The following is a 41,300-nucleotide window of genomic DNA, read 5'->3' as shown; positions in this document are numbered from 1 at the left end:
TCCGGAAACTCTTCAAGTTCCCGCAAGCCACCGCGAACTCGGATCATCGGCCGCGTACCGATGGTGAGATGCAGATCCGAAGCACCCGCATCCATCATGGCGTCCAACACCTCTGGCAGCGAGATGTCGTGCTCTTCAGTCTTGGCTTCCGTTGAGGCCCGCGCATAGGCAGCGTCATCAACAGAAGGCTCACTGATCGAAACGTCGCCTACGTTGGTCGACTGCGGCATAGCCCTGCCCATGGCAGTCGCAGCGTCGTTTTGCTGTGAGGGTGCTGATACCGGCGTTGCCACCGGGGCCGTGAGGGGCGCACTCCTACCCAACGCAGTGGGTGCAGCTGGTGCGGCCTGTTGCGCCTGAGCGGCCCCAGGTTGTGGTGCCGGCGGCTGCTGTCCTGCGGGAGCTGTACCCGGGGCAGGCGGCGCGGCTGCAGGCACAGCGCCAGGCGCTGTTGGCGTGGCACCGGGAGCCGGCGGGGCCGGTTGGGTCGCTACCGGCGGCGCGAGTCGCGGCACAACGCCCTGCTGATCCTCTGCAGCGGGCGCATTTCCCGATTGCGGTTGCGCAGTCATTCCTTACCTCCAGCCCTCTAGGTCAGATCGGCTATTTTCGACCAAACCTTGAATCGGCTTATATCGCTACCCGGAGCACTTCGTCCAAGGAAGTCATCCCGGCTAGCACTTTGTCCATGCCATCGAGTCGCAGCGGACGCATACCTTCTGCCTTCGCTGCCGCGGTGATATCAGCATTGCTAGCACGTTCTACTGAGAGCCGTTCGATAGTTTCGCCGACCTGCATCACCTCATGCAGCGCAATTCGGCCCTTATAGCCAGTGTTGGCGCACTTCACGCATCCCACCGCGCGGAACAACATCGGCACCGGACCAGCTGGATCCCACGGGAACCGCGCAGTGTCCAGCGTCTCCGGGGTGGGTTTGTACTCCTCCCGGCAAGAGGTGCACAGCCGCCGCGCTAATCGCTGGGCGAGCACGCAATCCAGTGCAGATCCCACCAAGAAGGGCTCGACCCCCATTTCGGTCAGTCGAGTCACCGAACTGGGCGCATCATTGGTGTGCAGCGTCGTCAGCACTAAGTGACCTGTCAACGCGGCTTCAATGGCGATCTGTGCGGTTTCGTAGTCCCGAATCTCACCGATCAGGACCACGTCTGGGTCTGAACGAAGGATCGACTTCAACGATGACGCGAATGTCAGCCCGGCTTTATGGTTCACCTGCACCTGGTTGATCCCGTTGAGTCGGTACTCCACTGGATCTTCCACCGTGATGATGTTGACCTCGGGTCGTGAGATGACGTTAAGCGCCGAATACAAAGTCGTGGACTTGCCCGAACCCGTCGGTCCCGTCACCAAGATCATGCCGTAGGGCTTGTGAAACGACTCGGAGAAGCGATCGTAGTTGCTCTGGCTGAAGCCAAGTTTGGCCAGGTCTAGTTGCGCCGTGCTGTTATCGAGGATTCGCATGACGACTTTCTCGCCCCACACGGTCGGTAGTGTCGCGATCCGCAGATCCACCTTTTTGCCCTGCGTATTGACCGACAGCCGACCATCTTGTGGGATTCGTCGCTCCGCGATATTCATTTCCGCCATGATCTTTAGCCGGCTGACGACGCCGGTGTGGATGGCCTTGGGTGAGTGCATCATCTCGTGTAGCACCCCGTCGATCCGGAATCGGACGAGTAGGTCATGCTCGTTGGGCTCTAAGTGGATGTCGCTGGCACCGTCCATGATCCCCTGGGTGATCAGCAGGTTGACGAACTTGACGATGGGGGCGTCCTCAACGACTTCGCGGACCGAGTCCAGCGCCTGCTGCTCTTGTTCTACGTCAATCGCCGTGGTGAGGTCATCGAGATCGGAATCGGCCCGGTAGAACCGATCAATCGCAGCGTCAATATCACTCGCTGTCGCCACCACGATCCGAACATCCAGACCGGTGCGAGTGCGAATGTCATCCCGAGCCACTACGTTGCCTGGATCACTCATCGCCAAAATCAATCGGTTGCCCTCGATCGAGATCGGCAAAACGCGATGACTGCGGCACACTTGACCGGGAATCCGAGCGATGACGGCAGCGTCCACCATGGTTTCACTGAGATCAATGAACGGCAGGCCAATTTGCTCCGCCAATGCCTTGACCAGCTGCGGTTCGCTCAGTAGCCCCTCGTCGACGAGGACCCGGCCCAACATTTTTCCGGTCTCCTGCTGCACCTGCATGGCACCCTGTAGTTGCTGGTCGCTGATGACACCGTCAGCGACAAGAATTTCGCCTAACTGAGCCATGTCAACCTCCGGTCTATCCCACAGGTACATCGGCAGACGCCGGTGATTACTTGAGACTATCCGTTTCCGTTACTTTGTGCCGGATCTTGCACGCGGAATGCCTCTCGCATCGCCGCAGCCATGCTGGCAACCGGCGCCGGATGTCCTGTCATCAGCTCAACCTGACGTGCGGCCTGCCACAGCAGCATTTGATGCCCTGGGACGACGCTGCCGCCCCGCTGCTCCCATGCCGTTGCCAACGAGGTCGGCCAGGGGTGGTAGGTGACGTCCAGCAAGACACCCGGTCCAGTAGGTATCGCCGATATGAGGCTCGCGGCCGCATCGCCCGGTAAGGTGACCACGATCGTGTCACTAGCAAGAGCCTGCTGGACCCGATCCCACTCCACCGTTTCCACTGTCAGCCCCAGTTGGCGTCCCCTGTTCGCGAGATCCTCCGCAGGTGCTATCCGGCGAGCACTCACCCTGACCCGGTCGACACCCAGTTCAGCGGCAGCCACCATGGCGGCGGCAGCGGTTGCTCCAGCGCCGATGATGCCGAAAGTTCGTGGCGGCCGATAGTCGCGGTGTTCTCTCAGCGCGGCAACGATTCCGAATACATCAGTGTTGTCACCGACAAGTCCAGCATCCGTGATCAACACGGTGTTGGCGCCCCCGGCTGCGGCCACAGTTGCGGAACTTTCCACCAAGAATGGCAGCACAGATTGTTTTAGCGGCATAGTGAGCGACAAGCCCGCCCACGAAATGTCCAATTTGGCCAAGAAATCAGCCAACTGCTCACTCGTGACGTCTATCGCTTCGTAACTCCAGTCCAAACCCAACTCGGCGTAGGCAGCCCGGTGTAGTACTGGGCTGAGGCTATGCGAGATCGGGTGACCGAGAACGGCAGCCCGACGCATCACTGGTTCTCGCGCAGCCAGGCCTCGAACTCGTCCTGGTAACCAAGGAATACGTTGTAGTCGTCGGTGAACTTCGTCTTGCCAGTGTCCGGATTGGTGGTCACGAAGTACAGCCAGTTGCCGTCTGGCGGATCTAACGCGGCCTCCATCGCAGCCTCACCTGGGTTATTGATCGGAGTCGGCGTCAACCCTTGATGCTGCTCAGTGAAGGTGTTGTACGGGGAGTTGATCGCCCGGTCAGACTCGGTCAGGTTGATTTCTGACTGTTTCAGTATGTAGTTCACCGTCGAATCGAAGCCCAGGTAGCCGTAGGTGCCGCCCCAGGTATCTGGTTCCAGCCTGTTGTAGACCACTCGAGACACCTTGCCGAAGTCCTCCGGCGGCGCTTCCGCCTGCACTAGCGAGGCAACCGTCAATACTTCGTAGGGACTGTAGCCCAGCGACTTGGCCCGGTTGACGAAATCAATCTCTTCGGCAACTGTATTGAACTTGTCCACCATGACGTTCAGGATCTGCTTGGGCTTCTCCTGCTTGTCGAACTCGTACGTGGCGGGGAATAAGAAACCCTCAGCACGGGCTTCACCGGTGCCACGGGCCCAGTCCGGTAGTGGCAAGGCTGTGGGGTCCTGGATGACCTTGTCGAACTGTTTCTTGCTACCTGAGGTCTCTTTCGCCAAGATCGCCACCACTTGATCTGTCCGCAGCCCTTCGGGGATAACAACAGTGTTGATGTTGCTGGCGGCCGGATCGAGCAGCCGTTGCACGGCTCCTTCACCCGACATCTTCTGCAGCATGGCGTACCGACCGGGCATGATTCCGGTGGCGTCGGGTTCCGCTAACGCAGCGTTGGTGAATGCCGGCACCGAAGCGACCACATCAGCATCAGCCAGGGTTACGCCAACATCAGTCAGCGTCTCGCCCTTGAGAATCTCGATGACGACTTCGCCCTCGCCAGGTCCGGGGTAATCGGCTACTGGCGCCGACGCCTGCACCCTGCCGAGCAATTGGTATCCGAAGTAGCCGACCACTGCACCAGCACCGAGCAGTACGACCAATGACACCACTATCACCGCTCCGGAACGGCCTTTTTGTCGGCGGCGCTTCTTCTTAGACTTCGGTGGCCGCGGGTCACCCCCCGATGGGGTTTCCTGCATCGAGAGGCCAACGTTGCTCATGTCTTTTTCTCCGACTTCGACAGCGGATAACCGGCTAGGCGGCCGGTTTCGGATTCCGCATCTACTGCATTCTGCAAGATTGCCGTCGCTGCTGCCTGATCAACGACATTTCGGGCCTGTCGCGTGTCGCGCCCTGCCGCCGCCAGCGAACGAGCAGATTGGGCCGTCGAAAGCCGTTCATCCACCATGCGCACCTCCGCGTCAGGGACAACAATCGCCAGGTCAGCCGCGAACTGGCGTGCCGCAACAGCTGCTGGACCGACATCGCCAGACAAGGTAATCGGGTCTCCGACAAAGATAACTCGGGCCTGGCGTTCCTGAGCAATCGTGGCAATTCGCGCGAGGTCACCTTCGCCGCGTGGCACGGTTTCCACCGGTACCGCCAGCGACACCCCTGCCCCACAGGCTGCGATCCCGATACGCACTGTCCCTACGTCCACACCCAGCATGGCAACTGCAAGAGTCACTTGACGCGGCCCGCTACGAAGTCGCGAACCGCAGTAAAGGCGTCCTCTAGCCCCTCCGGTTTGCTGCCACCGCCCTGCGCCATATCGACTTTTCCACCGCCGCGACCGTCGACCGCGGGTAGCGCAGCAGCCAGCAATTCCCTAGCTGACAGTCCAGCGTCTTGGCCCCGTTGATTCACTGCCGCCGCCAGCGAGATCTTGCCGTCGTCTGCAGTGGCGACCAGCAATCCGACCGATCGTTCGGGATTGGCTAAGTCACGAGCACGAGTCACGAGTTGTCGTAGGTCGCCACCGGACAGGCCATCCGGGGCCCGCACGGTCCAGATTCGGTAGGGGCCAATGTCATTCCCGCTACCCATCATCGACTCGACTTGGGACAACATTTGCGTCTTACGGATCTGTTCGAGTTCCTTTTCCGCTTCCTTGAGTCGCTGAATCATGCCCGCAACCCGATCTGGCACCTCTTCACTCGGCGCTTTGACGAGTTGCGAGATCTGCGACATCAGGTGGTGCTCCTTGGCGAGGAACCGGTACGCATCAGCGCCGACAAGTGCCTCTACTCGCCGAACCCCGGCCCCGATCGAGGACTCCGACAGAAACTTGACTACGCCCAACTGACCGCTGGTGCGGGCATGAGTGCCGCCACATAGTTCGTGGGCCCAGTCCCCCACCGACACCACTCGAACGACATCACCATACTTTTCGCCGAACAGCGCCATGGCACCCAGTGCTACCGCCTCGTCCTGGCTCATCTGAGCTGCCGACACTTTCAGGTCGTCCTGCAGCACGTCGTTTACTAGCGCTTCAGCGTCCGTCAGCACCGTCTCGGGAATGGGGCCTGGGCTGGGAAAATCGAACCGCAAGCGTCCCGGAGCGTTCTCGGAGCCCATCTGTGTTGCGGTCTCACCGAGCATTTCTCGGAACGCCTTGTGAATCATGTGGGTGGCTGTGTGAGCACGACTGATGCCGGCTCGTCGGCTGGCATCGATTTCGCCGAGCGCGGTTTCTCCTCTGCGCAACTCGCCTGCTGCGACGGTGCCGCGATGCACAAACAGACCGGGAACCGGGCTTTGGACGTCGTAAACATCCACTACCGAACCGTCCTCGGTCACGATCCGACCGTGGTCACCCAACTGGCCGCCACCCTCGGCGTAAAACGGCGTGCGATCCAGTACAACTTCGACCTCGTCGCCCTGAGTCACCTCTGCGACGTCATCGCCGTCCCGCAACAGCCCCACGATCGCACCTTGCGTTTCGGTCTCGGTGTAGCCAGTGAAATCTGTCGCACCGGACCGTTCCAGTACTGACCGATAAATAGTGGCCGGGGTGAGCCCGGCTTTGCGAGCGCGGGCATCGGCCTTGGCTCGTTCTTTTTGTTCGGCCATGAGGCGGCGAAAGCCATCCGCGTCCACACTCAGTCCCTGCTCGGCAGCCATCTCCAGCGTGAGTTCGATCGGAAAGCCATGAGTGTCGTGCAGCTGGAAAGCGCGATCGCCGTCCAGTTGCGTGCTGCCGGAGCTGCGGGAGTCGGCCACCGCGAGGTCAAAGACCTGATTGCCCGCCTTGAGGGTACGTAGGAAGGCCTCCTCCTCGGTGGCGGCTACCGTGTCGATTCGACGCTGTTCACGTTCCAACTCGGGGTATTGCGGCGCCATGGCGGATACCGTCGCACCTACCAGCTGCGACATCACCGGTTCGCTGGCACCGAGTAGCCGCATATTTCGGATGACCCGACGCATGAGTCGTCGCAACACATGACCGCGACCCTCGTTGCCAGGCACTACCCCATCGTTAATCAGAAAAGTGCAGGTCCGGGCATGATCGGCAACCACGCGCAGGTACACGTCTTGCTGCGCATCTGCACCGTAGCGGGCGCCACTGATCTCGGTGGCGCGGTCGAGGAGGACCCGGCTGGTGTCAATCTCATAAATATTGTCGACGCCCTGTAGGAGGGCAGCCATCCGTTCCAGACCCATTCCGGTATCGATGTTCTTGGCGGGCAGATCGCCGAGGATCGGGTAATTCTCTTTGGCGGGTCCCTCTCCTCGCTCGTTTTGCATGAAGACTAAGTTCCACACTTCGAGGTAGCGGTCCTCATCCACGACCGGACCACCCTCGCGACCGAAGTCGGGACCACGGTCGTAATAGATCTCTGAGCACGGACCGCACGGGCCCGGCACACCCATCGACCAGTAGTTGTCCGCCTGACCACGCCGCTGAATTCGCTCAGTTGGCACCCCAACGTCACGACGCCAAATCTCTGCTGCTTCGTCGTCGTCGTGGTAAACGGTTACCCAAATCCGGTCTGGATCGAATCCGTAGCCACCATCGGACTGCGAGTTAGTCAGCAACTCCCAAGCGAACGGGATGGCCTTCGCCTTGAAGTAGTCCCCGAAGGAAAAGTTTCCCGCCATCTGGAAAAACGACGCGTGCCGAGTAGTTTTGCCCACTTCCTCGATATCGAGAGTTCGAACGCACTTTTGAACTGAGGTTGCCCGCGGATAGGGCGGCGGGGCCTCTCCGAGGAAATACGGTTTGAATGGCACCATGCCGGCGTTGACAAACAGCAGGGTCGGATCATCCAGCAATAGCGATGCTGACTGCACGACCGTGTGGTCGCGGTCAGCGAAGAATGCCAGGAACCGCGACCTGATCTCAGCGGAATCCATTAGCCCAGTGTGACAGCGCGGCGGCTCTGGTACGACCGGGAAGGCGGAACCAGGTCCGCCGGCGAAGCCTCACGCTCCACCCCGCGGCGACTGCTCTCCCGAGACCCAGTTGCCGTATTGGCCGACTGCACCGCGGCTAGCTGCTGCTCGAGCATGCCAACCCGGACCGTCTGGATCGCGGACATCGTCGCCGAAGCGACCAGCGTGGCGCTTCCGCCCCAACCTCGCTCCTTCGCGCGATCCCACACGCGCTGCCCACGTCGGTAGGTGTAGATGCCCCCGGCCGCGCCGATTCCCATCCATAGAAGCCTGCTCATGCTGTCCCCTTCCGAACCCAACGGTCCGAGGCTACCCCAGCGACTTCCGGTCCAGTGAACTGCTGGGCTTCGGCGGGCCAGGGTGAGTCTAGGAAACTCGCGGAACTCCGGGTAGCGCCGCCGAGGCAGCACCCGTTTGACGCCGCCGCCCTTACCGAGAGCGGATCAGGCGGGCCGGTTGCACTGCGCGTGACAGCATCGACAGTTAGTCAGCCAGGCTCAAGTTAGCGGGCGCAAGGGGGGCTCCCAGAAGTAGCCCTTGCGCCAGGTCAACGCCGGTTGCGTTCGCCATCCAACTCTCTTGCTCCGTTTCTAGGCCCTTGATCACCGACAAGGCACCGAGTTCCCGAATCACGTCTGCAGCGATTCGCAGCCGACGGGCACCCGCCTGTAGACCTCCGGCATGGACCGAGAAGTCCGACGACAACTTCACTAGAACCGGACTGATGTGATCAAGCATGATCAAGTTCCCGCCACCGCTGCCGAAGTTATCCACGGCCACTGCGTATCCGCCCGACTTCAGGCTTCGCACGATCTCGGCAACTTCGTCACCGCGGACATTGGCCTCATCCACTTCCAAGATGATCTGATTACGGTGGGCAGCGATATCGCCGTTAAGCAGCCGGTCTAGCAGGAGCGGATCGACCAATTCTTGGCTGCTGAGATTGATGGAAATCCGACCAACCTGCAACAGGCTGCTGCTCAGATCCAGCATGACCTGATCTAGGACTCGGTGACCAATCTCGCCCATGCGGCCGTGCTCGCCGAACATTTGGAGGAGATCACTTGCTGAGCGCACTGAACCGTCAATATCTCGCAAGCGCAGCAACGCCTCATAGTGGTGGACCTGACCTCCGGACAAAGAGCGCACCGGCTGGTAGTAGAGCACCAGTCGCTGTTGCTGGTGCGGGCACACTGCGGCGTCCAGTACATCAAACATCGTGGGTCCGGCATGCCGGAAGCGAACTACCCGGTTGCCCCCCTGCGCTTTTGCCCCATAAAGCGCGACATCAGCTCGGTACATTGCCAGCTGCTCGTCTTGATCGTCAGCTGACAGAACGGTGTATCCGGCGCTGGCCGTCACGGTCAACTGGGTGTGCTCCCAGTCGACTGGCGCTGACAGTCCCCGAACGATCTGTTCCAGACGGCGGTGCACACTGGCGAGATCCTCCGCATCGTGCAAGAAGATGGCGAACTCATCGCCGCCCATGCGTGCGCAGATGTCTTCCGGTCGCCCGTTGGCGCGGAGTCGCTCGGCAAGGTTCTGTAGCAGTGCATCGCCCGCTGCATGACCGTATCGATCATTGATCCCCTTGAAACCATCCAAATCGACCAGAACTAGGACTGAGTTTCTTGACTCAGCAAGACAACGTCGGATTTCCTCAATGAGTACTGGTCGAGTAGCAAGCTGGGTGAGATCGTCGGTGCGACTGATCTCCCAAAGCCGGTCGTAGTGGCGCTGTTGTTCCTGCCTGAGTTTGTCTAACTCCTCAATCCGGTTGTACCGGTCAACCTCCAATCGTCGCGAAACCACCATCACTAGCAACAACGCGACAAAGGCTGCCACAGCGTTGATGATTCGATTGGCGTACCAGCCGAGCGTCCATGGATCGGAGTAAATCGACGCGCTCAATGCACCCAGCCCGACCGCGACCACTACTAGAAACATCGTTGTCTGCAGTCGATCGGCTTGACCCCAGCCTTTGAGCATCATGAGCGGCCCCACCACGGCGATGAGGCTTGCCAATGCTGCGATACCGAACTGGATTGCTGCCGCTGATTCCCACCCGGCGGCGATGGGCAGGCCTAGCAGCAGGGATACCGCAAGCACTGCGGCCGAGGCCCAGCCAACCACGGTAAAGACTCGCTTGCGATCGACAGCGGCCTGCGAATCACGTCGGCGAACCTCAAACCCAATCACCACAAGCGCCAAGAACTCCGCTTTACCCAGCAGCCGTAGGGTGTTGCCGAGGCCCGTGTCGACCTCTGACATGACCGCCGCATCTAGCAAGAACCAGGGCAGCACCGTGATGGCCGGAGCCGCGCAGGCAATACCGAAAATCAGCGAGAATCGCGATCCGGAAAGTTGCGTATGGGTCAGAAAGGCAAAGGCCAAGAAGACCTCAACTACAAACACACCGCCGGCTCCGCTGGCTATCAGGAAGGGGTTCGGCGTCATTTCCGTACTGCCCCAGACAAAGATGGGCACCGACACCAGGAGAACCCCCAGTGCGATGAGCAAAGTTGCTCGCCGTTCCGACGCAGTTGTTTCTAACTGCGAAGACTCCACTCCAATTAAGCTCTTCATTTGCCGCCAACCCCGCCGCCTGTCACCGCATATTCGCGGAGGCCGCAGAGATCCCTCCCAAGATGTGCGCTTCGCTCACTGTAAGACAGACATCCCCTAGGGGGTAACCAGCAGCGGTAATTAGCCACAAAGGCTACTAAGCGTGCCGCTAAGACTGCCCAAAGTAGTCAACTGGGCTGAGTGCTGTCGCTACGCCTCTGGTGGAACCTGACCTTCGCCCGCTAGTTCCTGCCGAACTCGATCCAGCGCCGCCGCCGCACGCGCTTCGTTCCCGTGACTGCTAGGCAAGTAGTAGCGTCGCCCGACCGCGACGTCTGGCGCATACTGTTGCGCGACAATTCCTTGCGGATAGTCATGCGGATAGCGATAACCCCGCCCGGCACCATCAGCACGAGCGCTCGCAGTGGAGCCATCTCGTAATGCCGCAGGAACCGGTCCGGTACGTCCGGCAGCAACGTCCGCCTGGGCAGCCAGCAGTGCCTCCTTGACCGCGTTCGACTTCGGAGCTAATGCAAGGTGAATCGTCGCGTGGGCCAAGGTGTGGCCCGCCTCAGGTAAACCCACGAAGGACACCGCTTCATGTGCAGCGGTGGCTAGAAGTAGCGACGTATGGTCGGCTACTCCGATATCTTCGCTGGCCAAGATCACTAGCCGACGCGAAATGAAACGTGGATCTTCTCCGGCCGACAACATAATGGCCAAGTAATGCAACGCCGCATCGACATCACTGCCTCGGATGCTCTTGATCAGCGCACTAGTCACGTCGTAGTGCCGATCTCCGGCACGGTCGTATCGCGGGGCGCTTTGTTGCAGCACCTGTTCGACGAGGGCCACGTCTACCTGCGCGATGTCTCCTGCTGCCGCCGCTTCCAGCGTGGTCAACGCTTTGCGAGCGTCACCGCCAGCCATTCGGGCAATGAGTTCCGCAGCCTCATCGGTCAGCGTGACCGCCCCGCCTAAGCCTCGTTCGTCGGCCAGTGCGCGCTGCAACACTTGCTGCACATCCGATTGCTCCAACGGATGCAGCGGCACCAGCAGACTACGACTCAATAGCGCGGGAATCACCGCAAATGAGGGGTTCTCGGTGGTCGCCCCGACAAGCACCACCCAGCCGTTCTCGACTGCTGGCAGCAAAGCGTCCTGTTGGGTCTTACTGAACCGATGAATCTCATCGATGAATAGCACCGAGTCCCGGGCATACAACTCCCGTTCTCGCCGTCCCTGTTCCACGACAGCCCGAACATCCTTGATGGTCGCTGAAACAGCAGATAACTCGTTAAAGGTTGCGCCCCGTTCGGTCGCTACTAGTCGAGCCAGCGTGGTTTTCCCGGTTCCCGGTGGCCCCCACAGCAGCACCGACGATCCACCCGAACCAGCAATCAGATCGACGAGCGGCGACCCTGGTCCGATGATGTGGTTTTGGCCGATGACTTCGCCGAGTCGCCGCGGTCGCATTCGAGCAGCCAGCGGCTGCTGTCCGGTGGCCTCTGACTCGAACAGCGACACGAGCTAGTTACGCTTTCGGTCCGGCAGCACTTCCCGCCCCGGGCGATTGCCGATGGCAGCTTCGTCTTCATCGCCTGGAATCACATCAATGAAGGCATCAGCACGCTGCTCCGGAGTGATCGGCGCGGGGGCGCCTGTCAGCGGATCACCACCGCCACCGGTCTTCGGAAAAGCGATCACGTCGCGCAGACTGGTCGTTCCCGCCAGCAACATACAGATGCGATCCCAACCAAAGGCGATACCGCCGTGAGGTGGTGGTCCATAGCGGAACGCTTCGAGGAGGAAGCCGAACTTCTCTTGCGCATCATGCGGCTCAATCCCCAGCACCGAAAAAACCCGCTGCTGCACGTCACTGCGATGAATACGGATAGAGCCGCCGCCGATTTCATTGCCGTTGCAGACCAAGTCGTAGGCCCATGCCAGTGCTTCCCCCGGTGACTCTTCGAACCGACCCAGCCACTCCTCATTCGGCGACGTGAAGGGATGATGCACCGACGTCCACGCCTTGTTGCCGGCGTCGTCCTCAACCTGCTCGAACATTGGCGCATCGACAACCCAGACGAACGACCATTGCGCCGGGTCGAACAACTCCAATCGCTCCGCTACCTCAACCCGTGCGGCACCGAGCAAAGCCCGCGCCGTAGCGGTGGGGCCAGCCGCGAAGAAAATACAGTCACCGGGCTCAGCCCCGGCTGCAGCGGCGAGTCCAGCTCGTTCTGACTCACTGAGATTCTTGGCCACCGGGCCACCGAGTTCCCCGTCTTCACCCACGAGGACGTAAGCAAGCCCCTTGGCACCGCGTTGCCGCGCCCATTCCTGCCAACCATCCAGGGTGCGCCGCGGCTGGGACGCACCACCGGGCATCACAATCGCACCGACGTAATCAGCCTGGAACACTCGGAACGGTGTGTCGGCGAAATAGTCGGTCAGTTCCACCAGTTCCACACCAAACCGCAGATCTGGCTTGTCGGAACCGAACCGAGCCATCGCCTCGGTATACGTCATCCGCGGGATGTCGCCGATCTCATGGTTCGCCACGCCCGACCACAGCGCCCTTACTACTGCCTCACCGACCTCGATGACATCTTCTTGGTCCACGAAGGACATCTCGATGTCCAACTGTGTAAATTCTGGCTGGCGATCGGCCCGGAAATCCTCATCGCGATAGCAACGAGCGAGCTGGTAGTAGCGCTCCATACCCGCCACCATCAGCAGCTGCTTAAACAACTGCGGCGATTGCGGCAGTGCGTACCAATGTCCCGGCGACAACCTCGCCGGGACCAGGAAGTCTCGTGCACCCTCTGGTGTGGACCGAGTTAATGTCGGAGTCTCCACCTCAACGAAGTCCTGCGCCGAAAGCACCTCTCGCGCCAACTGATTCACCCGACTACGCATCCGCAACGCAGCTGCTGGCTGAGCGCGACGCAGATCGAGATAGCGCCAGCGCAGCCGAGCCTCCTCCCCGACCTGCAAGTGATCATCAATGGGGAATGGCAGTGCGTCGGCCTCTGACAGCACCTCCACGGTGTCAGCGAACACTTCCACCGCACCGGTCGCTAGGTCCGAATTCTCGTTGCCCTCCGGGCGACGATGGACTCTTCCGACGACTCGAATGCAATATTCGTTGCGCAACGGGTGAGCAACCTCTGGATCGTGCACGACGACCTGGGCGACACCGCTGGCGTCCCGAAAATCGAGAAAAGCAATACCGCCATGGTCGCGGCGACGCGCAATCCACCCGGCCAGGGTGATCTCACGATCGACATCCGCCTCGCTGAGGCTTCCCGCGTCAGTACTGCGCAGCATGCTCGTGTATCTCCGATCAGTTAGTAGACAAAAAGGTGACGACTTCGGTTGCAGGAACTTCCGTCTGCTCCCCGGTGCTGAGGTTTTTCAGTTGCACCGTACCCGCGGCCGCTTCATCGTCTCCCATAATCATGGCCCATGACGCTCCCGAACGATCCGCCGCCTTCATTGCACCCTTGAGGCCCCTACCACCGTAGGACTGATCCGTTGCGATTCCGTCGCGCCGCAACTGATCGATTATTGGGGTCAAACTGCGCCGAGCGGACTCCCCCAGCCCAACTGCGAAGACTGCGATAGCAGGTAATGCAAGCGGTGCCAGTCCTTCTGCCTCCCTCGCCAGCAGCGTGCGATCCGTGCCGATACCGAAACCGATTCCCGGTAGATCCGATCCGCCCAACTGAGCCATCAAGCCGTCGTATCGACCACCACCACCGATGCCAGACTGAGCACCCAACAAGTCATGGCTGAACTCAAAGGTGGTGCGGGTGTAGTAGTCCAGTCCACGCACCAGCCGCGGCTCCTCCTGCCAGCTGATGCCGTAACCACGCAGGTGTTCCCGCACATCGTCGTAGTGCTCTTGGCACTCATCGCACAGATGCTCAATCATCAGCGGCGCGCCAGTTAATTGCTCCTGCACGGCTTCCCGCTTGTCGTCCAACACCCGCAGCGGGTTCAACGCCGCTCGCTCTCGGGTGGCCTCATCAAGATCCAGCCCCGCCAGAAAATCAGTGAGTGCCTGCCGATAGCGAGGCCGGCAGTTCGCGCAACCTAACGAGTTCAGCAGCAATCGATACTTGCTCAGCCCCAACGACCTAAAACCGTGGTCGGCAACGGCAATCACTTCCGCATCCAAGGCCGGGTCGTCGGAGCCGACCGCCTCAATCCCTACCTGTTGCAGTTGCCGATATCGCCCCTTTTGCGGCCGTTCTGCCCGAAAAAATGGGCCTGCGTAGTACAACTTCACCGGTAGTTGCCCCCGGTGCAGTCCGTGTTGAATCACTGATCGAATAACACCAGCAGTCCCCTCGGGACGTAGCGCGAGGGTCCGATCACCGCGATCGGTGAAGGTATACATCTCCTTGCTCACCACGTCGGTGGACTCCCCGACGCCCCGAGCAAAGAGCCCGTAATCCTCAAACACTGGCAACTCGATGTAGCGGTAGCCAGCCAGCCGTGCCTGTTCGGCCAGCCCTTCGCGAACAGCAAGGAACTCCGCCGAACCTGGCGGCACATACTCCGGAACGCCCTTCGGGGCGGCAAACTGACCGCTCACATGCCCTTCCTTGGCGCCTGTGGCCCGGACATCACGTCCAAAAGAAACGGATTTATTCCCCGTTCATCTCCGATCGATGTCTGCGGGCCATGGCCCGGCAGTACCACCATCTCGTCTGGTTGCGGCAAGATCACATCTCGCAGCGAGCGCAGCATGTCCTTGTGGTTTCCGCCCGGCAGATCAGTGCGACCGATAGAGCCTGCGAACAAGACATCCCCGGAGAACATCAGCGGGGGGACCCCCCCATCGCCTGCCCGGGTGAACACCACCGAACCGGGCGTATGACCGGGTGCGTGGGTGGTGCCTAGCGTCACGCCAGCCAACTCCAGTTGCTCACCATCTCGCAGTTGGCGCAGGTCGTCGGGCTCAAGGTTGATCTCGTCGCCGGCCATGCGGGTCAGCATATGACGCATATCGGGCGATAGTGCCGTCGTCGGATCCGACAACATCGAGTTGTCGTCAGCGTGGATGTAGGCAGGGATGTCATAGCCCGACGCCACCGGCACCACGGACCAGGTGTGGTCCAGATGCCCGTGGGTTAGCAACACGGCAACCGGCCGCAGCCGATTGTCTGCCACCACCTGTCGCACGCCATCGACGGCCTCCATCCCGGGATCGACCACGATGCACTCACTCCCCTTCGCGGGAGCGATGAGGTAGCAGTTAGTCCCAAACGGGCCAGCGGGAAATCCGGTCACGAACACACTGCAAGGGTAGCCACTCCACTAGACCGGGCGGTTCCCCACACCAAATGGACGTCCGGTCTAGACTATTCCGCAGCACAGGAGGTGCCATGGCAAGCAGTAACAAGAGGGAGCGCAAGTTGGCCCGCGAGAAGCACGAACGTCAAGAACAGCGACGTCGACAGGAAGCCAAGAAAGCGGACCGCACCAAGATCGTCGCCTGGGTGCTGATTATCTCGCTGGTCCTACTCACCACCGGTGGCGTGCTGCTGAACTGGCTATTCTTCAACTGATGACACCAACTCCTACTGGACCGCCTCGGCCCACTCCTACGGGCCCGGTTCCCGCACGCAGCACTGGCAAACCCGCATCACCGCCTGACGGTGGTAATGACCACGGTCGAATCGCAGACGACGGCACGATCTACGTGCAGTTGCCGGATGGCACTGAACGGTCCGTGGGCCAATGGGCAGCCGGTGACCCTGCCGCAGGTCTGGCCCACTTCCGCCGCCGGTACCAAGACTTGTTGGTTGAACTGGACCTGACCACCACTCGGTTGCGCAACGGCCAAGCCACCCCTGATCAGGCGGTCGCGGTGGTGGAGCGGATGAAGGCAGCACTCACTGAACCGGCATTTGTCGGAGACATCGCCGCGCTGACCGCCCAGGTCGATGCGCTTGCGGAACTGGTGGGCGTTCGCCGGGTGGAGTTGACCGAGGCCAAGGAGCAGGCACGTAGTGAGGCTTTGGCCCGACGGGCCGCAATTGCAGATGAGGCTGAAAAACTCGCCAACTCGGAACAGTGGAAGGTCACCGGTCAACGGTTTCGCGAGCTCCTGGACGAGTGGAAGGCACTGCCTCGCTTCGACAAGAGTGAAGAGCAGAAACAGTGGGATCGCTTCAAGGCTGCTCGTTCCACCTTCGATCGCGCTCGCAAACAGTTCTTTGCCAAGCTTGATGAACAGCGCGCGGATGCCGTAGTGGTGAAGGATCAGCTGATTCAACGGGCTCAGGCCCTGTCTAACTCCACTGACTGGGGACCGACGAGTCGCGCCTATCGAGATCTGATGGCTGAATGGAAGGCCGCTCCCCGAGCCGCACGGGACCAGGAAGAACGACTGTGGCAGGCATTCCGCGCTGCACAAGATGTCTTCTTCGACGCCCGCAGCAAAGTGTTCTCGGCCAAAGACGATGAGGAACGCGAAAATCTGAAAGCCAAGCAAGACATCTTGGATCAGATCGACAAGCTGTTCCCGGTCAAAGACCCCCAGGCAACCCGCCGCAGCCTCAGCGCGCTCATGGAAAAGTGGGACAGTATTGGCTTCGTTCCCCGTGACGCCAAAGCCGGGTTGGAGCGAAAACTGCGGGCCGCTGAGCGCAAACTACGCGACTCGGAGCAAGCGGAGTGGAAACGAACTGATCCCGCGGCACGGGCGCTAGCGGAGTCGACAACGAAGACTTTCCGGTCTTCGGTGGAAAAAATCGAAGCTGATCTAGCCAAAGCCACCGAAGCTGGGGACCAGTCGGCCATCGCCAAGGCCCAGGCATCGTTGGAATCCACGCAAGCCCTACTGGACGCGGCTGAGGCAGCATTGGCAGAATACTCCGACGATTAGTCTTGCGGGCCGGAGCCGCTGCGGCTACACCCGATATGCGTCGTAGACACCTTCAACCCGTCGCACGGATCGAAGTACTGCACCCAAATGATGTGGTTCAGCCATCTCGAAAGAGAAATTCGATAGCGCCAGACGTTCCTTATTCGTGGATACTGAGGCACTCAAAATATTGACGTGCTGTTCGCTCAACGCGCTAGTGACATCTGAAAGCAGCCCGGCCCGGTCGAGTGCCTCTACTTGAATATTGACGAGGAACACTGAAGTCTCGGTTGGCTCCCAGTCAACCTCAACCATGCGGTTTTCTTGCTCCTTCAGACTGCTGACGTTGGTACAACTCTCCCGATGCACCGATACGCCATGACCGCGGGTAACGAATCCCAGAATCGCGTCGCCAGGAACGGGGGTGCAGCAGCGAGCTAGTTTGATCCACACATCTGGGTCACCTGCCACCACCACTCCCGGTGATCCGGCGGTTTGTTTCCGAGCGACCCGATCCGGACCGGGAACGGTTTCAACTTCGTCGACGCCACCTGCTTGCTCAAGCAGCCGCTTCACCACCGACTCCGCGGACATTCGGTTTTCGCCGATCTCGGCATAGAGGGCCGAGACGTCGTTGAGTCGCAAGTCATGGGCCAGTTCAGTCAAGACTTCTTGATTGAGCAGATCAGCGATCGGCAGATTGCGTTTCCGCAGGATCCGCGTCAGTGCCCCCTTCCCCCGTTCCTCTGCTTCCTCTCGACGTTCCCGCGAGAACCACGCCTTGATCTTGCTGCGGGCACGGGGGCTTTTGACGAACTGCAACCAGTCACGGCTCGGCCCGGACGATTCATCCTTGTTGGTGAAGATTTCTACGTTGTCGCCGTTACCCAGTTCCGATTCCAGTGCAACAAGTCTGCCGTTGACCCGGGCCCCGACACACCGATGACCGACCTCGGTGTGCACGGCATAGGCAAAGTCAATCGGGGTCGCACCCGTCGGCAACGACATGATGTCGCCATTGGGGGTAAAGACAAAGACCTCGTTGCTGCTGAGGTCGTAGCGCAACGAATCGAGGAACTCTTCCGGGTCTTCGGTCTCCCGCTGCCAGTCCAACAACTGTCGCATCCACGCCAGATCGTCGGGTCCGCTTTTGTTGGGTACGGCGCCGTTCTTGTAGCGCCAATGCGCAGCAACACCGAACTCTGCCGCACGATGCATCTGATAAGTGCGAATCTGCAGCTCCACTGGCTTGCCAGCCGGTCCAATGACTGTGGTGTGCAGCGACTGGTACATGTTGTACTTCGGCATCGCAATGAAGTCTTTGAAGCGGCCTGGCACCGGACTCCAGCGGGAGTGAATAACACCTAACACCGCGTAGCAATCCCGTACGGTCTCCACCAGAATCCGCACGCCGACCAGGTCATAGATTTCCTTGAAGTCACGGCCCCGGACCACCATCTTTTGGTAGATCGAGTAGTAGTTCTTCGGTCGCCCGGTCACTTCGGTCTTGATCCGGGATGTACGCATGTCGTCGTCCAACGCGGTAATGACGTTGTTCAACTGCTGATCTCGCTCCGGCGCATGCTTCGCCACTAGGTTCACGATTTCCTCGTAAACCTTGGGTTGCAGCGTCGCGAATGCCAGATCCTCCAACTCCCATTTGATGGTGTTCATCCCGAGTCGATGCGCGAGCGGAGCGAAGATTTCCAGCGTCTCGGTGGATTTCTGCTTCTGCTTTGCCGGCGACAACCAGTTGATGGTTCGCATATTGTGCAACCGGTCCGCGAGCTTGATCACGATCACGCGGATGTCTTGGGCCATGGCGACAACCATCTTGCGCACCGTCTCGGCACCAGACGAGGAGCCGTATTGCACCTTATCTAGTTTGGTCACGCCATCAACTAGTGCCGCGATCTCGTCACCGAAGTCCTCGGTTAACGCTTCCAACGAATACCCGGTGTCTTCCACGGTGTCGTGCAGCAACGCGGCCACTAGCGTCGAGGACGTCATCCCCAGCTCGGCCAGAATCGTCGCCACCGCTAGCGGGTGGGTGATGTACGGTTCCCCGGATCGACGCTTCTGGTTCCGATGCAGCAGTGCTGCGGTCTCGTAGGCCTGTTCGATGATGCGGGTGTCGTTGCGCGGGTGATATTGCCTAAGGGTTCGGAGTAGCGGATCTAGTTCGGGATAGCCGCTGCGACCACCCGGTGTGAGCCGAGCAATCCGGTCCCGCAATCGGGACACCTGCTCGGTGGCGGCTTGCACCGACGCCACCGGATCGAATCCGCTGGTTGAGGTGGTCGGCTGCTCCGTCACGGCTCCTCCTTACGGCAGTGTAGGCAGTTACCGGCACCAACGTCTCGACTCTGCGGCCAAACTCACAAAGATTCGCTATCGCTTTCGCTTCGATCTGCTGGAACGTCGGGGCTGTTGCCTGACGCTGGATTCAGTGACTGAGCGGGAATCACCCAAGCCACTCACCGCCGCTGCCGTGGCCGCTGGGGCACCATCGCCACCCTCGGAATCTTCAGTATTCTTACGGCGGGCTTCCACGCGTCGCTTCAGCGCCTGTACCTCGGGTTCACGATCCTTCAACTGTGCCAACAGCGGGGTCGCCACACAGATCGAGGAGTAGGTGCCGGCGGCCATACCCACGAATAGCGCCAATGCCAGGTCCTTGAGCGTTCCCGCACCCAAAAGACCTGCACCCACGAATAGGATCGCCCCCACTGGCAGCAGCGCGACTATCGATGTGTTGATCGAGCGGATCAAGGTCTGGTTGACCGCTAGGTTGGCAGCCTCGGCGTAGGTAAGCCGACTTTGACCCAATACACCCCTGGTGTTCTCTTTGACTTTGTCGAATACGACCACCGTGTCATAGAGCGAATAGCCCAAGATGGTCAGCACACCGATAGCTGTCGCAGGTGTGACCTCAAAGCCCAGTAGCGAGTAGAGACCGAGGGTGATGATGAGGTCGTGCGCCAGTGCCACGAGCGCCGCGATCGCCATCTTCCACTCGAAGTAGATGGATAAGAAGATCGTTACCAAGATCAAGAAGACAATCAAACCTTGTAATGCCTTCTTGCTGACGTCTGATCCCCACGTCGGTCCCACCAGCTGGATCTTGATATCCGCGGGTTTGACGTCGCAGGCCTCACCGAGCGCCCTGGTGACTTGGTCGCTCTCGGCCGGAGTGACATTCTGGGTCTGAATCCGCAAGGTACCGTCGCCGAGGACCGTAACTACGGCCTGGCCCTCCGCGACCGAGTTTGTCGCTTGTTGGGCTTGATCCACTGAACAAGATGCCTGCGGCACCTGAAATTCTGATCCGCCCTTGAACTCAATTCCGAGGTTCAAGCCTCGGAAAATAAGTGAGCCCAGCGTTATTGCCAGGATGATCCCAGAGACGGTGTACCAGAGCTTCCGTCTCTCGACGAAGTTGTAGCTAACTCGCCCCGAGTAGAGGCCCTGTGCGAAGTTACCAATGCCTGACATCGGAGTCAGCCCTCGCTTCCACTGTCTGAACTGCTGGTACTAGCTGCTGCCTTAGATTTCGACCTTCGACTGGTTCGTTCTCGCCGAGTACCCCCAAGTGATTCCACACCCAGCCGCTTGGGAGACAGCCCAGTGAAGGAGCTGCCCTTTTGCATCCACGCCGATCGAGCCAACACGGTGACACTCGGCCGGGTGAACCAGAAGGCCACGAGGACGTCCATGACGGTAGTGAGTCCGAGCGCGAAGGCGAAGCCGCGCACGTTCCCGACACTCAGGAAGTACAACACCACCGCCGCCAGGATGGAGACGAAGTCCGCCGCCAACAGGGTCCGGCGGGCACGTACCCAGCCTTCGTCCACGGAGCGTCGCAGTGACTTGCCGTCGCGAATCTCGTCACGGATACGTTCGAAGTACACGATGAACGAGTCCGCGGTGATACCGATCGCCACGATCGCACCGGCCACACCGGCCAAAGTCAGCGTGAAGCCAATGGTGTTACCCAAGATCACGAACAAGCAATAGGTCATCCATCCGGCGAGCACGAGACTCAGTGCTGCCACCACACCCAAGATGCGGTAGTAGAAGATCAACCACCCCGCGACCAAAATCAGGCCGATGATGCCAGCCAGTAGACCCGCACGCAGATAGCTGTCGCCCACGGTGGCGGAGATGCTTTCCACCTGCTGCACCTGCAACTTGACCGGCAGCGCACCGAACTTCAAGACGTTGGCCAAATCCTCTGCTTCTTGGGCGGTGAAGTTACCCGAGATCTGGGCTTCACCACCAAGAATCTGTTCCTCGAAGGACGGAGCAGACACCACTACGCCATCCAACACAATGGCGAACTGATTGGTCGGGGGCGGCAAGTTCACCAACTGACCAGAAATTTCGGCCAACTTCGACGCACCTTCTGAGTCGAAGGACAGCGTCACTACCCAACCCCCGGCACCCTGTTGCGGGAGCTGAGCTGCCGCTGAGGTGATCTCAGTCCCCCGGATAAAGGCCGGCTTCAACACGTACTTGGCCGCGGGTGCTTGCGTTTCTTTGTCCGGGATGACGCGTTGACAGGTACCTAGCCACAACTCGGGGTCATCCGGGGTGCCACCCAACTGATTACGAGTGTCGTTGCAGTCCAGCGCGAGAACTTCCTGCTGAAATTTAGCGTCGTTCACTTTGGCCTGGACGATGTCGCCACCCTGGAGCAACTCGTCTTCTGCTGCCTCATCGGTGGGTTCGGACACAGTGGGACCGGTATCGCCGGCGTCCGACTGACTTGCTGATTCGTTCTGATTCTTGTTGTTCTTCTTGTTGTTCTTGTTGTTGGCGTTGTCCGCAGACTCGGTTTCGTTTGCACCGACGGGCGCGGGATCCAGAATGTTTTCCACTGGTCGGAAGTCCAACAGGGCGGTACGACCCACCAACTCAACGATTCGGTCCTGGGTCACACCCGGCACAGACACCACGATCACGGCATCAGAACCGGTGCCTTGAATGCTGATATCCGCCTCGGCAACACCCACGCCGTTGACGCGCTGCCGAATGATCTCCACCGACTGTTGCAGTTGTTCCTCAGTGATTTCAGCGCCTTCGGTGATTGGTTGGGGATCCAAAATCACCTGTGTGCCGCCGCGTAGGTCAAGACCTAGCCGCGGCGTCACCGAATAGCCATCGATTGGTGCGAAGGCCCACGCTGTGAGCCCCACGATAAGTAGCAGGAGCAGCAATAGATACTTGCCCGGCCGGTACTGCGGTGCAGCCACCACACCTCCAACGTAGGTTGAGCCCCCCTACCCTACCTAGTGCTTGGCTATTCAGCGGGTAGGTCCCCATTCTGAAGTGAAAGTTGTGGCGAATCTTTCGTTGGTGGCGTGAGCCCAAGGTGTGCCCAACCGGCCGGTGTGGCCTCGCGACCACGCGAGCCACGGCTCAAAAAGCCCAATCTGACGAGAAACGGCTCCGCCACCGTTTCTACCGTCTCGCTTTCCTCCCCCACCGCCAGCGCAAGAGTGTTCAGCCCCACCGGACCCCCAGCGAACTTGCGGACGACTGCCTCGAGTACCGCCCGATCGAGCCGGTCCAGCCCCAGTTGATCGACCTCGTACAGTTCGAGCGCCGCCAGCGACACGTTGTGGTCAACAATCCCGTCTCCGTGCACCTCTGCGTAGTCACGAACCCGGCGTAGCAGGCGGTTGGCTACCCGGGGGGTACCTCGACTGCGACCGGCGATCTCCCGCAGGCCGTCGGTTTGCGCCGTCACCTCCATCAGGTCGGCTGATCGCGACAAGATTCCGGCGAGGTCATCATCGCCATAGAAATCCAGGTGCCCGGTGAAACCGAACCGATCGCGCAGTGGTCCTGGCAACAAGCCGGCCCGCGTGGTGGCACCCACCAAAGTGAATGGCTCCAAATCCAGTGGAACTGCCGTGGCACCTGGACCCTTACCGACCACCACGTCTACTCGAAAGTCTTCCATCGCGATGTACAACAACTCTTGCGCTGCCCGCGAGGTGCGATGGATTTCATCGAGGAACAGCACCTCACCTGGCTGCAAACTGGTCAAGATTGCTGCTAGATCGCCAGCATGCTGCAGTGCTGGTCCGCTTGTGATTCGTAGCGGTGCACCCATCTCGGCGGCGATGATGCCCGCCAACGTGGTCTTGCCGAGCCCGGGTGGACCACTCAGCAGGACATGGTCTGGTGCGCGGTCCCGGCGCCGAGCGGCGGTGAGCACTAGGTCGAGTTGGTCGCCAACCCGTGGCTGTCCAGCGAAATCCTTGAGTTGAGTAGGACGCAAGGCGGAATCAAAGGCGGATTCGCCGGAGGCAACTTCCGGGCTCACTAGTCGTTCAACGTTCATCGCTGCAACTCCCGCAGCGCGGCCCGCAGTGCTACTGCTACCGGACCGGAGGCCAATAGTTCCGGTTGATCCTGCGCGACACTCTTCAACGCGGTTTCAGCCTCTCGATTAGACCACCCTAGGGAGACCAACCCCGATTCGACTACCTGTCGCACGGACTCGTCCGCCGATGCCACCTGCGCTAGTTCCGCAGAGCTAGGGGCACCTACTCGGTCAGCCAACTCCAACAAGATCCGCTGCGCACCCTTCTTCCCGATACCCGGTACCTTCATCAGCGCGCGTTCGTCCTCGTTCGCCACGGCCTGCCGCAGTCCCTCAGCGGTCAGGGTGCCGACCAAGGCAAGGGCAGTTCTGGGGCCAACGCCGGAGACCGACTGCACTGTCTCGAAGATTTCCCGTTCCTCAGCGTCCGCAAAGCCGAACAGCGTCCAGGAGTCTTCCCGAACTACCAGCGATGCCGGGATGGTGCGGGTGTCACCAGCGCGCAAGTCCGCGATCGTCCCTGGTGTGGCCTGCACCCGAACTCCCATACCCCCTAGATCCACTACGACATGGGTGGCCGCGACTTGGTGCACTTCGCCCCTAACAAACTCGATCATGCTCGAACCTCTCGCAGTCGTTGAAGAAGTGGCGATCGCCAAGCGTGACAGATGGCAAGCGCGAGCGCATCAGTGGCGTCAGCCGGTCGTGGCGTCTCCTTCAGCCGCAACAACCGGACCACCATGGCCGCCACTTGATCCTTGTCCGCATTGCCGTAGCCAGTAACCGCCGCCTTAACCTCACTCGGCGTATGGCTGTGCACGGGGATACCGACCGTTTGCGCCGCCAGCATCACCATTGCTGCCGCTTGTGCCGTTCCCATGGCGGTTCGGGTGTTGTGCTGCGAAAAGACCCGCTCTACCGCAACCACATCAGGCTGGGCCGTCTCAATGAGTTCCGTCGCGTACTTGTGGATTTGGTGTAGTCGCACGGGGAGGTCGTCTTCGGCGGGTGTACGCACCACAGCCACGCTGACCAGTTCCACTCGCCGTCCCGAAGCTGCCGAGACCACCGCCATGCCGCAGCGAGTCAAGCCAGGATCGACGCCGAGAACCCGCATCAGACCTCCAGCCTGATCGAACGTGTGTTCGGTAGCCTAGCCGGAGCCGGTGGTCCTCCCGAGCAAATCTGCCCGCGTGTCTAGCAGCCTGTTACTTCTTTTTGGCAGTCGATTTCTTCGCCGTCGATTTCTTTGCCGTCGATTTCTTTGCCGTCGACTTCTTCGCCGTCGACTTCTTTGCCGTCGATTTCTTTGCAGTCGACTTATTGGAGCTGCGCGTCACTCGCTTGGCTGAGGCTTTGGCGACCCTCGCTGTCGTACCTGCCGCATGTTTGGCTCGCCTAGCCTTCTGCTTCACCGCGGTCTCACCCGGATCATTGGTGACACCTGCGGGCTTACCAGCCAGCACCCGGTCAAATCCAGCCCGCAAATCGCCAATAAAGTCCTCAATATCGGGAACAGCGGCTTGGTCAGCCGAAACACCGATGTAGGCGGTGCCGTCATAGGTCACCAAGGTGATGTTGGCTGCCGCTCCCACAGTTGGCACCAACGGCCAGGTGCCAATGAGCTGCGCCCCACCTACGTAAATCGGTACCGGGGGGCCAGGCACATTACTTACGGTGATGTCGCTGGTGCGCGCCACCGAGGCCAACATCGGCACCGGGAGCACCCAGCTAGCCTCCGCAAGCGGATTAACCAAGGTGAGCGCGGGTTCATCCCGCCAGCGACGAACTTCGTCGTGGGCTGAGTCGATTCGTTCCCGGATGGTGATATCGCTGACCGGCAGTTCCAGCCGCGCGATGGTCACGGCGTTAGCAGAACTGCCGTCCTTGACCGTCTTGCGCAGACTGATCGGGATGTTGAACCGCAACTGCTCGGCAGATTTGCCGTGCCGCTCGTGATAGGCGGCCAGCCCGGTGGTTACCGCCCCCAAGAAGGTGTCGTTGACGGTGTCGCCCCGCTCTTTGCTGATCCGCTTGATCTCATCGAACGGCAACTCGAACGTGGCGAACCGGTACATGTCAGAGCGGCGATTCATTAACGGGGATAACGATGACTCCGGAACGGCGGCGAACTTACCCAGTGAACTGGCCATATCCACGGCCTCGCCAATGGTTTCCTGCGGGGCCTTGACCGAGCCAACCGCAAAATCAGCCACTATTTTGGCTCCCTTCACCGCCGCGTCAAAGGCCCGAGACAGGTTGTCTTGAATGTTGGCCTTCGACACTGACGTGATCGAAACATCTTCACCGATCGGGGCTGGTGGGGCTTCCGGCTCGTCGGGGTTTCCATCTGGCGTGAACTCAAACAAGTTCAACCCAATGAGTACCGCACCTTGGCCGTCTGCGATGGCGTGGTGCAGTTTCATGATGATCGCGGCGCGGCCATCTGGCAGCCCTTCCACCAAGACGGCTTCCCATAACGGCCGGGCATGGTCGAAGTCAGTCAGGCTCATCCGACGCGCCTCCGCCAGCACTTCACCCCAGCCACTACCAGGAATCAACTGAAAGCGGCGCAAATGAATGTCTAGGTCGAACTCCGGGTCGACAGCCATTCGCGGCGCGGAGACACCTACTGCGCCGAACAACGGCCGCTCGCGTAGCACCGGCACCATCCGGGTCAGTCGATCAAATCTTGCTCGAAGCCGTTTCCAGTCCGGAGCGTGCTCGAAAAGCAGCACCGCAACTACGGTCGAGCGCATGCTGCGATCCACGGAGGCGGTTCGCCAGGTGGCGGCATCAAAGCCGGTTAATTGCTGTCCCACCGCACGCAGATCATTGACCCCACGCACCGCTTCATCGAGTTCGCCCACATCGACTCCTCTCGTCACCTCGTCTGACCGCGAGGCTACCCATTGAACCGCTGCTTTCGCGCGAGGAACTAGATATCAGCCAACCGCAGCCATCACTTCGTCAGAAACGTCAAAGTTTGCATAGACATTTTGCACATCGTCGGAGTCTTCTAAGGCTTCGATCATCTGAAAGACTTTGCGAGCATCATCTTCCTCCAGCTGAACGGTGACGCTGGGCAGAAAGGTCGCCTCCGCGGAGTTGTAGTCAATGCCGGCTGCTTGCAGCGCCTGTCGCACCTGCACCACGTCCGTGGCCTCACTCACCACCTCAAACGAGCCATCGAGATCATTGACCTCTTCCGCTCCGGCCTCCAACACCGCCTCATAGATCTCGTCCTCATCCGCGCTAGCTGCTGGCACGATCACCACGCCCTTGCGAGCGAAGAGATAGGCGACCGAACCGGGATCGGCCATGGAACCGCCGCTACGGGTCATCGCGGTGCGAACCTCGCTGGCAGCCCGGTTGCGGTTGTCGGTCAGGCACTCCACTAGTAGCGCAACCCCGCTGGGCCCGTAGCCCTCGTACATAATGGTTTCGTACTCAGCACCACCCTCTTCTTGACCAGAACCCCGCTTGACCGCTCGGTCAATATTGTCGTTGGGTACCGAGTTCTTCTTCGCCTTTTGGATGGCGTCGTAAAGGGTTGGATTACCGGCCGGGTCGCCGCCACCTTGCCGCGCTGCAACTTCAACATTCTTGACAAGTTTCGCGAATAGTTTGCCCCGTTTCGCGTCGACTACAGCTTTCTTGTGCTTGGTAGTCGCCCACTTGGAATGGCCCGACATGTCGCCTCCTCGCTAGATCAAGGACAAAAACCGGCGATGCACCCGGTCGTCCGCGGTGAGTTCAGGATGGAAGGCTGTTGCCAGGACCGCACCCTGCCGCACCGCCACGATCCTAGACCCTGCAGCATGCTCAACTTGGCCCCACACCTCAACGTCTGCGCCCACGTGCTCCACCCAGGGGGCCCGGATGAAGACTCCCGGGAAGTCAGCCCCATCTAATTCCGGCATCGGGACTGGCGCCTCAAATGACTCGGTCTGTCTGCCAAATGCATTTCTGCGGACCTCGATATCGAGGCCGCCAAACGTTCGCTGATCGTCCCGACCGTCCAACACCGTGTCGGCGAGCATGATCATTCCCGCACAAGTACCTAGTGCCGGGGTGCCGGAAGCGATTTTGTCGGCCAACGGCTCAATAAGATCGAGGTCGGTGGCCAACCGGGACATGGTGGTGGACTCGCCACCGGGGATGGCAATCGCGTCGATACCGGCTAGTTCGCTGGCTTCCCGGACCGCGACCGCGTCAGCCCCCAACGAACAAAAAATGGAGATGTGCTCCCGAAAAGCGCCTTGCAGCGCCAAAACGCCGATCCGCGGTCGGGTCACCAGCCGCGTTCCGCCAGCCGGTGGTCCACCGGGAGATCCTCTACGTTGATGCCGACCATGGCCTCACCAAGACCCCGCGAAACTTTGGCCAGTACGTCAGGATTGTCAAAGTTGGTGGTGGCCTGCACGATCGCGTGTGCTCGTTGGGCTGGGTCGCCGGATTTGAAGATTCCGGAGCCTACGAAGACACCGTCCGCGCCCAACTGCATCATCATCGCTGCATCTGCAGGGGTCGCTATGCCGCCAGCGGTGAACAGCACTACCGGAAGTTGACCAGTCCGCGCTATTTCGGCCACCAGGTCATAAGGAGCCTGCATCTCTTTGGCCGCGACGTACAACTCGTCTGGCGCCATCGAGGACAGCTTGGCAATCTCGCCTCTGATCTTGCGCATGTGAGTAGTGGCGTTCGAGACGTCTCCGGTCCCGGCCTCGCCCTTGCTGCGAATCATGGCCGCACCTTCGTTGATGCGCCGCAGCGCTTCCCCCAGGTTGGTGGCTCCGCAGACGAAGGGAACCGTGAACTGCCACTTGTCAATGTGATTGTCGTAGTCAGCCGGTGTCAGCACCTCTGATTCGTCGATGTAATCCACGCCCAGTGACTGCAGGATTTGCGCCTCCACGAAGTGGCCGATTCGCACCTTCGCCATCACCGGAATGGAGACTGCGGCGACGATGCCCTCGATCATGTCGGGGTCACTCATCCGCGAAACGCCGCCTTCTGCCCGAATATCGGCAGGAACGCGCTCCAGCGCCATGACCGCACACGCGCCAGCATCTTCTGCGATCTTGGCCTGCTCTGCGGTGACGACGTCCATGATGACGCCACCCTTCAGCATTTCGGCCATACCGCGCTTTACCCGATCGGTGCCGACTACGGAGTCGATGCCTGCTTGGCTCATGGGATCCCTCCAACAAGGATTGCGGCGACTGCCTCTATGGTAGGGCCGCAACGCGTAAGGGCCCAATCCAAGGGCGGAATGCCACCCGTTCAACGAACTCCGAAGCCAGGTGGCGGGACGTCATCCATCTCAAATGATTCCGGCAGTGGAGTGTGCCCAGCGAGCCGAAACTTGCCCACCCACCAGTTGTCGCGCACATCTCTGCAGGCCCGCACCGCGTCGTTGTAGAACCTGCGTGATAGCTGCACTCGACGGGTGCAACTCTCCAGGTCATTCATCAACTCTCCATCAGCACCGGCCGCAACCTCCGCGACTGCCTCCGAATCGTCAAAGGTGGCAGCCAAGACTCGTGACAGATTGGATTCCGCTAGACCCCTGGTGAGGTCCTCCGCGGCATCGGCGCGGCGCGCCTCCCGAACGGCATCGGTAATGACTTCCGCCGTAAAGGGATCAGGTAGCAGCGCCCCAGCCACTTGGCTCGCCGCCGTCTGCCGTTCCAACAGGGCACGATCCAGTGACACTCGGCCCGCATCGACTCGGCGATGCAGCCGATCTAGTCGGCCTGCGGTCTGCGACAAGTACAACCCAAACAGCACCAAGACCACCAACAGAATGATCAGCCATACCCACCAACTCATGAGTCAGCCTTGCCTTTGGTTGCCCGAGCGATGCGGCCGACGAACTGTCCCCGGAGATCTTCGGTGACTTTCTCCCCTGGCATCCGAACACTGCGGTAGACGTCCACGATCTCGCGCGACACCCGTGACCAGTCGTATAGGGCTGCTCGTTCCCGGCCCGCTGCTACCAACCGTCGCCGCTCCGTCGGATCAGCAAGCAGCTCGTTGACCACCCGGGCGAGATCGGCCGAATCGCCGTTGCGGAAGTGCGCACCCGCCTGACCTTCTGCCAGCACTCGCCGAAAGGCCTCCAGATCGCTGGCCACAACCGCGGTGTCACTGGCCATGGATTCCAGCAATACGATCCCGAATGACTCGCCACCGGTGTTCGGTGCAATGTACAGATCGGCGGAATGAAAAGCGTTGACCTTGTCTTCCTCTGACACCAGCCCGAGAAAAGTCAGTTTTTCTGCAATGTCAGGCGCCAAACTGGCCAAGATCTCTTTTTGATCCCCTGGCCCGGCCAGCAACAATCGAACCCGGGGGTGTCGCTCGGCGATCTCCGGTAGCGCACCCAACAGCACCGCAAGACCTTTTCGGGGTTCATCGAGCCGGCCAAGGAAAAACAGTGCCCCGCCCTCTCCCGGCCAGCCGTCAAAGGCCGTTCCGGTTTCGAAGTGGGCGCATTCGACACCGTTGGGAATCAGAACCGCGTCGCCACCGAGATGCTCCACCAGGGTGCGTCGAGCCAGCTCGGACACCGCGATCCTGCCCCGAGTCTTCTCCATAATGGTTTGGGCGAGGGAAAATCCCGCCGATAGTGCTCGGGACTTCTCCATGGATGAATGCCACGTTGCCACGATTGGGCCTTGTGCCGCCCAAATCGCCACGGCGGAGATTCCCGGCGAGATCGGCTCGTGGACATGCATGACATCGAACTCACCGTTGCGAATCCATTCGCGCAGCCTGCGTGTGGATCGAATACCCAGGTTGAGCCGCGCAACCGACCCGTTGTACCGCACCGCCACCGGCTTGCCGGTGGACACGACATAATCCGGCAGATTCTCTTCGTCCTCAGCTGGGGCGAGAACCGATACCGAGTGGCCCTCCCGTTCCAAGGCGTCCCGCAAGTCGCGGATATGAAACTGCACCCCACCAGGGCTATCCCACGCGTAGGGGCAGACGATGCCGACCTTGAGCGACTCTTCGGCCATTACGTCTCCCGAGTGCGCGGACCACGATTCGGATCTAGATCAGCTCGCCACAGCGGCTGCAGCATATGCCAGTCGGTGGGGTGTCGAGCAATCCCTACCTGCAGCTGATCCGCAACGAGCTGGGTATTGGCTTTGACGTCGTGATCCTCGTCGTCGGTGATGACCGGCTCGATCGGCGGCAGGATGGTGGCTGCTGCAGATTGCCGCGTGTAGTAGAAACTCACCGGCAGAATCTTTGCGCCGGTGCGGCGCGCCACCACGGCTGGACCACGCGGGAACGTGGTCGGTTCGCCGAAGAACTGCACCGGCACCCCATGTCGAGACAGATCTCGATCCGCGACCACACCGCACAGCACTCCGCTATCCACCCGTTGCACCAAAGTCTCAATGATGTTCGGTGTCTTGGTACCGATGATTTCCATACCGAGTTCGGTTCGGAAGGCCTCAAATTTCTTGAACAGCTTCTCAGGTTTCAGCGTTTCGGCGACTGTAGTGCAACTGCCGTAACGCTGAGCAAGAAAAGCCGCACCCCAGTCATAATTTCCGGCATGAGGCACCACGAAAAAAAGCTTTTCCCCCGCCGCCACCGCCTGGTCGATATGCTCCACACCTTCGACCGGAAGGTTGATGATTCTCTCCATCGGCCAGTCCGGCATCCGAAAGGCGTCGCACCAATAGCGGGCGTAACTGTGTAAACCGTCCCGGGAAGCGAGTCGAATCTGCTGCGCGTCGGCGTCGGGCAAGACTCGAGCCAGGTTCTTTTCGTATTGCTTGACCGATGGGCCGTGCCGTCGCCAGACCTGGTCGGCGCCACGAGCAAAGACCGAGTACGCGCGTTTTTCCGACATCCGTCGCACGGCGGACCAGCCAACCGAATATCCCAGGTAGGCGAAGTTGTCTGAGATCACTCCGCCGCCTCCGCATCGTCGCTCTCCGGGACTGGCTTTGCCAACTGCTTGCGAACATGGGCGAATCGCTGCCCCACGGTGATGACCACTAGCACTGCCAAAACCGGCAGTGCTACCGGCAGCGCCCAATCCAGCCCCAGCCCGGTCAGTAAAGCGGCTAGCAACGCCACGATGAGTCGCTCGGCTCGCTCGGCAATCCCGACGTTGGCCTCTGCCCCCACACTTTCCGCCCGGGCTTTTGCGTAGGAAATGGTAAACGCGCCCACCAGACAGACCCAGGCAGCAGCGGTAGTCACGGAGTCTCCGCGGGAGGCGAAATAGATCAGCAGTCCGCCGAAGATGGCACCATCTGTCACTCGATCCAGTGTGGAGTCGAGGTAGTTGCCCCACGGTCCTGCCGTACCGCGCATGCGCGCCATGGTTCCGTCCAGCAGATCGCTGAATACAAACAACAAAATGACCACGACGCCCCAGACGAAGTCACCGCGGGGGAAGAACCACAACGCGGCAGCGCTGGAACCAGCCGCACCGACAAAGGTAACCATGTCTGGCGTTACCCCGAGTTTGAGTAGTCCTCGTGCCGGTGGGTCGATGAACTTCGCCACCACGCTGCGGGTCTCTTGATTATTGAGCACCAGGGGCCTTTCGCCGGAAACTCGGACAGCACGATCGTACTGACAAACGCATCTTGATGGTCGCACCACGCACGACCAGCGGGAGTGACAGACTCTGCACAACAGGTTCAACCGTTGATGGGAGGAGTCAGCATGAGGGAGCCCGCCATCCGCAATGTTGTGCTGGTCGGACCATCCGGCAGTGGCAAATCCGCACTCGCGGAAGCCCTACTGTTTGCTGCCGGCGCCATTCGCGAACGAGGACGCGACGGCGGCACCCTGTCGGACCACACCCCCATCGAACAGACTATGGGTAGGTCGGTGACCCTGACGCCGCTGTCATTTGAGTTTGCGGACACCCGGATCAATCTGCTCGATACGCCCGGCTATCCGGACTTTGTTGGTGAGTTGCGCGCAGGGCTCCGAGCGGCGGACGCAGCACTGTTTGTGGTTTCAGCTATCGACGGCATCGATGCCGCCACCCAACTCCTGTGGCAGGAGTGCGAAGCCCTGGGAATGCCGCGGGCGGTGGCAGTCACCCGAGTGGATAAGGAGAGTGCCGATTTCACCGAGTCGGTGGCTCGCTGTCAACGAGCGTTGGGTGAGGAACTGCAGCCGATGTACCTTCCACTGTTAGCCGATGACGAAACGGTCGCGGGGCTGATTGCCTTACTGAGCGGAACGATCATGGACTACTCCGACGACTCTGTCACCCAGCGACCCGCCGAAGCACAACATCTGGAAATCACGGAGGACACCCGCAGCGCACTCATTGAGGGAATCATCACCGAATCAGAGGACGAGACCTTGCTGGATCGCTTCCTGACCGGTGAAGAACTCGATATGACCATGCTCAACGAAGACCTCGAGAAGGCAGTGGCCAGAGGGCATTTTCATCCGGTACTTCCGGTAGTACTCGGCGAAAAACTCATCGGGGTCACGGAAATCTTGAGCGTGATCGTCAACGGATTTCCCACTCCGGCCGAGCATGCTCTACCTGCCGCCACTACGCCTGAGGGTCGGGCCAGTGCTCCGCTTGCCTGCGACCCAACCGGAGATTTGTGTGCGGAGGTTATCCAGACCACATCGGATCAGTTCGCCGGTCGGCTGAGTTTGGTTCGCGTGTTCAGCGGCACCCTCACCGCCGATGCTGTGCTGCATGTGTCGGGACATTTCCTGAGTGATCGCGGGCATGAGGATCACGACGAGGACGAACGCATTGGTGCGATCTCCTCCGCGCTGGGCCCGGATTTGGTGCCAGTTGCGGCCGGTCGAGCGGGAGATCTGGTGTGCGTCACGCGACTAGCGGCGGCAGAAACCGGTGACACGTTATCTTCACCTGATCAGCCACTGCTGGTGGAGCCCTGGACCATGCCCGACCCGCTGCTACCCGTAGCGCTAGCAGCCAACACTCGCCAAGACGAAGACAAACTGTCCACCGCATTGCATCGGCTAGCGGCCGAAGACCCGACAGTTCGGGTGGAACGTAACCGAGAAACTCGTCAAGTGGTGCTGTGGTGCATGGGACAAACTCATGCCGATGTGATTTTGGACCGCCTGCAAAACCGCTATGCCGTGTCAGTCACGGCAACACCCCAACGGATTCCGCTGCGCGCGACCCTCAAGACCAAGGCCAGCGGGCAAGGTCGACTCGTCAAGCAATCAGGTGGACATGGCCAGTACGCGATCGTAGACATTGAGGTCACCCCACTCGCCCCCGGTGAGGGCTACCGGTTTGTGGACCAGGTGGTCGGCGGCGCCATCCCGCGCCACTACATCGCTGCAGTGGACAAGGGACTGCAACAGGCGATGGCCGACGGCGCCGCGCTGAGATTCCCACTCGTGGACCTCGAAATCGCCATTGTCGATGGTAAGTCCCATTCGGTGGATTCCTCCGACATGGCGTTCGCTACCGCGGCTGGCTTGGCACTACGCGAAGCGGCCGCCAGCGCCGGTGAAGTGCTGCTGGAACCGGTGGACAAGGTCATCATCGAGGTCGCGGACGAATATGTCGGCGCAGTCATGAGTGATCTGTCCGCGCGACGAGGTCGGATGAGCGGTACTGAATCGCTAGCTGGCGGGCTCACTCGGATCCAGGCCACAGTCCCAGCAGCAGAGTTGACTCGCTACACGATTGACCTTCGGGCGGTGAGTCACGGATCCGCTACCTTCAGCCGACAGCCGAGCGGTCATGAACGCGTGCCCGACCGGTTGGTGTCTACCTTGCTGACGCAAGCCAGCGACGACTGACCGTCCGGACTAATCGACCTTGGGCCGAGGTTCGAAGCGGTACCCGACACCTCGAATCGTAGAAATGAACTTCGTGTCCGAGCCCGTTTGCTTGAGTTTACGGCGCAGGTTGCCCACGTGGACATCCAAAATATGTGGGTTGTCTTGCGGCTCCCCCCACACGATGTCCATCAGCCGTTCCCGACTCCAGGTTCGTCGAGGCGACGAGGTGAGCGCCTCCAGAATGTCAAACTCAATCTTGGTTAGCGTGACCTGTTCACCGCTGATATCTACCTCACGAGCGCCAAGGTCCACGCTGATGCCCTCAAACTGGCGGAGGCCTTCGTTGTCGATCTCACGGCGGGGACGGCGACGCATCGCGCGCATCCGGGCTGTCAGTTCCCGGGGGGAGAAGGGCTTGGTGAGATAGTCGTCGGCACCCACCGATAGCCCGACGACCTTGTCCATCTCGCCAGCACGTCCCGTCACCATAATGACGTAGGCATCTGTGTGGCTGCGCATTTGGCGGCAGACCTCTACGCCATCGCCATCCGGCAGTGTGAGATCCAAAATAATGAGTTCGGGTCGATTCTGTTTGACCCAATCCAAGGCAGCTTCACCTGTGTCACGAACCGTGACCTCGTAGCCTTCACCGGCCAGCAAAATTTCGAGGATGCGGGCAATCTCCCTCGCATCTTCCACCACTAGTGCCGTCGCGCCGGTCATCTCTCCCCAAATCGCCTTGCCGTTCGAGTCACCACACAAATCGCCTCGCTGTCGCATTATTGCGAAGTTCGGCGGTCGGAGCGACCCCTACCCCAGGAACCCCGCCGACCGCGATGGCGAACTCGTCAACCCATACCCACATCGCTGTGCTCCCAGGCTTCCGCGATGACTCGCCGAGTGTCAGCTAGTTCCTGCGGCAGAATCTTTGTCCGACCCACGATCGGCATAAAGTTCGCATCACCACCCCATCTGGGCACGATGTGCTGATGTAGGTGAGCCGATATCCCGGCCCCCGCGATTTCACCCTGATTCACACCAAGATTGAAGCCGTGTGGCTGCATTGCATGTCGGATCGCCACCATTAGCCGCTGCGAAAACTGATTCATTTCGGCCAGTTCGGTGGCCGTCGCTTCGGTGATGTCCGCGTAATGCCGATAGGGACATATGAGTACGTGCCCGGTGTTGTACGGATACAGATTCAAAACGGCGAACACCAATTCGCCGCGCGCGACGATCAACCCCTCGACATCCGATAGACCCGGCACCCGGCAAAACGGGCACTGGTCACCAGGGCCGCTGTCAGTGGGTTTGTTTTCACCCCGGATGTAGCCCAGCCGATGCGGCGTCCACAATCGTTCCAGCCCGTCAGCGAGCGGAGCTTCCTGCTCTGGATCGCGATCCCCGACTGGTCCGGTGTTCATACGCGTGACTCCACCGCTGCCACAATCTCCGCAATGGCCTCATCAATCGGAACGCCGTTGTTTTGCTCACCATCCCGATAGCGGAACGAAACGGCGCTGGCGGCCATGTCGTCATCCCCCGCGATCAGCATGTACGGGATCTTCTGCTTCTGAGCGTTGCGGATCTTCTTTTGCATCCGATCTGGGGCAGCGTCGACTTCGGCGCGGATACCTTGCTCCCGCAGTTTCGCCACCACCTCAGCCAGGTAATCCACGTGACCGTCCCCCACCGGAATCCCGACAACTTGAACTGGTGACAGCCAGGCCGGAAAAGCCCCTGCGTAGTGCTCGGTCAGCACACCGATGAAGCGCTCGATGGATCCGAACAGCGCGCGGTGAATCATGATGGGCCGCTGTCGGGTGCCATCGGGTGCCGCGTACTCCAGTTCGAAACGTCGCGGCAACTGGAAGTCCAACTGGATGGTGGACATCTGCCAGGTGCGGCCAATCGCGTCCTTGGCTTGCACCGAGATTTTGGGTCCGTAGAAGGCGGCGCCGCCCGGGTCTGGGACTAACTCCAACCCGGAATCTTCTGCGGCCTGTCGTAGCGCCTCAGTCGCCTCATCCCATTCGGCAATATCACCGACATACTTGTCCGGGTTACGAGTGGACAGCTCCAGGTAGAAATCATCGAGTCCGAAGTCCTTCAGCAGATCCAGCACGAAGCGCAGCAATGACTTCAGTTCATCTTGCATCTGTTCGCGAGTGCAGTAAATGTGGGCGTCGTCTTGAGTCATGCCACGGACCCGCGTCAGGCCGTGGACCACTCCGGAGCGTTCATATCGGTAGACCGATCCGAACTCGAACAGCCGCATCGGCAGTTCCCGATAGGACCGACCACGGCTGCGATAAATCAGATTGTGGAACGGACAGTTCATGGGTTTCAGGTAGTAGTCCTGACCCTGCCTCTTAATGTGGCCTTCCTCGGCTCGCTCCTCATCGAGATGCATCTTGGGAAACATGCCGTCGGCGTACCACTCCAGATGACCGCTGGTTTCGAACAGGCCACCCTTAGTCACATGTGGGGTGTTAACGAACTCATACCCGGCTTCTTCATGACGCCGCCGCGAGTAGTCCTCCATGACGCGGCGCAACGTTCCACCCTTGGGATGGAAGACCGGTAGCCCAGATCCGATCTCTTCTGGGAACGAGAACAGATCCAGTTCCGCCCCAATCCGGCGGTGATCCCGTCGTTCGGCCTCAGCCAAAAAGTCCAGATACTGCTTCAGTTGCTCTTTGCTCGGCCAGGCGGTGCCATACATCCGCTGCAGATCTTCTTGGCTCTGGTCACCGAGCCAGTAGGCGGCGGAACTGCGCATGACTTTCACCGCGTTTGCCGGAATGTAGCGGGTGTCCGGCACATGGGGTCCGCGGCACAGGTCGTTCCAAACGATGTCGCCGGTGCGATTTACGTTGTCATAGATGGTCAGCTCTGACCCGCCAACTTCCATCACTTCGGCGCCGCCTTCGCTGCCGATGAGGCGCAGCTTGAACTTTTCGTCTGCAAGTTCTGCTCGTGCCTCGTCCTCCGAGATCGCGCGGCGCCGAAACCGTTGCCCGGTCTTGATGATCCGTTGCATCTGCTTTTCGACCTTCTTGAGGTCCTCGGGGTGAAATGGTTCTGGTGCATCAAAGTCGTAGTAAAACCCGTCGGTGATTGGCGGCCCGACCCCCAGCATGGTTCCGGGGTAGAGCTCTTGCACTGCCTGCGCCATCACGTGTGCAGCCGAGTGCCGCATCACGAACAGACCTTCGTCAGATTCGATGTCGACTGGTTCTACTTCATCACCGTCGTGCAACTCCGTATCCAGATCCCGCAGTTCCCCGTTGATCCGCGCAACTACCACCCGCCGATCGTCGCGGAACAAATCGAGGGCGGTCATCCCCGGCTCAAGGTCGCGCTCCTGTTTGCCTTCCGGGAGGGCCAGGTTGATTCGTGCCACGAGTTCTCCAGTCCGATCGCAACCGTCTGTGTTGCAGATTGATGGTATCGGCCCCAGCACTGTCACCCCAGGTATGTGTGGCGAGTTCGTCCGCTGGCACCGGCAGTCGGCACTCTCGCCAGGTGTCTGACTCAGTGAACGGGCCGAGTCTCGGCAACAGCAGTCGCCAATCCCTGCAGGGTCGATCGGCACATTGAGCGTCAGTATCGGGACGTGCTGTTGGAGTCAATCGCCCGATAACTGGGCTGCTGGCTACTAGGAGACGGCTGGTTGCTCTAACCGATTCCGGTAGGCCTGGTGGACACCGAAGGCGACTACTGCGCCGAGGCCGAGCACTAACAGCAACGGTAAGAGAGTGTCAGTCCGACCTTCCAGTCCCTGACTCATGCGCCAGCGAAGTGAAACCGCATACACCAAGCCACCCCACGCCGTGAAAAGTTTGCCGCCGTGCAGGAGCCACCATCTCTTCACTCGTCGACCCTGGTCCCGCCAGGTCAGTACGTCACACAGCACTACCGCCAACATCACCACTGCAACTGCCAGCGAGGCAAACGTGTATAGCGAATCGCTACCTAGGTCTACCAGGCCCAGTGCTACTTGACTGAGCAGCACAATCAGCATCACCGCATTCCATACCTTGTCAGCAGTGCGAGGCGGAACCGCTCCGTCGGGTGTGCCTGCGGCGACTCTGGCCCACGTGCCCACGCCCGTCACCACCAGATAGAGCAAGATGACGTCCAGGTACAGAAAGAACAGCGGTTCGTAGGTCATTTCCGCGAAGAAGGCTTGGAAACTGCGACCCTCAATCCCGAGGCTTTCCGATTCCTCACTCCAAAACGACGAGAACAGCGGGTTGGCTAACATCGCGAATCCTGAAATTGCGATGATCCAAGCCACGACAACGCCCAGACGACCCACACGACGGTGCAACTGCCGCTTGGGACCGAATATCTGCAGCGGGAAAATAACCAGGCAAGCCAAAACCCCAGCCGAAATGTGAACAGCCATCGCGATGGTGAAGAGAACCTCCACGTACCTCACCTGTCCACTCCATCGGCTGCGACTGCATGCCCCATATCTTGGCCTGCTTCATTGCAAGATACCCAGTAGTGTCCGCCGCGAGGTGAGCCATGTACTTCCTTCTCACCGTTGCCGCTGCTGCTGCAATTCTCCTGCTGTCGGCTCGTTCCACCCAGTCGGACGATCCGTCTGCGGCATCTTCGTCAGCAGAGCCCGTCGAAGCTGCCGGCTACCGAGCGCCGCGGGAGTTCAGTGGCATCGCCTAGTTGCAGACTCGCCTAGCAACAGCGTGTCTACAGCGGCCAAGCCAATCCTAGGATCACCAAGGTCGCGGATATTGCGCACGCACAAGCACGGATCGTATTCCAGAAAGTCCATCGAGGTACATACGTATCTCGCCAAAAAGTCTCAGCGGCTTCGCGACCCAATTCCATCCGGTCAAGTTCTTGATTCAGCGGTACGTTGCCCCCGACGGTTACCCCAACGCACCCCAATACATAGATGAGTCCTGCGGCCGCGATCATCAGGGCGGCCGTGCCGTCATCCCAGACAAGTTCGTGCACCGTGAGGACAACCGACAGGGGCGCCATACCAATAAAGAGGACCATGAAGACGGTACGGAATACCTCCCGATTAACCGCCTGCATGGCCTCAAGGCCACCGCCATCGGAAATTTGAGCGAGCGATCGCATGATGAAATCCGAGAAGGCCAGAAAGACGCCAGCCAGTACTCCATAGGCGAGTGCCGAAAATGTTGCGAGGAGAACGAACAGAAGAGACATTGCGACAGGTTTACCGTAGATGCGACCTAGGCATCAATGCCGACATTCGTCGCCGATGAGAATGACCAAGTTGCCTCGGCGTCACGCCGACAGGTCGTCCTCAAGTCAAAGAGCCGCAGTGACCCGATATGCAACGCCGCATGCCCTACCTACTGCCCTACTTATCTTTGGAACCACAGTCACAGCCACAGCCGCCCATGTCGTCACCTCCCAACCCAATCGGACACCCTTTACTATAGCCACAGACAACGAATCTGCTGGCGACACTAACGGTCACGCGCGTTGATGAGTTCTAGTTCGTCGAAATTGAGTCCGAGCGCAGCGCCTCTCGGCAATGAGTACAAGTCATTGTTGAGTGGCTGATGATGTTGTGATGGCAATGTCTTATCGATAACTACGAAAATTCCTGCCAGTCCTGCGGCAAACCCATCATCCTTGGCCAAAGCTTGTGAGGGGACCCCTTGGATCGGTCCGGGGTGTTTGAGAGTCACTTCCTGTGCGTGCATTGAGCCGCGTAGATCGCCGGGGCTTGGTAGCCCAGCGCACTATGTGCCCTGTGATGATTGTATTGGTGTTTCCAATCGGTGATGATCATTCTGGCTTGGGTCAGTGACCACAACTCGTTGATGTTCAGGCACTCATCGCGCAGGCGGCCATTGAACGATTCGATGAAGGGGTTCCGCCTCCGGTAGTACGTCTGCTCCGAGACCTCCAGGTGACGGCAAACCGCCGCTACATCCTCACCCTCGGCTAGCATCCGAACAGCGTCCTGAAGCTTGCGGACAATCTGCTCAGGCGTGTGCTTCCTACGCCGTCTTGTACTCATGATCGAGCCTTCCTTCCCGGCAAGGGGTATCCGACTCTCAAATCACCCGCACCAACCAAAAGGGTCCGGCTGGCTGGGTCCTCCCTCGCTTCGGCCCACACACCAACGGCGTAAGTGAAGATTTACTTCACCTAGCGGAGCTTGATTTTCACGACATTGCTGCGTATTCGGCCGTGCCTCGAAGTCTCGCTAGCCACCAGTCGTAACTTGAACTCTTGACCCCGCTTGGGTGCCTTGAAGGTAAAAGCCACTTTCCCGTTCGCTGCCGTTTTTGATTTCTGCTTCGTTCGCCAACTACCGTTCTTCTTCAGTTGACGCTTTACCTTCGTTCCCGATTCTTTGGGTTTCATCGTGCCGGTCATGGTCAACGTACTTTTCGGTTCGACTTTGTTTGAATCCGCCTTGGCCTTGAGTCGGAACTTGCCCTTGGTGAGCGGGGCTAGTTTTTTGAAGCTGCCGTTCGCCATGGTTGCGTAAGTCCAGACGGCTGTTCCACCGATACCGAAATCCTCAACGATTGTTGCCCGCCCCGCCGCAGCCTGCTTTGCGCTAAACCAGACTTCTTTGCGAACCGTGCAACTGGAGCTGCGGCTGTCTCCTACCGATGTTTTCCAGGATCCACTCACTTTTGTCTTGTAGGTGTAGGTGTACTCCTTGGATTGTTTGTCCAACTTGGGTGTGATGCCGCGGTCTTTGGCCAGACGGTTGGCCGCGGTGGGACTTAATGAGATGGAGCCAGGATCCGTTGGTTGCCACTTGGAGTTGCACTTGCCGAAGGTTACGTAACGATTGCCCTTTTTCTGGAACCAGGACTTTCCGTATTGCGGCAAACCAACGTAGAGCTTGCTTTTTTGTTGGCTGCCGACCTGAGCAACTGCGCTTCGAGTGACCTCGCGCGCCCAGTTGTACGGACCGATCGGGCCTGGCGAACTAAAGGAATAGTCGTAGGTCATGATGCGAAGTCGATCCACGCTAGTTGACAGCGTTGCCCAATCGAATACCGTGTAGCCGCCTCCAGGCCTCGGGCTGCCGTCAGCAAGGAAGGGACTGACTCCGGCCGGAACGGTTACGGACAACAACTTTCCCGCCTGGCGAAGTTCTTGGCCCAATCGCGCGATCATGTCGTTGAGAAGCGGACGAGTGTCATCCCAACTATCGGCT

37 protein-coding genes are annotated in these 41,300 nt (G+C 59.9%); 4 read left to right on the top strand and 33 right to left on the bottom strand.

The window, feature by feature from the left end; translation table 11 throughout:
- From K0U62_01305 to K0U62_01250, 12 genes are all read right to left on the bottom strand, one after another.
- Positions 1-572 (bottom strand): hypothetical protein (locus K0U62_01305; GenBank protein MCH9800153.1); only part of this gene is annotated, 572 nt, incomplete at its 3' end.
- 58 nt (positions 573-630) lie between these two features.
- On the bottom strand, positions 631-2,295 hold the full coding sequence (gene tadA, locus K0U62_01300; protein MCH9800152.1) for a Flp pilus assembly complex ATPase component TadA: 1,665 nt from the start codon (positions 2,293-2,295) through the stop codon (positions 631-633).
- 56 nt (positions 2,296-2,351) lie between these two features.
- Positions 2,352-3,191: a shikimate dehydrogenase gene (locus K0U62_01295; protein ID MCH9800151.1), complete on the bottom strand. Its 840-nt coding sequence runs from the start codon at positions 3,189-3,191 to the stop codon at positions 2,352-2,354.
- Positions 3,191-4,366: an endolytic transglycosylase MltG gene (mltG, locus tag K0U62_01290; protein MCH9800150.1), complete on the bottom strand. Its 1,176-nt coding sequence runs from the start codon at positions 4,364-4,366 to the stop codon at positions 3,191-3,193. Before mltG ends, K0U62_01295 begins: the two co-directional genes overlap by 1 nt.
- A complete protein-coding gene (gene ruvX, locus K0U62_01285) occupies positions 4,363-4,815 on the bottom strand; it encodes a Holliday junction resolvase RuvX (GenBank protein MCH9800149.1) in 453 nt (150 codons plus the stop codon). The genes mltG and ruvX overlap by 4 nt, the downstream gene beginning before the upstream one ends.
- Before the next feature lie 14 nt (positions 4,816-4,829).
- Positions 4,830-7,502 (bottom strand): alanine--tRNA ligase, encoded by a 2,673-nt coding sequence (gene alaS, locus K0U62_01280; protein ID MCH9800148.1) that lies wholly within the window; start codon positions 7,500-7,502, stop codon positions 4,830-4,832.
- Positions 7,502-7,819: a hypothetical protein gene (locus K0U62_01275; GenBank protein MCH9800147.1), complete on the bottom strand. Its 318-nt coding sequence runs from the start codon at positions 7,817-7,819 to the stop codon at positions 7,502-7,504. Before K0U62_01275 ends, alaS begins: the two co-directional genes overlap by 1 nt.
- 205 nt (positions 7,820-8,024) lie before the next feature.
- Positions 8,025-10,127: an EAL domain-containing protein gene (locus tag K0U62_01270; protein ID MCH9800146.1), complete on the bottom strand. Its 2,103-nt coding sequence runs from the start codon at positions 10,125-10,127 to the stop codon at positions 8,025-8,027.
- Between the two features lie 189 nt (positions 10,128-10,316).
- Positions 10,317-11,582, bottom strand: a complete 1,266-nt coding sequence (locus K0U62_01265; protein MCH9800145.1) for a replication-associated recombination protein A — start codon at positions 11,580-11,582, stop codon at positions 10,317-10,319.
- A 54-nt stretch (positions 11,583-11,636) separates the two neighbouring features.
- Positions 11,637-13,439, bottom strand: a complete 1,803-nt coding sequence (gene aspS / locus K0U62_01260) for an aspartate--tRNA ligase (protein ID MCH9800144.1) — start codon at positions 13,437-13,439, stop codon at positions 11,637-11,639.
- Positions 13,440-13,455: 16 nt separating this feature from the next.
- A complete protein-coding gene (gene hisS, locus K0U62_01255; GenBank protein ID MCH9800143.1) occupies positions 13,456-14,712 on the bottom strand; it encodes a histidine--tRNA ligase in 1,257 nt (418 codons plus the stop codon).
- Positions 14,709-15,416 (bottom strand): MBL fold metallo-hydrolase, encoded by a 708-nt coding sequence (locus K0U62_01250; protein MCH9800142.1) that lies wholly within the window; start codon positions 15,414-15,416, stop codon positions 14,709-14,711. Before K0U62_01250 ends, hisS begins: the two co-directional genes overlap by 4 nt.
- Before the next feature lie 89 nt (positions 15,417-15,505).
- On the opposite strand from K0U62_01250, the gene K0U62_01245 reads away from it, so the two are divergent.
- Both K0U62_01245 and K0U62_01240 read left to right on the top strand, forming a co-directional pair.
- Positions 15,506-15,688 (top strand): hypothetical protein, encoded by a 183-nt coding sequence (locus K0U62_01245; protein MCH9800141.1) that lies wholly within the window; start codon positions 15,506-15,508, stop codon positions 15,686-15,688.
- Positions 15,688-17,010 (top strand): DUF349 domain-containing protein, encoded by a 1,323-nt coding sequence (locus tag K0U62_01240; GenBank protein MCH9800140.1) that lies wholly within the window; start codon positions 15,688-15,690, stop codon positions 17,008-17,010. The genes K0U62_01245 and K0U62_01240 overlap by 1 nt, the downstream gene beginning before the upstream one ends.
- A 24-nt stretch (positions 17,011-17,034) precedes the next feature.
- Here K0U62_01240 and K0U62_01235 read toward each other — a convergent pair whose 3' ends face one another.
- The 14 genes from K0U62_01235 to K0U62_01170 form a co-directional block, all read right to left on the bottom strand.
- Positions 17,035-19,305: a bifunctional (p)ppGpp synthetase/guanosine-3',5'-bis(diphosphate) 3'-pyrophosphohydrolase gene (locus tag K0U62_01235; GenBank protein ID MCH9800139.1), complete on the bottom strand. Its 2,271-nt coding sequence runs from the start codon at positions 19,303-19,305 to the stop codon at positions 17,035-17,037.
- Positions 19,306-19,380: 75 nt separating this feature from the next.
- Positions 19,381-20,484 carry a protein translocase subunit SecF gene (gene secF / locus K0U62_01230; GenBank protein MCH9800138.1) on the bottom strand — a complete coding sequence of 368 codons (1,104 nt, stop codon included), beginning with the start codon at positions 20,482-20,484 and terminating at the stop codon, positions 19,381-19,383.
- A gap of 5 nt (positions 20,485-20,489) precedes the next feature.
- Positions 20,490-22,244: a protein translocase subunit SecD gene (gene secD / locus K0U62_01225; protein MCH9800137.1), complete on the bottom strand. Its 1,755-nt coding sequence runs from the start codon at positions 22,242-22,244 to the stop codon at positions 20,490-20,492.
- 47 nt (positions 22,245-22,291) lie between these two features.
- Complete coding sequence (gene ruvB / locus K0U62_01220; GenBank protein MCH9800136.1) at positions 22,292-23,341, bottom strand: Holliday junction branch migration DNA helicase RuvB; 1,050 nt, start codon at positions 23,339-23,341, stop codon at positions 22,292-22,294.
- Complete coding sequence (gene ruvA / locus K0U62_01215; GenBank protein MCH9800135.1) at positions 23,338-23,940, bottom strand: Holliday junction branch migration protein RuvA; 603 nt, start codon at positions 23,938-23,940, stop codon at positions 23,338-23,340. Before ruvA ends, ruvB begins: the two co-directional genes overlap by 4 nt.
- Positions 23,937-24,440, bottom strand: a complete 504-nt coding sequence (gene ruvC, locus K0U62_01210) for a crossover junction endodeoxyribonuclease RuvC (GenBank protein MCH9800134.1) — start codon at positions 24,438-24,440, stop codon at positions 23,937-23,939. The genes ruvA and ruvC overlap by 4 nt, the downstream gene beginning before the upstream one ends.
- Before the next feature lie 91 nt (positions 24,441-24,531).
- On the bottom strand, positions 24,532-26,211 hold the full coding sequence (locus tag K0U62_01205) for a WS/DGAT domain-containing protein (protein MCH9800133.1): 1,680 nt from the start codon (positions 26,209-26,211) through the stop codon (positions 24,532-24,534).
- A gap of 57 nt (positions 26,212-26,268) precedes the next feature.
- The gene (locus K0U62_01200) at positions 26,269-27,018 is read right to left on the bottom strand and encodes a YebC/PmpR family DNA-binding transcriptional regulator (protein ID MCH9800132.1); all 750 of its coding nucleotides are present in this window, start codon (positions 27,016-27,018) and stop codon (positions 26,269-26,271) included.
- Positions 27,019-27,030: 12 nt separating this feature from the next.
- The gene (pdxT, locus tag K0U62_01195) at positions 27,031-27,621 is read right to left on the bottom strand and encodes a pyridoxal 5'-phosphate synthase glutaminase subunit PdxT (GenBank protein ID MCH9800131.1); all 591 of its coding nucleotides are present in this window, start codon (positions 27,619-27,621) and stop codon (positions 27,031-27,033) included.
- Positions 27,618-28,520, bottom strand: coding sequence for a pyridoxal 5'-phosphate synthase lyase subunit PdxS (pdxS, locus tag K0U62_01190; GenBank protein MCH9800130.1), 903 nt, complete (start codon positions 28,518-28,520; stop codon positions 27,618-27,620). The genes pdxT and pdxS overlap by 4 nt, the downstream gene beginning before the upstream one ends.
- A gap of 89 nt (positions 28,521-28,609) precedes the next feature.
- A complete protein-coding gene (locus tag K0U62_01185) occupies positions 28,610-29,158 on the bottom strand; it encodes a hypothetical protein (protein ID MCH9800129.1) in 549 nt (182 codons plus the stop codon).
- A complete protein-coding gene (locus K0U62_01180) occupies positions 29,155-30,351 on the bottom strand; it encodes a glycosyltransferase family 4 protein (GenBank protein ID MCH9800128.1) in 1,197 nt (398 codons plus the stop codon). The genes K0U62_01185 and K0U62_01180 overlap by 4 nt, the downstream gene beginning before the upstream one ends.
- The gene (locus K0U62_01175) at positions 30,351-31,259 is read right to left on the bottom strand and encodes a phosphatidylinositol mannoside acyltransferase (protein ID MCH9800127.1); all 909 of its coding nucleotides are present in this window, start codon (positions 31,257-31,259) and stop codon (positions 30,351-30,353) included. Before K0U62_01175 ends, K0U62_01180 begins: the two co-directional genes overlap by 1 nt.
- A complete protein-coding gene (locus K0U62_01170; protein MCH9800126.1) occupies positions 31,256-31,804 on the bottom strand; it encodes a CDP-alcohol phosphatidyltransferase family protein in 549 nt (182 codons plus the stop codon). Before K0U62_01170 ends, K0U62_01175 begins: the two co-directional genes overlap by 4 nt.
- 207 nt (positions 31,805-32,011) lie before the next feature.
- Between K0U62_01170 and K0U62_01165 the strand changes: the two genes are divergently transcribed.
- Complete coding sequence (locus K0U62_01165) at positions 32,012-34,123, top strand: elongation factor G-like protein EF-G2 (GenBank protein ID MCH9800125.1); 2,112 nt, start codon at positions 32,012-32,014, stop codon at positions 34,121-34,123.
- 9 nt (positions 34,124-34,132) lie between these two features.
- Here K0U62_01165 and K0U62_01160 read toward each other — a convergent pair whose 3' ends face one another.
- The 4 genes from K0U62_01160 to K0U62_01145 form a co-directional block, all read right to left on the bottom strand.
- Positions 34,133-34,828, bottom strand: coding sequence for a response regulator transcription factor (locus tag K0U62_01160; protein MCH9800124.1), 696 nt, complete (start codon positions 34,826-34,828; stop codon positions 34,133-34,135).
- Between the two features lie 125 nt (positions 34,829-34,953).
- The gene (locus tag K0U62_01155) at positions 34,954-35,529 is read right to left on the bottom strand and encodes an HIT domain-containing protein (protein ID MCH9800123.1); all 576 of its coding nucleotides are present in this window, start codon (positions 35,527-35,529) and stop codon (positions 34,954-34,956) included.
- Positions 35,526-37,451 carry a threonine--tRNA ligase gene (gene thrS / locus K0U62_01150; protein MCH9800122.1) on the bottom strand — a complete coding sequence of 642 codons (1,926 nt, stop codon included), beginning with the start codon at positions 37,449-37,451 and terminating at the stop codon, positions 35,526-35,528. The genes K0U62_01155 and thrS overlap by 4 nt, the downstream gene beginning before the upstream one ends.
- Before the next feature lie 315 nt (positions 37,452-37,766).
- Positions 37,767-38,552 (bottom strand): hypothetical protein, encoded by a 786-nt coding sequence (locus tag K0U62_01145; protein ID MCH9800121.1) that lies wholly within the window; start codon positions 38,550-38,552, stop codon positions 37,767-37,769.
- Between the two features lie 89 nt (positions 38,553-38,641).
- On the opposite strand from K0U62_01145, the gene K0U62_01140 reads away from it, so the two are divergent.
- Positions 38,642-38,797, top strand: a complete 156-nt coding sequence (locus K0U62_01140) for a hypothetical protein (protein ID MCH9800120.1) — start codon at positions 38,642-38,644, stop codon at positions 38,795-38,797.
- A 27-nt stretch (positions 38,798-38,824) separates the two neighbouring features.
- Here K0U62_01140 and K0U62_01135 read toward each other — a convergent pair whose 3' ends face one another.
- The 3 genes from K0U62_01135 to K0U62_01125 all read right to left on the bottom strand — a co-directional run.
- The gene (locus tag K0U62_01135; GenBank protein MCH9800119.1) at positions 38,825-39,313 is read right to left on the bottom strand and encodes a DUF1772 domain-containing protein; all 489 of its coding nucleotides are present in this window, start codon (positions 39,311-39,313) and stop codon (positions 38,825-38,827) included.
- Between the two features lie 487 nt (positions 39,314-39,800).
- Entirely contained in the window at positions 39,801-40,139 is a 339-nt protein-coding gene (locus tag K0U62_01130; GenBank protein ID MCH9800118.1) for an integrase core domain-containing protein, read from the bottom strand.
- 131 nt (positions 40,140-40,270) lie between these two features.
- Positions 40,271-41,300, bottom strand: a 1,030-nt coding sequence (locus tag K0U62_01125; GenBank protein MCH9800117.1) for a hypothetical protein, incomplete at its 5' end; no start/stop codon positions are given.

This window comes from Actinomycetes bacterium (assembly GCA_022599915.1).
Classification (GTDB): Bacteria; Actinomycetota; Actinomycetes; order S36-B12.
The sequence above is the reverse complement of the archived record's forward strand: the minus strand, read 5'-3'. Positions and strand labels throughout refer to the sequence as shown.

Excerpts from the sequence above, each read along its gene's own strand:
- tadA (MCH9800152.1), bottom strand. The coding sequence starts at position 2,295 with ATGGCTCAGTTAGGCGAAATTCTTGTCGCTGACGGTGTCATCAGCGAC.
- K0U62_01295 (MCH9800151.1), bottom strand. The coding sequence starts at position 3,191 with ATGCGTCGGGCTGCCGTTCTCGGTCACCCGATCTCGCATAGCCTCAGC.
- mltG (MCH9800150.1), bottom strand. The coding sequence starts at position 4,366 with ATGAGCAACGTTGGCCTCTCGATGCAGGAAACCCCATCGGGGGGTGAC.
- ruvX (MCH9800149.1), bottom strand. The coding sequence starts at position 4,815 with ATGCTGGGTGTGGACGTAGGGACAGTGCGTATCGGGATCGCAGCCTGT.
- alaS (MCH9800148.1), bottom strand. The coding sequence starts at position 7,502 with ATGGATTCCGCTGAGATCAGGTCGCGGTTCCTGGCATTCTTCGCTGAC.
- K0U62_01275 (MCH9800147.1), bottom strand. The coding sequence starts at position 7,819 with ATGAGCAGGCTTCTATGGATGGGAATCGGCGCGGCCGGGGGCATCTAC.
- K0U62_01270 (MCH9800146.1), bottom strand. The coding sequence starts at position 10,127 with ATGAAGAGCTTAATTGGAGTGGAGTCTTCGCAGTTAGAAACAACTGCG.
- K0U62_01265 (MCH9800145.1), bottom strand. The coding sequence starts at position 11,582 with ATGCGACCGCGGCGACTCGGCGAAGTCATCGGCCAAAACCACATCATC.
- aspS (MCH9800144.1), bottom strand. The coding sequence starts at position 13,439 with ATGCTGCGCAGTACTGACGCGGGAAGCCTCAGCGAGGCGGATGTCGAT.
- K0U62_01245 (MCH9800141.1), top strand. The coding sequence starts at position 15,506 with ATGGCAAGCAGTAACAAGAGGGAGCGCAAGTTGGCCCGCGAGAAGCAC.
- K0U62_01240 (MCH9800140.1), top strand. The coding sequence starts at position 15,688 with ATGACACCAACTCCTACTGGACCGCCTCGGCCCACTCCTACGGGCCCG.
- secF (MCH9800138.1), bottom strand. The coding sequence starts at position 20,484 with ATGTCAGGCATTGGTAACTTCGCACAGGGCCTCTACTCGGGGCGAGTT.
- ruvB (MCH9800136.1), bottom strand. The coding sequence starts at position 23,341 with ATGAACGTTGAACGACTAGTGAGCCCGGAAGTTGCCTCCGGCGAATCC.
- ruvA (MCH9800135.1), bottom strand. The coding sequence starts at position 23,940 with ATGATCGAGTTTGTTAGGGGCGAAGTGCACCAAGTCGCGGCCACCCAT.
- ruvC (MCH9800134.1), bottom strand. The coding sequence starts at position 24,440 with ATGCGGGTTCTCGGCGTCGATCCTGGCTTGACTCGCTGCGGCATGGCG.
- K0U62_01200 (MCH9800132.1), bottom strand. The coding sequence starts at position 27,018 with ATGTCGGGCCATTCCAAGTGGGCGACTACCAAGCACAAGAAAGCTGTA.
- pdxS (MCH9800130.1), bottom strand. The coding sequence starts at position 28,520 with ATGAGCCAAGCAGGCATCGACTCCGTAGTCGGCACCGATCGGGTAAAG.
- K0U62_01185 (MCH9800129.1), bottom strand. The coding sequence starts at position 29,158 with ATGAGTTGGTGGGTATGGCTGATCATTCTGTTGGTGGTCTTGGTGCTG.
- K0U62_01180 (MCH9800128.1), bottom strand. The coding sequence starts at position 30,351 with ATGGCCGAAGAGTCGCTCAAGGTCGGCATCGTCTGCCCCTACGCGTGG.
- K0U62_01170 (MCH9800126.1), bottom strand. The coding sequence starts at position 31,804 with ATGGTTACCTTTGTCGGTGCGGCTGGTTCCAGCGCTGCCGCGTTGTGG.
- K0U62_01165 (MCH9800125.1), top strand. The coding sequence starts at position 32,012 with ATGGGAGGAGTCAGCATGAGGGAGCCCGCCATCCGCAATGTTGTGCTG.
- K0U62_01160 (MCH9800124.1), bottom strand. The coding sequence starts at position 34,828 with ATGACCGGCGCGACGGCACTAGTGGTGGAAGATGCGAGGGAGATTGCC.
- K0U62_01155 (MCH9800123.1), bottom strand. The coding sequence starts at position 35,529 with ATGAACACCGGACCAGTCGGGGATCGCGATCCAGAGCAGGAAGCTCCG.
- thrS (MCH9800122.1), bottom strand. The coding sequence starts at position 37,451 with ATGACCGCCCTCGATTTGTTCCGCGACGATCGGCGGGTGGTAGTTGCG.
- K0U62_01140 (MCH9800120.1), top strand. The coding sequence starts at position 38,642 with ATGTACTTCCTTCTCACCGTTGCCGCTGCTGCTGCAATTCTCCTGCTG.
- K0U62_01135 (MCH9800119.1), bottom strand. The coding sequence starts at position 39,313 with ATGTCTCTTCTGTTCGTTCTCCTCGCAACATTTTCGGCACTCGCCTAT.
- K0U62_01130 (MCH9800118.1), bottom strand. The coding sequence starts at position 40,139 with ATGAGTACAAGACGGCGTAGGAAGCACACGCCTGAGCAGATTGTCCGC.